Source organism: Streptomyces adelaidensis, assembly GCF_016598475.1.
GTDB lineage: Bacteria > Actinomycetota > Actinomycetes > Streptomycetales > Streptomycetaceae > Streptomyces > Streptomyces adelaidensis.
Genome location: NZ_JAEMUX010000010.1, coordinates 57,672 through 115,342 on the forward strand (window position 1 = coordinate 57,672; position 57,671 = coordinate 115,342).

General features: G+C 70.5%; 49 protein-coding genes and 3 pseudogenes (2 of these 52 cut by a window edge). 31 read left to right on the forward strand and 21 right to left on the reverse strand.

Annotation, left to right across the window (positions count from 1 at the left end; genetic code table 11):
- Positions 1-306: the beginning of a hypothetical protein gene (locus I8N67_RS07995; RefSeq protein WP_234045292.1), read on the reverse strand. Its footprint begins 645 nt before the window's first position; only the first 306 of its 951 coding nucleotides appear in the window; the start codon lies at positions 304-306; the stop codon falls past the left edge of the window.
- Entirely contained in the window at positions 293-940 is a 648-nt protein-coding gene (locus I8N67_RS08000; RefSeq protein ID WP_307835180.1) for an RNA polymerase sigma factor, read from the reverse strand. The genes I8N67_RS07995 and I8N67_RS08000 overlap by 14 nt, the downstream gene beginning before the upstream one ends.
- Positions 941-1,040: 100 nt before the next feature.
- On the opposite strand from I8N67_RS08000, the gene trpS reads away from it, so the two are divergent.
- Both trpS and I8N67_RS08010 read left to right on the forward strand, forming a co-directional pair.
- A complete protein-coding gene (trpS, locus tag I8N67_RS08005) occupies positions 1,041-2,054 on the forward strand; it encodes a tryptophan--tRNA ligase (RefSeq protein ID WP_200301896.1) in 1,014 nt (337 codons plus the stop codon).
- Between the two features lie 257 nt (positions 2,055-2,311).
- A complete protein-coding gene (locus I8N67_RS08010; RefSeq protein ID WP_200301897.1) occupies positions 2,312-2,893 on the forward strand; it encodes a 2'-5' RNA ligase family protein in 582 nt (193 codons plus the stop codon).
- 127 nt (positions 2,894-3,020) lie between these two features.
- On the opposite strand, the gene dprE2 is transcribed toward I8N67_RS08010, so the two are convergent.
- Together dprE2 and I8N67_RS08020 are read right to left on the reverse strand one after the other, a co-directional pair.
- Entirely contained in the window at positions 3,021-3,776 is a 756-nt protein-coding gene (gene dprE2, locus I8N67_RS08015; protein ID WP_200301898.1) for a decaprenylphospho-beta-D-erythro-pentofuranosid-2-ulose 2-reductase, read from the reverse strand.
- Between the two features lie 40 nt (positions 3,777-3,816).
- Positions 3,817-4,981 (reverse strand): annotated as a pseudogene (locus tag I8N67_RS08020) (FAD-binding oxidoreductase).
- 143 nt (positions 4,982-5,124) lie between these two features.
- On the opposite strand from I8N67_RS08020, the pseudogene I8N67_RS08025 reads away from it, so the two are divergent.
- Both I8N67_RS08025 and I8N67_RS08030 read left to right on the forward strand, forming a co-directional pair.
- Positions 5,125-5,600, forward strand: a pseudogene (locus I8N67_RS08025) (phosphatase PAP2 family protein); the annotation flags it as partial.
- A gap of 58 nt (positions 5,601-5,658) precedes the next feature.
- Complete coding sequence (locus tag I8N67_RS08030; RefSeq protein ID WP_200301899.1) at positions 5,659-6,537, forward strand: YihY/virulence factor BrkB family protein; 879 nt, start codon at positions 5,659-5,661, stop codon at positions 6,535-6,537.
- Between the two features lie 80 nt (positions 6,538-6,617).
- Here the strand turns inward: I8N67_RS08030 and I8N67_RS08035 are convergent, their stop codons facing one another.
- The gene (locus I8N67_RS08035; RefSeq protein ID WP_372443665.1) at positions 6,618-7,949 is read right to left on the reverse strand and encodes a D-alanyl-D-alanine carboxypeptidase family protein; all 1,332 of its coding nucleotides are present in this window, start codon (positions 7,947-7,949) and stop codon (positions 6,618-6,620) included.
- A gap of 127 nt (positions 7,950-8,076) precedes the next feature.
- Between I8N67_RS08035 and I8N67_RS08040 the strand changes: the two genes are divergently transcribed.
- The 3 genes from I8N67_RS08040 to I8N67_RS08050 all read left to right on the forward strand — a co-directional run bounded on the left by I8N67_RS08040 (position 8,077) and on the right by I8N67_RS08050 (position 11,496).
- Positions 8,077-8,319, forward strand: coding sequence for an SCO4848 family membrane protein (locus I8N67_RS08040; RefSeq protein ID WP_200301901.1), 243 nt, complete (start codon positions 8,077-8,079; stop codon positions 8,317-8,319).
- A 16-nt stretch (positions 8,320-8,335) separates the two neighbouring features.
- Positions 8,336-9,742 carry a metallophosphoesterase gene (locus I8N67_RS08045; protein ID WP_200301985.1) on the forward strand — a complete coding sequence of 469 codons (1,407 nt, stop codon included), beginning with the start codon at positions 8,336-8,338 and terminating at the stop codon, positions 9,740-9,742.
- 200 nt (positions 9,743-9,942) lie between these two features.
- Positions 9,943-11,496, forward strand: a complete 1,554-nt coding sequence (locus I8N67_RS08050; protein WP_200301902.1) for an ABC transporter substrate-binding protein — start codon at positions 9,943-9,945, stop codon at positions 11,494-11,496.
- Positions 11,497-11,600: 104 nt separating this feature from the next.
- Here the strand turns inward: I8N67_RS08050 and I8N67_RS08055 are convergent, their stop codons facing one another.
- The 5 genes and pseudogenes from I8N67_RS08055 to I8N67_RS08075 all read right to left on the reverse strand — a co-directional run.
- A complete protein-coding gene (locus tag I8N67_RS08055; RefSeq protein WP_200301986.1) occupies positions 11,601-12,371 on the reverse strand; it encodes a TetR/AcrR family transcriptional regulator in 771 nt (256 codons plus the stop codon).
- An 18-nt stretch (positions 12,372-12,389) separates the two neighbouring features.
- The gene (locus tag I8N67_RS08060; protein WP_200301987.1) at positions 12,390-12,896 is read right to left on the reverse strand and encodes a thiol-disulfide oxidoreductase DCC family protein; all 507 of its coding nucleotides are present in this window, start codon (positions 12,894-12,896) and stop codon (positions 12,390-12,392) included.
- Between the two features lie 32 nt (positions 12,897-12,928).
- Positions 12,929-13,354: a hypothetical protein gene (locus tag I8N67_RS08065; protein WP_200301903.1), complete on the reverse strand. Its 426-nt coding sequence runs from the start codon at positions 13,352-13,354 to the stop codon at positions 12,929-12,931.
- A 132-nt stretch (positions 13,355-13,486) separates the two neighbouring features.
- On the reverse strand, positions 13,487-13,897 hold the full coding sequence (locus I8N67_RS08070; RefSeq protein WP_200301904.1) for a VOC family protein: 411 nt from the start codon (positions 13,895-13,897) through the stop codon (positions 13,487-13,489).
- Positions 13,898-14,067: 170 nt separating this feature from the next.
- Positions 14,068-16,482, reverse strand: a pseudogene (locus tag I8N67_RS08075) (DNRLRE domain-containing protein); the annotation flags it as partial.
- Here I8N67_RS08075 and I8N67_RS08080 point away from each other — a divergent pair.
- Both I8N67_RS08080 and I8N67_RS08085 read left to right on the forward strand, forming a co-directional pair.
- Positions 16,427-22,804, forward strand: a complete 6,378-nt coding sequence (locus tag I8N67_RS08080; RefSeq protein ID WP_307835181.1) for an RHS repeat domain-containing protein — start codon at positions 16,427-16,429, stop codon at positions 22,802-22,804. The pseudogene I8N67_RS08075 and the gene I8N67_RS08080 overlap by 56 nt on opposite strands.
- 36 nt (positions 22,805-22,840) lie before the next feature.
- Complete coding sequence (locus I8N67_RS08085) at positions 22,841-23,581, forward strand: hypothetical protein (protein WP_200301905.1); 741 nt, start codon at positions 22,841-22,843, stop codon at positions 23,579-23,581.
- Between the two features lie 103 nt (positions 23,582-23,684).
- Here I8N67_RS08085 and I8N67_RS08090 read toward each other — a convergent pair whose 3' ends face one another.
- Positions 23,685-24,464, reverse strand: a complete 780-nt coding sequence (locus I8N67_RS08090) for a hypothetical protein (protein ID WP_200301906.1) — start codon at positions 24,462-24,464, stop codon at positions 23,685-23,687.
- A 294-nt stretch (positions 24,465-24,758) separates the two neighbouring features.
- Between I8N67_RS08090 and I8N67_RS08095 the strand changes: the two genes are divergently transcribed.
- The 3 genes from I8N67_RS08095 to I8N67_RS08105 all read left to right on the forward strand — a co-directional run bounded on the left by I8N67_RS08095 (position 24,759) and on the right by I8N67_RS08105 (position 26,177).
- A complete protein-coding gene (locus I8N67_RS08095; RefSeq protein ID WP_200301907.1) occupies positions 24,759-25,235 on the forward strand; it encodes a TM2 domain-containing protein in 477 nt (158 codons plus the stop codon).
- Complete coding sequence (locus tag I8N67_RS08100) at positions 25,228-25,626, forward strand: DUF2752 domain-containing protein (protein WP_200301908.1); 399 nt, start codon at positions 25,228-25,230, stop codon at positions 25,624-25,626. The genes I8N67_RS08095 and I8N67_RS08100 overlap by 8 nt, the downstream gene beginning before the upstream one ends.
- 287 nt (positions 25,627-25,913) lie before the next feature.
- Positions 25,914-26,177: a TM2 domain-containing protein gene (locus I8N67_RS08105; RefSeq protein WP_200301909.1), complete on the forward strand. Its 264-nt coding sequence runs from the start codon at positions 25,914-25,916 to the stop codon at positions 26,175-26,177.
- A gap of 229 nt (positions 26,178-26,406) precedes the next feature.
- Here the strand turns inward: I8N67_RS08105 and I8N67_RS08110 are convergent, their stop codons facing one another.
- From I8N67_RS08110 to I8N67_RS08130, 5 genes are all read right to left on the reverse strand, one after another.
- Positions 26,407-27,168 (reverse strand): succinate dehydrogenase iron-sulfur subunit, encoded by a 762-nt coding sequence (locus I8N67_RS08110; RefSeq protein ID WP_200301910.1) that lies wholly within the window; start codon positions 27,166-27,168, stop codon positions 26,407-26,409.
- Complete coding sequence (sdhA, locus tag I8N67_RS08115) at positions 27,168-28,922, reverse strand: succinate dehydrogenase flavoprotein subunit (protein ID WP_200301911.1); 1,755 nt, start codon at positions 28,920-28,922, stop codon at positions 27,168-27,170. Before sdhA ends, I8N67_RS08110 begins: the two co-directional genes overlap by 1 nt.
- A 23-nt stretch (positions 28,923-28,945) precedes the next feature.
- Positions 28,946-29,437, reverse strand: coding sequence for a succinate dehydrogenase hydrophobic membrane anchor subunit (locus tag I8N67_RS08120; RefSeq protein ID WP_200301912.1), 492 nt, complete (start codon positions 29,435-29,437; stop codon positions 28,946-28,948).
- Between the two features lie 5 nt (positions 29,438-29,442).
- A complete protein-coding gene (sdhC, locus tag I8N67_RS08125) occupies positions 29,443-29,823 on the reverse strand; it encodes a succinate dehydrogenase, cytochrome b556 subunit (protein ID WP_200301913.1) in 381 nt (126 codons plus the stop codon).
- A 256-nt stretch (positions 29,824-30,079) separates the two neighbouring features.
- Positions 30,080-30,706: a 2-oxo-4-hydroxy-4-carboxy-5-ureidoimidazoline decarboxylase gene (locus tag I8N67_RS08130; RefSeq protein ID WP_200301914.1), complete on the reverse strand. Its 627-nt coding sequence runs from the start codon at positions 30,704-30,706 to the stop codon at positions 30,080-30,082.
- Positions 30,707-30,984: 278 nt separating this feature from the next.
- Between I8N67_RS08130 and I8N67_RS08135 the strand changes: the two genes are divergently transcribed.
- The 4 genes from I8N67_RS08135 to I8N67_RS08150 all read left to right on the forward strand — a co-directional run bounded on the left by I8N67_RS08135 (position 30,985) and on the right by I8N67_RS08150 (position 34,881).
- Positions 30,985-32,574 carry a beta-N-acetylhexosaminidase gene (locus I8N67_RS08135; protein ID WP_200301915.1) on the forward strand — a complete coding sequence of 530 codons (1,590 nt, stop codon included), beginning with the start codon at positions 30,985-30,987 and terminating at the stop codon, positions 32,572-32,574.
- Between the two features lie 158 nt (positions 32,575-32,732).
- Positions 32,733-33,542 carry a DUF4328 domain-containing protein gene (locus I8N67_RS08140; RefSeq protein WP_200301916.1) on the forward strand — a complete coding sequence of 270 codons (810 nt, stop codon included), beginning with the start codon at positions 32,733-32,735 and terminating at the stop codon, positions 33,540-33,542.
- A 75-nt stretch (positions 33,543-33,617) separates the two neighbouring features.
- The gene (locus I8N67_RS08145) at positions 33,618-34,163 is read left to right on the forward strand and encodes a hypothetical protein (protein ID WP_200301917.1); all 546 of its coding nucleotides are present in this window, start codon (positions 33,618-33,620) and stop codon (positions 34,161-34,163) included.
- An 85-nt stretch (positions 34,164-34,248) separates the two neighbouring features.
- Entirely contained in the window at positions 34,249-34,881 is a 633-nt protein-coding gene (locus I8N67_RS08150) for a hypothetical protein (protein WP_200301918.1), read from the forward strand.
- A gap of 13 nt (positions 34,882-34,894) precedes the next feature.
- On the opposite strand, the gene I8N67_RS08155 is transcribed toward I8N67_RS08150, so the two are convergent.
- Entirely contained in the window at positions 34,895-37,411 is a 2,517-nt protein-coding gene (locus tag I8N67_RS08155; protein WP_307835182.1) for an FG-GAP-like repeat-containing protein, read from the reverse strand.
- 339 nt (positions 37,412-37,750) lie between these two features.
- Between I8N67_RS08155 and I8N67_RS08160 the strand changes: the two genes are divergently transcribed.
- From I8N67_RS08160 to I8N67_RS08175, 4 genes are all read left to right on the forward strand, one after another.
- Complete coding sequence (locus tag I8N67_RS08160; protein ID WP_200301919.1) at positions 37,751-38,341, forward strand: RNA polymerase sigma factor; 591 nt, start codon at positions 37,751-37,753, stop codon at positions 38,339-38,341.
- Positions 38,342-38,512: 171 nt separating this feature from the next.
- On the forward strand, positions 38,513-39,508 hold the full coding sequence (locus I8N67_RS08165; protein ID WP_200301920.1) for a hypothetical protein: 996 nt from the start codon (positions 38,513-38,515) through the stop codon (positions 39,506-39,508).
- Between the two features lie 385 nt (positions 39,509-39,893).
- Positions 39,894-40,580 (forward strand): RNA polymerase sigma factor, encoded by a 687-nt coding sequence (locus tag I8N67_RS08170; RefSeq protein WP_200301921.1) that lies wholly within the window; start codon positions 39,894-39,896, stop codon positions 40,578-40,580.
- Positions 40,580-41,872, forward strand: a complete 1,293-nt coding sequence (locus tag I8N67_RS08175; RefSeq protein ID WP_234045294.1) for a hypothetical protein — start codon at positions 40,580-40,582, stop codon at positions 41,870-41,872. Before I8N67_RS08170 ends, I8N67_RS08175 begins: the two co-directional genes overlap by 1 nt.
- Positions 41,873-42,217: 345 nt before the next feature.
- Here the strand turns inward: I8N67_RS08175 and I8N67_RS08180 are convergent, their stop codons facing one another.
- Positions 42,218-43,129 (reverse strand): L,D-transpeptidase family protein, encoded by a 912-nt coding sequence (locus I8N67_RS08180; protein ID WP_200301923.1) that lies wholly within the window; start codon positions 43,127-43,129, stop codon positions 42,218-42,220.
- 174 nt (positions 43,130-43,303) lie between these two features.
- On the opposite strand from I8N67_RS08180, the gene I8N67_RS08185 reads away from it, so the two are divergent.
- The gene (locus I8N67_RS08185; protein ID WP_200301924.1) at positions 43,304-44,884 is read left to right on the forward strand and encodes an acyl-CoA mutase large subunit family protein; all 1,581 of its coding nucleotides are present in this window, start codon (positions 43,304-43,306) and stop codon (positions 44,882-44,884) included.
- Here I8N67_RS08185 and I8N67_RS08190 read toward each other — a convergent pair.
- From I8N67_RS08190 to I8N67_RS08200, 3 genes are all read right to left on the reverse strand, one after another.
- Positions 44,860-45,852 (reverse strand): class I SAM-dependent methyltransferase, encoded by a 993-nt coding sequence (locus I8N67_RS08190; protein ID WP_200301925.1) that lies wholly within the window; start codon positions 45,850-45,852, stop codon positions 44,860-44,862. The two genes, I8N67_RS08185 and I8N67_RS08190, sit on opposite strands and share 25 nt — an antisense overlap.
- Positions 45,853-46,161: 309 nt before the next feature.
- The gene (locus I8N67_RS08195; protein ID WP_200301926.1) at positions 46,162-47,496 is read right to left on the reverse strand and encodes an alpha-2,8-polysialyltransferase family protein; all 1,335 of its coding nucleotides are present in this window, start codon (positions 47,494-47,496) and stop codon (positions 46,162-46,164) included.
- The gene (locus I8N67_RS08200) at positions 47,493-48,470 is read right to left on the reverse strand and encodes a glycosyltransferase family 2 protein (protein ID WP_200301927.1); all 978 of its coding nucleotides are present in this window, start codon (positions 48,468-48,470) and stop codon (positions 47,493-47,495) included. Before I8N67_RS08200 ends, I8N67_RS08195 begins: the two co-directional genes overlap by 4 nt.
- A 199-nt stretch (positions 48,471-48,669) precedes the next feature.
- Here I8N67_RS08200 and I8N67_RS08205 point away from each other — a divergent pair, with 199 nt between their 5' ends.
- The 10 genes from I8N67_RS08205 to I8N67_RS08250 all read left to right on the forward strand — a co-directional run.
- On the forward strand, positions 48,670-49,983 hold the full coding sequence (locus I8N67_RS08205; protein WP_200301928.1) for a DUF6716 putative glycosyltransferase: 1,314 nt from the start codon (positions 48,670-48,672) through the stop codon (positions 49,981-49,983).
- Between the two features lie 35 nt (positions 49,984-50,018).
- Positions 50,019-51,623 (forward strand): N-acylneuraminate cytidylyltransferase, encoded by a 1,605-nt coding sequence (locus I8N67_RS08210; protein WP_200301929.1) that lies wholly within the window; start codon positions 50,019-50,021, stop codon positions 51,621-51,623.
- 13 nt (positions 51,624-51,636) lie between these two features.
- Positions 51,637-52,575 (forward strand): N-acetylneuraminate synthase family protein, encoded by a 939-nt coding sequence (locus tag I8N67_RS08215; RefSeq protein ID WP_200301930.1) that lies wholly within the window; start codon positions 51,637-51,639, stop codon positions 52,573-52,575.
- A 46-nt stretch (positions 52,576-52,621) separates the two neighbouring features.
- Positions 52,622-53,704, forward strand: a complete 1,083-nt coding sequence (locus I8N67_RS08220) for a hypothetical protein (RefSeq protein WP_200301931.1) — start codon at positions 52,622-52,624, stop codon at positions 53,702-53,704.
- Positions 53,705-53,909: 205 nt separating this feature from the next.
- Entirely contained in the window at positions 53,910-54,338 is a 429-nt protein-coding gene (locus I8N67_RS08225) for a WXG100 family type VII secretion target (RefSeq protein ID WP_200301932.1), read from the forward strand.
- Between the two features lie 24 nt (positions 54,339-54,362).
- The gene (locus tag I8N67_RS08230) at positions 54,363-54,674 is read left to right on the forward strand and encodes a WXG100 family type VII secretion target (RefSeq protein WP_200301933.1); all 312 of its coding nucleotides are present in this window, start codon (positions 54,363-54,365) and stop codon (positions 54,672-54,674) included.
- Positions 54,675-54,741: 67 nt separating this feature from the next.
- Entirely contained in the window at positions 54,742-56,448 is a 1,707-nt protein-coding gene (locus I8N67_RS08235) for an RNase A-like domain-containing protein (protein ID WP_200301934.1), read from the forward strand.
- 7 nt (positions 56,449-56,455) lie between these two features.
- Positions 56,456-57,043: a hypothetical protein gene (locus tag I8N67_RS08240; RefSeq protein ID WP_200301935.1), complete on the forward strand. Its 588-nt coding sequence runs from the start codon at positions 56,456-56,458 to the stop codon at positions 57,041-57,043.
- Between the two features lie 27 nt (positions 57,044-57,070).
- Entirely contained in the window at positions 57,071-57,370 is a 300-nt protein-coding gene (locus I8N67_RS08245; RefSeq protein ID WP_200301936.1) for an RNase A-like domain-containing protein, read from the forward strand.
- Positions 57,371-57,381: 11 nt separating this feature from the next.
- Positions 57,382-57,671, forward strand: the 5' end (the start) of a protein-coding gene (locus I8N67_RS08250) for a contact-dependent growth inhibition system immunity protein (protein ID WP_200301937.1). It continues 415 nt past the right edge of the window; 290 of the gene's 705 nt are visible here — the first part of the coding sequence; it begins with the start codon at positions 57,382-57,384; its stop codon lies beyond the right edge, outside the window.

Here is a 57,671-nt window from a genome sequence, read left to right on the forward strand (position 1 = left end):
GCGCCAGTGGAGCCGGGCCCGCCGGCGCACCGCGCGCAGCCACGCCCCGAACCCCGGCGGCTCGGCCACCGGGGTCGGCACCCGCTCGGCGAGTATCTGCCGCAGGACTCGCTCGACCATGGTCTCGGCCCCGTCGTCCCCGTCGGCCCCCGGCCGGTCCAGCGACCGCCCGAGCGCCCGCAACTCCTCGGGCAACCGGACCTCGCGACTGCCACCCTCCGTAACCTTGCCATTCCCGCTCCGGTCCCGGCCCGGGCCCCTATCCAGGCACCCGTGCCCGTCCTCGTCCCGCTCACTCACCCTCATCACCCCCTCCCCTCGTCCGCTCCAGCTCTCTCTGACGTGCCCTCTCAAGGGGATCGCCCGGCTCGAACTCCGGCAGGAGCCGGCCCAGCTTGCGCAGTGCCCGGCTCAGGCGGGATTTCACCGTGCCCCGGGGCCAGCCGAGGGCGGCGGCCGTCTCGGGTTCGTCCATCTCCAGCAGGTAGCGGTAGGTCACGACCAGCCGGTGCTCCTCGCTCAGCTGCTCCAGGGCGCCCAGGAGCGCGACGCGGCGCTCTATCGCCAGCGCGGCGACCGCCGGGTCGGCCGAGGCCGGTATCAGGGGCTCGGCCTCGACGAAGGCCGCCTCGCGGTCGGCCAGGGACCGCTGGCGTCCGGCTGTCCGCACTGTGTTCCTCGTCTCATTGGCCACGATCGACAAGAGCCACGGCCGGAACACGGCGCCGTCCCGGAAGCGGCCCAGTGAGCAGTACGCCTTGAAGAAGGCCTGCTGCACCACGTCCTCCGCGTCCGAACCGGCACCGAGCGCACGGGCCGCCCGGAGTGCGATGCCCGTGTGGGCGCGCACCAGCTCCGCGTACGCCTCCGGCTCTCCGGCGCGTACGCGTGCGATCACCGCGGCCTCATCGACGATGCGGCCCCCCTCCCGCGTCCTCACGAAATTGGTACACCGCCCGCACCCGATCGGTTCCCACCCGTGTCACATCTGTTTCCGGACGGTTCCGGAACGGGCCCCGACACCTGAGAGAATGGTGAGCATGGCCTCTGATCGACCCCGCGTGCTCTCCGGAATCCAGCCCACCGCAGGCTCGTTCCACCTCGGCAACTACCTCGGCGCCGTGCGCCAGTGGGTGGCTCTGCAGGAGTCCCACGACGCGTTCTACATGATCGTCGACCTGCACGCGATCACGGTCGCCCAGGACCCGGCCGACCTGCGCGCCAACACCCGGCTCGCCGCCGCCCAGCTGCTGGCCGCCGGTCTCGACCCGGAGCGGTGCACACTCTTCGTCCAGAGCCATGTCCCCGAGCACGCCCAGCTCGCCTGGATCATGAACTGCCTCACCGGCTTCGGCGAGGCGTCCCGCATGACCCAGTTCAAGGACAAGTCCGCCAGGCAGGGCGCCGACCGCGCGAGCGTCGGCCTCTTCACGTACCCGATCCTCCAGGTCGCGGACATCCTGCTGTACCAGGCGCACGAGGTCCCGGTGGGTGAGGACCAGCGCCAGCACATCGAGCTGACGCGCGACCTCGCCGAGCGCTTCAACGGCCGCTTCGGGGAGACGTTCACGGTCCCGAAGCCGTACATCCTGAAGGAGACGGGGAAGATCTACGACCTTCAGGACCCGTCGATCAAGATGAGCAAGTCGGCATCGACCCCGAAGGGGTTGATCAACCTGCTCGACGACCCGAAGGCCACCGCCAAGAAGGTCAAGAGCGCGGTCACCGACACCGACACGGTGATCCGCTTCGACTCCGCGGAGAAGCCGGGCGTCAGCAACCTGCTGGGCATCTACTCGACTCTCACCGGGACGGGTATCGCGGAACTGGAAGAGAAGTACGTCGGCAAGGGCTACGGTGCGCTCAAGACGGACCTCGCCGAGGTCATGGTCGAGTTCGTGACGCCCTTCCGGGAGCGCACCCAGCAGTATCTGGACGACCCGGAGACGCTGGACTCGATCCTGGCCAAGGGGGCCGAGAAGGCGCGTGCCGTCGCCGCGGAGACACTCGCCCAGGCGTACGACAAGGTGGGTTTCCTGCCCGCCAAACACTGAGCCGCACCACCCCGCACCCGAGCGCCGATCGCACCACCGATCGCACCACCGACAGCGCCGCACATCACTCCTGCTGCGCCTGCCCGGAACACCGCCGTGGCCGTACAGTCGATAGCCGGTGCCGTGCCCCCGCACGGCCCGCGCGACCCGTACGACACGTGCGGTCCGCACCAACACGACGGTCGTACGCCGCAGGAGACGTACGACCGACAACGCCACACGACGAGACAACGCATGACACGACGACAGGAGACGACGTGGGGACCGTAACGATCGGTGTGTCGATCGCGGTCCTGGAGCCCCACGGCAGCCGGCTCCAGGAGCTGCGCGCGGGCTTCGGTGACGCCGCGGCCCACGGCATCCCCACCCATGTCACGCTGCTGCCGCCGACTGAGGTCGAGGACGTCGAGCTGCCGGCGATCGAGGCGCACCTCGCCGAGGTCGCCGCCGCCGGACGGCCCTTCCCGATGCGGCTGTCCGGCACAGGAACCTTCCGCCCGCTGTCGCCCGTCGTGTTCGTGCGGGTGGTCGACGGCGCCGAGGCCTGTACCTGGCTGCAGAAGCAGGTCCGGGACGCCTCTGGTCCGGTCGCGCGCGAGCTGAACTTCCCGTACCACCCGCATGTCACCGTGGCGCACGGCATCTCCGAGGAGGCGATGGACCGGGCGTTCGAGGAGCTCGCCGAGTACGAGGCGGAGTGGCCCTGCACCGGGTTCGCGCTCTACGAGCAGGGCGCCGACGGGGTCTGGCGCAAGCTCCGCGAGTTCGCCTTCGGCGGACCCGCCGTCCCGCCCCAGGCGGGGGCGCCGGTGGGGGATACGACGCTTCCGGCGCACTGACCCCATGGCGTGTCGCTGAGGGAGGGGTGAAGGGGCGCGGTTCACGGGCGCGGTCGGATGTGGTTGCTCGCGCCGTTCCCCACGCCCCCTACGGGGCGCTGACTTCCCTGCTCCCTGCTCCCCGCGGCTACAGCGGCAGGCGGCGGAACACCGTCCTCGGCAGGTGCCTCAGCGCTGCCATCACCCACCGCATCGCCCCCGGCACCCACACCGTCTCCGACCGGCGTCGCAGGCCCAGTTCGATGGCCACCGCCACCGCCTCGGGGGTCGTCGCGAGCGGGCCCGCCGTCAGGCCGGTGGTCATGCTCGTGCGGACGAAGCCGGGGCGTACGAGCATGACGTGGACGCCGGTGTTGTGGAGGGCGTCGCCGAGGCCCTGGGTGAAGGTGTCCAGGCCGGCCTTGCTGGAGCCGTAGATGAAGTTGGAGCGGCGGGCGCGCTCGGCGGCGACGGAGGACAGGACGACGAGCGAGCCGTGGCCCTGCGCCTGGAGGGCCCGTCCGCAGACCAGGGCGGCCGAGACGGCGCCCGTGTAGTTGGTCTGGGCGACGCGCGCGGCGGACACCGGGTCGCGTTCGTCGTTCGCCTGGTCGCCCAGTACGCCGAAGGCGAGGAGGACCATGTCGATGTCGCCCTCGGCGAAGACCTTGCCGAGGATCGCCTCGTGGGACTCGGAGCCGAGGGCGTCGAAGGTGATGGTGTGGGTCTCGGCGCCGAGGCCGCGCAGGTGGACGGCCGCGTTCTCCAGGTCGGGCGACGGGCGTCCCGCCAGCCACACCGTGCGGGTGCGGCGGGCGATCATTCGGCGGGCGGTGGCGAGCGCGATGTCCGACGTGCCGCCGAGGATCAGCAGGGACTGGGGGGTGCCGAAGGCGTCCTTCATGACAGCTCCTGGGTGTGGGGACAGGGGTTTCTGTGGGGGCCTACAGGGCGAGACGGCGGGCCAGGTCCGAGACGAAGACACCGCGCGGATCCAACTCGCGGCGCAGTGCACGGAATTCGGGGAGCCGGTGGTACATCGCGGCCAGTAGCTCGGGGCGCAGACGGGCGTCCTTCGCGAGGTAGACGCAGCCGTCGGCCGCCGCGACCTCCTCGTCGAGGGTGTCCAGGAAGGCGCCGAGGCCGGGCAGGCCCGCCGGGATGTCCAGGGCCAGGGTCCAGCCGGGCATCGGGAAGGACAGCCAGCCCGGGCCGCCCGCGCCGAACCGCTTCAGGACGGCGAGGAAGGAGGGGCAGCGGCGCGCCGTGGTGAATCGCCCTCCACGCGCGCGCGTGCGCCACGTTCCACGGGCCGCCGCCGCTACCACCGCTTCCAGGCGTGCGTGGTCGCCGCGGGTCAGTACCGCGCGGCCCGTCGCCGTGCCCCTGACGAGCAGGTCGATCCAGGCGACGGAGTAGCGGTGGTAGCGGCCGGTGGTGGTGAGGCGGGCGAGGAGGTCGTCGAGGTCGCGGGCGCGTTCCGGTGGTGACGGACATCCAGGACGTCTCGACGGGGAGGAGCCGTACGGTCGCGGTGAGGATGAAGCCGGTCAGGCCCATGCCACCGGCCGTGGCGTCGAAGAGCGGGGTGCCGGGGCCGACCGTGCGGATCTCGCCGTCCGCCGTCAGCAGTTCGAGGGACAGCACATGGCGGGCGAACGACCCGGAGACGTGGTGGTTCTTGCCGTGGATGTCGGCCGCGATGGCACCGCCCACGGTCACCTGGCGGGTCCCCGGGCTCACCGGTACGAACCAGCCCAGGGGGAGCAGGACCTTCATCAGCCGGTGCAGGGAGACGCCCGCGTCGCACAGGACGGTGCCGCCGGTCGCGTCGATGGCGTGCACCCGGTCGAGGCCCGTCATGTCGAGCACGGCCCCGCCCGCGTTCTGCGCCGCGTCCCCGTACGCCCGCCCCAGCCCCCTGGCGATCCCGCCGCGCGCCCCGCACGCCCGTACGGCCGCCGCGGCGCCCGCGTACGTACGCGGGCGGATCAGCCGGGCGGCGGGGGCGGTGCGGCCCCAGCCGGTGACGAGGGTGATGCGGCCCGGGGAAGGAAGCGGGGGCGAGAGCGAGGGGGTCGGGGAGGTTGCGGCGGCGTCGGCTGGCATGCCCGCGACCGTATCGCCGTGTATACGGATGAATCGGGTGTACCGGCACGGCTGCGCTGTCCCCTCACCGAAATGGGTGATCAATGGGATGTCGTTCAAGATTGCCGGAATTCCCGCACGGTCGCCTAGAAGAGTGGCATCGCATGGATGAAGTTGACGTCGTCGGCGGTGTGCGCGGTATGGACCGGAGACCGCTCTCCGCTCTCCGCGCCCATGCTGCGGCCCCGCGTGTCGCCGCCGCGCGCGGCCTGCCCTGGGCGGGCGAACAGGCTTGCTCTGGCTGGCGGCCGGCCTCACGGGCGCCGCCGTCGACCGGCGACGACGCGGCGTCTGGCTGCACGGCACGGCCCTGACCGCCGGGGCGCACCTGGCCGGCATGGGCGTCAAAAGGGTCGTACGACGGCCGCGTCCCGCCCACGTCGAGCCCCTCGTCCGCACCGCCGGACGGCACTCCTTCCCCAGCTCGCACGCCAGTTCGGCGGCAGTGGCGGTTGCCGTCGTGGCGTACGGCGCGCCGCGGACCCCGCTCGTGCTGCCCGCCACCGCCCCGCTCGCCGCCGCTATGGGCCTCTCCCGGCTGGTGGCCGGCGTGCACTACCCGTTCGACGTGGCGGCGGGAGTACGTCCCCAACGGGTACTCGGCATCGGTCACCTACAACTGGGGCAGAGTTCGGATCATGGACTGGCTGAAGAAACTTCCCGGGGTCGGTCCCCTGGTCGAGCGCCTGATGACCACGCACGCGTGGCGGTCGTACGAACGGCTGGAGCGGGTGAAGTGGACGCGGCTGGCCGCGGCGATGACCTTCATCAGCTTCCTGGCGCTGTTCCCGCTGCTGACCGTGGCCGCGGCCGTCGCCGCGGCGACCCTGAGCAAGGGCGGGCAGCAGGAACTGGAGGACCGGCTCGCCGAGCAGGTGCCCGGTATCTCCGACCAACTCGACATCGCGGGCCTCGTCGACAACGCCGGCACGGTCGGGATCATCGCCGGCGCTCTGCTGCTCCTCACCGGCATCGGCTGGGTCGGCGAGATGCGCGGCTGCCTGCGCGCGGTCTGGGAGAAGCCGGACCCCGACGAGAACCCCGTCCTCGCCAAGGCCAAGGACGCGGGTGTCCTCGTCGGCCTCGGCGGCGCCGTCCTCGTCTCGCTGGCCGCCTCCACCGTCGCCTCCGCGGCCGTGGGCCGGATCGCCGACGAACTAGGCATCGACCGCGACGGCTGGGGAGGCATCCTCCTGCGCGTCGCCGCCTTCGCCGTCGCCGTCCTCGCCGACTTCCTGCTCCTCCTCTACGTCCTGACCCTGCTCCCCGGCGTCCAGCCGCCCCGCCGCCGCCTCGTCGTCGCCGCCCTCATAGGAGCCGTCGGCTTCGAACTCCTCAAGCTCCTCCTCAGCGGCTACATCCAGGGCGTCGCCTCCAAGAGCATGTACGGCGCTTTCGGCGTCCCCATCGCCCTACTCCTCTGGATCAACTTCACAGCCAAGCTCCTCCTCTACTGCGCGGCCTGGACAGCGGAGAACAGCAAGGAAGAACCCACGACCGAGGAGAGCGCCCCTTGAGGGATGCGGGGAACTGCGCAATCAACCACGAACTGCCTGCGGCCCGCATCCGGCATCAACCAGGCAGACGCTCCCGGCCCTTACTCGTCCCCTGACTTCCGCCGCCCCATCAGCTCAGGCAGAGGCCACTTCCGGTTGACCAGAAACACCCCGCCGGCCAGCAGCACCAGCACACCCCCGGTGATCCCCAGCGCGACCCCGATCCCGCTCGCCCCGCCGGAGGCCCCCGCGGCAACAGTCTTCCCGCCCGCCCCGCCGGAGGCAGACGCGGACGGGGACGCCGTAGCCCCGGCCTGCGCACTGGGCTCCGTATCTCCACCGGAGGTCTCCGCCCCCTTGGGCGCCACCAGTTCCCCCACCGGCTGGACCTTGCCCGCCGCCTTGAACCCCCAGTCGAACAGGCTCGCGGTCTCCTTGTAGACCTGGTTGTGCTCGTCCTTCTCGGGGTGCATGACGGTGACGAGGAGGACCCGGCCGTCCCGCTCGGCGACCCCGGTGAACGTCGCGCCCGCGTTCGTGGTGTTGCCGTTCTTCACACCCGCGATGCCCTGGTAGGAGTCGAGTCCGCTGTCCCCGGTGAGCAGCCGGTTGGTGTTCTGGATCTCGAAGGACGAGCGGCTCTTCTTGCCGTTCTTGCCCTTCTTGGTCTCGCCCGGGAACTTCGCGCGCACGGTGGAGCAGTACTCGCGGAAGTCCTTCTTCTGCAGCCCCGACCTGGCGATCAGCGTGAGGTCGTACGCGGAGGAGACCTGCCCCTTGGAGTCGTAGCCGTCGGGGCTGACCGCGTGCGTGTCGAGGGCCTGGAGCTCCTCGGCGTGCTCGTTCATGTCCGCGACGGTCTGCCTGACGCCGCCGTTCATGGCCGACAGGACGTGCACCGCGTCATTGCCGGAGCGAAGGAAGACACCGAGCCAGAGATCGTGGACGGTGTACGTCTCCTCCTCCTTTATGCCGACCATGCTGGAGCCCGCGCCGACGCCCGCGAGATCGGCGGGGACGACCTTGTGCTCCTCGTCCCGGTTGAACTTCGGCAGCAGCGTGTCCGCGAACAGCATCTTCAGCGTGCTCGCCGGGGCCAGCCGCCAGTGCGCGTTGTGCGCGGCCAGCACCTCGCCCGACTCGGCGTCCGCGACGACCCACGAGCGGGCGCTGATGCCCTTGGGCAGCACGGGCGCGTCGCTGCCCAGGGCGGCCTGAGTGCCCGGCTTGCCCAGCAGTTCACCCCCGACGGTCGACATGGTCGCCGGGGGAGTCGCGGACGGCGTGGCGCTCGGACTCGGTGACGGTTTCGCCGCGAAGGCCGGGGTGGCCGTCAGCGTCGTCACCGTCGTCAGTGAGGTCAGCGAGAGGGACAGCAGGGCGGCTGAGGTGACCAGCAGGGGGCGCCTGACGGTCTTTTTGGAGGCGGGCACGATCGAGAAAGTACATGGCTCCGACCGGTAAATCCCACCGCAGCCCCCCGTGGCGCCCTCGCCGCTGCTCACGCCCCCGCTCGCACCCCGGCGCGAGAGCCGTGCGGTCGGCGGCGATACTGAACTCATGAAGCTCAGCCGCCCCCTCTCCTGGTTCCTGCTCGCCTTCGGGGTGTGGAGCTGGGTCATCTGGATCACTTTCATCAAGAATTTGTGGAAGGACGGCAGCGGGCTCGCGTTCGACGACGCGGGTGATCCGACCGCCTACTTCTGGGTGCATCTGACGCTCGCCGTCGTCTCCTTTGCCCTTGGGACGGCCATCGGAGTCATCGGGTTGCGCGCGGTGCGTGCCCTTCGCCGGACCGCGTGACCAGGAGTACGACATGATGATCCTTGTTTTCGTGCTCGCCGCCCTGCTGGTGCTGAGCGCCTTCGGGGCCCTGCACTGGTACGCGTGGCGTCGGCTGGTGCGTGACACGACTCGCGGGCCGGGGCTCGCCAGACGCGTGGGCGCGGGGGTGTTCATCGCCGGGCCGGTGCTGGTCTTCGTCGGCTTCGCGGCCGAGCGCGGCGGCGCCCCCTTCTGGCTCCAGCAGACGCTGACCTGGCCGGGCTTCATGTGGCTCGCCCTCTCGCTGTACCTGCTGCTGGCCCTGCTGGCGGGGGAGCTTGTACGACCGCTCCTGCGCCGGTTGGTGGCGCGGCGCGCTCCGGCGCCCGCCGAACAGCCGGAGCCGCTGGTGCGCGAGCTCGCGCCGGAACCGGTACCAGCGGGCGCGAAGCCCACGGAGCGGCCCGCCGATTCGACCGCTGCCGAGCCGACCGCTGCCGCGTCGACCACTGCCGCGTCGACCACTGCCGCGTCGACCACTGCCGCGTCGACCACTGCCGAGCCGACCAATGCCGAGCCGGCCGCGACCGAGCCGGCAGACTCCCCGGCCACCCCTCCACCCGCCACCTCGGCCGACCCCTCCCGCCGCCTCTTCGTCTCCCGAGTCGTCGGCGGCGCCGTCGCCGCCGCGGCCGTCGGCACCGTCGGCTACGGCACCTACGGCGTCGTACGCGGCCCCAAGGTCAAGCGGGTCACCGTGCCGCTGGCGAAGCTCCCGCGCGCGGCGCACGGTTTCCGGATAGCGGTGGTCAGCGACATCCACCTCGGGCCGCTGCTGGGCCGGGGCTTCGCGCAGAAGGTCGTCGACACGATCAACTCGACCCAGCCCGACCTGATCGCGGTGGTCGGCGACCTGGTCGACGGCAGTGTGGCGGACCTGGGCCCGGCCGCGGCGCCCCTCGCGGGCCTGAAGGCGCGGCACGGCAGCTACTTCGTCACCGGCAACCACGAGTACTTCTCCGGTGCCGAGCAGTGGGTGGAGGAGGTACGGCGACTCGGCCTCACCCCGCTGGAGAACGCGCGCCGCGAACTGCCGTACCTCGACCTCGCCGGTGTGAACGACATCGCGGGTACGGACGAGGGCCAGGGCCCCGACTTCGCCGCGGCGCTCGGCGACCGGGACACCTCGCGGGCCGTCGTCCTCCTCGCCCACCAGCCCGTCCAGATCCACGACGCCGTCGACCACGGCGTCGACCTCCAGCTCTCCGGCCACACCCACGGGGGCCAGCTGTGGCCCATGAACTACGTCGCCGAAGCCGCCAACCCCACCCTCGCGGGCCTCGAACGCTACGGCGACACCCAGCTCTACGTCAGCCGCGGCGCGGGCGCGTGGGGGCCGCCGGTGCGGGTGGGGGCGCCGTCGGACATCACGGTGGTGGAACTGGCGTCGAAGCAGGCATGACGGGCCGTCAGGAGCCTTGAGGGAAGCGGCGCGTGACACGCTGACCGAGTTCATTCGCAACTCAACAACTACTCAACAAAATCTGTCTTCCGCGCGCACAGGCCACTGTGGTTAGGTGATCCGCGCCACCGCGGAATCACTGTGCGTCGCGGAACCACTGTGCGTTGTGGGCCGGGTGGGGAACCTTGGGAGGGGCGCCGATGCGGTCGGTTCGCTTGCGGGTTCTCGCGTCACTGCTGGTGCTGGCGATGGCGGCGATCGGCGGCTGGCAGTTGATGCCCGCTCAGCGGGACGAGAACAGGACGATCACCGTCGGGACGGCCGACACCGTCACGTCACTCGACCCGGCCGGCGCGTACGACGCCGGATCCTGGGCCCTGTTCAGCAACGTTTTCCAGTCACTGCTGACCTTCGAACCGGGCGGCGCGACCCCCGTCCCGGACGCGGCGCAAAGCTGCGCGTTCGCCGGCAACGCGCTCACCGTCTACCGCTGCACGCTGCGCCAGGACCTGACGTTCCCCAGCGGGCGCGCGGTGACCGCGGCGGACGTGAAGTACTCCTTCGACCGCGTCCAGCGCGTCAACTCGGACGTCGGGCCCGCCGCGCTGCTCGACACCCTCCAGTCGGTCGCCGCGGACGGACTGACCGTCACCTTCCGCCTCTCCTCGCCGGACGCCACCTTCCCGCTCAAGGTGGCCACCGGCGCCGGGGCGATCGTCGACCGAACGAAGTACCCGACGAACCGGCTGCGCACCGACGGCGGCGCCGACGGCACCGGGCCGTACGTCCTCACCTCGTATACGGACGAGCAGGCCCGCCTCACGCCCAACGACACCTACCAGGGCGTCGCCCAGGCCGCCGGCCGCCCCGTCCTCATGCGCTACTACAAGGACTCGGAGGCCCTGGCGAAGGCATGGCAGGCGCGGCAGGTCGACGTCGCCACGCGCGCGCTGCCGCCCTCGGTGCTCGCCGGGCTGTCGCCCAGCGACCCGGATCAGCGGGTCACGGAGGCCGACAGCACCGAGACCCGCAACCTCGTCCTCAACGTGCGGGCCGGCTCGCCCTTCCAGGACCGCCGGGTACGGCAGGCGCTGGCCGCGCTGATCAACCGGGAGCAGTTGGTCGCCGAGGCTTACGAGGGCACCACCGACCCGCTGTACTCGCTGATCCCGGCCGGCCTCACGGGCCACACCACCTCGTTCTTCGACGCGTACCCCGAGCCCGACCCGCAGCGGGCCCGCGAACTCCTCGACGAGGCCGGCGTGAGCATGCCCGTGCGGTTCACCCTCGGGTACGCGGAGGGCCAAAACTCCTCGACCGCCGAGGCCGCCGAGCTGAAGCAGCAGCTGGAGGCGAGCGGACTGTTCTACGTCACGACCACGGCGTACGAGTGGACCGCCTTCCAACAGCGCTATGCCGACGGCAAGTTGGACGCGTACGGCGTCGGCTGGGTCGCCGACTACCCCGACCCCGACACCTTCAGCGGGCCCCTTGTCGGCACCGGCGGTTCCCTGGACAACGGCTACAGCAGCGCGCAGACCGACCGGCTCGTCAAGGACAGCCGCCGCTACGAGGACCGCGGCCGGGCCGCGGCGGACTTCAAGGAGCTGCAGGACGTCGTGGCCCGGGACGTGCCGTTGATTCCCCTGTGGCAGCGCAAGGAGTACGTCCTCAGCAGTGAGGAAGTCGGCGGCGCGCAGTACCTGTCCGACGGGACCGGTGTCTTCCGGCTGTGGCGGCTGGACTGGATCTGACGGCGGCCGGACAGCGGTCCAACGCCGGACAGCGGTCCAACGCCGGACAGCGGTCCAACGCCGGACGGCGGTCGGACGGAGGGAGCGATCTCACTCGACAGTGATCAGCCCGCCGGGCCCTTGCCCCCCGGATCCGGCAGCACCTTCGTCATCCCCGGCAGGAAGTCCGTGAACAGCTCGTGCACCTCGCGGACGAGCGGCCGCAGCGCACGGAAGCGTGCCATCGAGACCCCCCGGGTCGTCAGCCGGGCCCCCCGTTCGGCGAGCCGGTAGCTGCGCTCGCGCCCCTCGGTACGGTCGAAGACCCAGTACAGGACGAGCCCCATCTGGGACAGCCACATCAACTCGGGGAGCACGTCTCGGAGTTCGTCCGGGACCTTGGCCTTGGACCCGGCGAGGACCTCGCGGTGGATGGCGATGGACTCCTCGCGGGGGCCTTCGGACTCGGGGGAGAAGGGGCTGAGCGGGCTGTCCGGGTCGGCCGCGTTCTTGAAGAACTGCGCCGCGAACTCGTGGTACGGCTCCGCCACGTCCAGCCACACCTTCAGCACCCCGGCGATCCGCGCCTCCAGGTCCTTCTCCCGCTCCAGCAGGGGCCGGACCGCCACCCGGTGCTCGGCGCCGATCCGGTCGTAGAACCCCTGGATCAGGTGTTCCTTGCCGGCGAAGTAGTAGTACGCGTTCCCGACGGAGACCCCGGCCTCCTTGGCGATGGCCCGCATCGTCGTCTTGTCGTACCCGCGCTCCTGGAAGAGCCGCAGCGCGGTCTCCAGGATCAGCGCGCGAGTCTGCTCGGACTTGGCGGAGCCTTTGGGACCGGGCTGTTCCGCGCCGTCCTTGGGGCTGTCGGGCTCTGCGCTGGGTTCGTCGTTCACTGCGGGCACGGGCTGAGCCTAACGAGTCGCGCAGGCGCCCGTGTCACAGCCGCCGGGAGGGGCGTACAGCCACCCGTACCGCCGGGCGTACGTCCACCCTTCGGTCGTGCTCCCGCCGTACCCACCGCCCTCGCCGGGCCGCGGGTGCGCACCGCGCCACTTCGCGGCGGCGAGCACGGCACCGCGTGCGAGCCGGGCCCCCGCCGGGGTGCTGAGCCGGTGCGCGAGCGGCCGCTGCTCGCGCAGCGCCCACAGACAGACGATCCAGGCGGCGGACCCGAGATACACCTGCCCCCCGTCCGCCACGACCGTGATCTCCTCGAGCGTCGCACCGTGGTCGAGCCCGGGAAACCGCCGCCGAGCCTCCTGCGACCCCGCCGCCACGAACTCCAGCGGCACCAACTGCCGCTGCCTCCCCAAGCACTCCCGCACAAGGGTGCACAGTCCGCATCGGGCGTCGTACAGAACGGTGAGCCGGCGAACCGGGACGCGCTCGGCGCCCCGGTCCTCGGCGGTGTCCGCCATGGCGGACACGGGTGTCACGGGGGTCACGGGTGTCACGCCCCGGCCCGCGGAGCGGCGGGCGCCCCGGGCACGACCCAGCCCTGCGGCGCGACCGGCGGCAGCTGCTCCCGCTCCATCACCCCGCGCCGCCGGAACTTGTTCAGCACGAACACGTTGCCGAGGTGCAGCGCGCCCAGTACCAGCAGTACGACCCCGAGCTTGGCCGAGACCGCCTCGAACACCTCCCGTGGGCTGGTGATGGCGCCGTCCGTGTTCAGGTACAGCGCCACGAACCCCAGGTTCACGAGATAGAACCCGACCACCAGCAGGTGGTTCACCGCGTCCGCGAGCTTCTCGTTCCCCCGCAGGACATCCCCGAGGAAGATCCGCCCGTTGCTGCTCAACGTCCGCGCCACCCAGACCGTCAGCCCCACGCTGACCACCAGATAGATGACGTACGCGACGACCGTGAGGTCCATGCCCCCACCCCTCCCAAGCTTTCCTGAACACGTTCAAAACGTCTCGGTGAGACTGTAGCGCTGTTTTTGAACACGTTCAAGCGGCGGCTGGGAGGGCTGCGGGAAGGGCTGCTGGAGGGACTGCTGGAGGAGCTAGGACACCCGCCCCAACTCCGGCCGCTTGCTGTAGTCCGTGAACCCGATGACGTTCCCCCACGGATCCGCGAACTCCACGGTCCACCCGGTGACGACGGGGAACGCCGCGTCGAGGGGCTGCACCCCCGCCTCCTCCAGTGCCCGCGCCGCCGCCCGCGCGTCCCGCACCTCCAGCCACACCCGCGCCGAGGCCCACGCGGGCGTCCGGCGGTGCAGCGCCTCCTCCACCCGCAGCAACAGTCCCGGGGTCTCCTTGCCCACCTTCAACCCCGCGATCCCGGCCTCGTCCAGCCGGAAGGCCACGGCGAAGCCGGCCCGCTCGAAGAAGGAGACGGCTTCGCCCAGGTCGCCGACGGAGAGGAGGACGTTGTCGAAACCGAGCAGTTCGTACGACTCATTGTCTGACATGTCGTCAGATTAGAGCGCCGACTTCCGTATCTGTGGGAGCGTCGGCGTTCGCGCGACACGGGGGCTACGGGGAGACGGGGATGCGGGGATACGGCGAGGGGCCGACCGCGGACGTTCCCGCGGTCGGCCCCTCGCCTCTTGTGTCCCTCGCTCTGCCGAGGGGGATCGCATCAGCCGATGGCGATCCGGGTCTTCCAGTAGCTCGCCGTGCCGATGATCTCCGTGCCCGAGCCCGAGAGGGCGGTGCGGCTGCCGGCGTAGAAGCGGACCGTGCCGTCGGTGCGGACGGTCCAGATGTCCGGGATGGCGTCGCCGTTGGCGTCGGGGGTGCCGGTCAACAGGTAGATGCTGCCGCTGCCCCAGCCGGCGGAGCCGTAGACGCCGTCCTCGCCGTCGGCGGAGGCGGCGGCGGAGCCCAGGGAGGTGAGGACGGTGCCGCCGGTGGTTGCCTTGATGCCCTTGCGGGAGAGGAGCCGGGCGGACACGTCGGTGCGGTAGATCAGGTCCGTCACGCCGTCGCCGGAGAAGTCCGTGACGGAGACGATGTCCCGTTCGGTCCAAGCGGAACCGGAGAGGCGGATCGCCTGGTCGATGCCGGCCCCGTGGTAGCCGGTGAAGGCCCAGAGTTCGTCGCCCATGGTGGCGAAGAAGTCGGTGCGGCCGTCCCCGGTGGCGTCGCCCGCCGAGACGATCTGGGTGAGGGAGGCGGGGCTGGGCGCGTTGGAGGGGAGGAGGATCTCCACCCGGCGGTCGATGTTGACCGCGCCGTAGCCGTCGCCGGGGTACACCCAGAGCTTGTCGCCGAGCCGGACCACCAGGTCCTGGAGGCCGTCACCGCCGTAGATGTCGCCGTTGTGGGTGATCAGCGCGCCCTTGAAGTGGCCGGAGGGCGCGGAGACGAACGGTGGCAGGTCGTCGCCGTTCGGGTCCTTGTCCGGGTTGGCCCGGTAGGCGCCCGGCATCGAGTAGTCGAGGTCGCCTGAGCCCTTGACCAGGTCGTTGGTCGCCTGGGACGGGTACAGCACCAAGTTGCCGGCGTCGGAGACGACCATCAGGTCGGGGAGCTTGTCCCCGGTGAAGTCGCCGGGGGAGTCGGCCTGGTCGCGCGGCGTGACGTAGAAGAAGTACTTCGTCGGCTGGGAGGGGTTGCCCGCGGCGTCCACGGCACGGACGTACAGCACGTTCGGGCCGGCCGTCGGAGGCTTCGCGTTCGCGAGCGTCGCGCTGACGGTCGTGGCCGTACCGGAAGTGCGGCTCAGCGTGAACGGGTAGTTCGCCGAGTTGAAGCCGTACTCGTAGCGGACGACGTCCGTGTTGAGCGCGCGCACGGTGAAGGAGCCCGCCGTGCCGAACTTCTTGGTGGACCAGTTGGCGTCCTCGGCGTCGTTGCCGAAGCCGTTCTCGGCGCCGTCGGCGTTCGGGAAGTCGATGGAGCTGACCTTCGGCGGCTTGGGCGCGGTGGTGTCGAGGACGAAGCGGCACGGGGTCTTGGCCGGCGCGTACCCGGAGGTGGCGTTCGCGTCGTCCACGGCCCGCACCCGCCAGGAGTAGAGCGTGCCGTTGGTGAGCTTGCTCGTGGCGAAGCCGGTCGTGGTGCGCAGCGCGACGTCCTTGTCTCCGCCGACCGAGACCTTGCCGGTGGAGCCCAGCAGGTCACCCGTGGTGTCCCACTTGCCGGTCGCCCACAGGTCGAAGTCGAGGAAGTCGAGGTTCTTGTCCTTGTCGGAGCCCCGCGCGGTGAACGTCAGGTTCCCCGAACCCATGCGGACGTACGGCTCGGTGGTGGTGCACTTGGCGTCCGGGCCGAGGTCGAGCGACTTGGCGTCGATGGCCGGCTTGCGGTTGTAGACGAGCTCCAGGACCGGGGCGTTGTCGCCGTTGGCCTGGAACTTCTTCCACGAGTACTGCGAGTTCTCGTCCCGCGCCCGCAGACCGAACGTGATGCTGTCCTTGCCCTCGTCGGCCCGCTTCTGCGCGGCCTTCTTCACGTCGAAGTTCTCGTACGCGTCCCGGCACCCGGACTTGTAGCCGTGCGCGAAGCTCTTGGTCGCGAACTTGTTGCCGTCGGTCAGCTTGGGCGCGTTCTTCCAGTTGGTGTGCCCGTTGACCGCGCCCGTCAGGTGCACGCTCAACGAACGCGCGCTGCACGACCAGGAGTACGTCTCCAGCATGCGCAGCTTCGCACTCGTGATTTTCGTGCCCTTGAGATCCTTGTCGAAGGTGATGTTGAAGTACGAGCGCGAGGTGCCCCAGGTGTCCGACTCGAAGCCGACCCGGGCCTCGTGCGTACCGCCCTTGTTGAAGCCCTTGCCGTTGTAGAACGTGGCGTTGGGGTGGCGGCTGTACGCCGTGGTCCAGTTCTGGGTGTGCTTCTTCACCGACGGGTCGACGAACACCGGGTACGTGGTCGCCGAGTCGTCGAGGAACTCCAGGTTCGGGGTGAGCACCCAGTTCGCCCCGGACAGATCGGCCTCGACCAGCTCGCCGCGCGAGTCGGGCGAGGGCCCGTTCAGTCCCGGCAGGCCGAGCGTGGCCGCCGAGCCGCTCGGCGTGGGCGCGGCCGCCGTCTCCCAGGGCGTCGACGGTGCCCTCGTCAAGGTCCAGGCCCCCGCGACCGGCTCCGTCCCCGTCTCGGTCAAGCTCGACTACGCCAAGTTCAAGAACCTCTACGGCGCCGACTGGGCCTCCCGGCTGCGCTTCGTCCAGTTCCCCGAGTGCTACCTCACCACCCCGGACGTCGAGGCGTGCCAGGAATACGAGGAACTGGAGACCGCCAACGACACCAGGACGCAGTCGATCACGGCGACCGTCGACACGGCGGCGGACGGGACGGTCACCCCGGCCGCGGCGGCCGAGGTGGCTCAGCCCGCGGGACCGTCGGTCGCGCAGGCCGCGTACCGGACGTCGACCGCCACGCCGGTCGCGGCGACCGGTGACAGCGCGGTGGTGGGTGCGGTCGACTCCGGCGGTGGCGGCGGTGGCACATTCAAGGCCACCCCCCTCGTCCCTGACGGCAAGTGGTCGGCCGGCGGCTCCTCCGGAGCATTCGCCTGGGACTACCCGCTGACCGTTCCGGCCGCGCCCGCCGGACCGGCCCCGAGTGTCGCCTTCACCTACAACTCCCAGACGGTGGACGGCCGTACGGCGGTCTCGTCCCCGCAGTCCTCCTGGATCGGGGAGGGCTGGGCCTACGACCCGGGACACATCGAGCGCCGCTACCGCACCTGCCAGGACGACCGCAAGACGCTGAACTCCGGTACCCCCAACAACACCGCGAAGAAGGACAAGACGTCCGACCTGTGCTGGGTGTCGTACAACGCGCTGATGTCCCTCGGCGGAAAGACGATGGAACTGGTGCGGGACGCGGCCGCGGGCAGCGACCCGGAGACGGCCACCGAGATCTACCGCCCCCAGAACGACGACGGCACCCGCGTCGAGCGGCGCACCGGCGGCACCAACGGGGACAACAACGGTGAGTACTGGATCGTCACGACGCCGGACGGCACCAGGTACTACTTCGGCCTCAACCAGGTCGGTGGCGGCCACGCCGACACCAACTCCGTCTCCACCGTGCCCGTCTTCGGCAACCACCCCAAAGAGCCCTGCCACGCCACCGCCTTCGCCGACTCCCGCTGCGGCGCCGGCAAAAAGCAGGCCTGGCGCTGGGGCCTGGACAAGATCGTCGATCTGCACGGCAACACACTGGTCGTCAACTGGAAGCAGGAGACGAACCACTACTCCGTCAAGAAGAAGTTCAAGTCCCCCGAACAGTACGACCGTTACGCCTACCCGACGACCATCGAGTACGGCATGCGATCGGACCTCACCACCCCGTCCGCGACCGTCGAGTTCGGCGTCAAGCAGCGCTGCCTGAAGTCCGAGACGGCCTGCGACGCGGCGAACTTCGCCAAGACCGACGACCCCGGCGCGTACCGCCCCTGGTGGGACACCCCCGGGAACCTCAACTGCAAGTCCTCGTCCAAGCTGTGCCCCGCGTTCCCGTCCTTCTGGACCCAGATGCGCCTGGACTCGGTGACGACGAAGGCCGCCCGTGCCGGTCAGTCGGGCCTCGGCAAGGTGGACACCTACGAACTCCACCAGTCCTTTCCCGAGGACTGGTACGACACGGCCCCCGGCCTCTGGCTGAACTCCATCACCCGTCGCGGCTTCGCCCCCGGCGACTCCACCGGCACCCTCCAGCACAAGGACGGCGTCAGCTTCGCCGAGTACTCGGTCGGCTCCACCTCGCCCCTGCGCACCCGCCTCCAGGACCGCCAGCTCCCGAACCTGGTCTCCAGCGGATCGAACGACCAGCGCCCCGGCTTCACCCGCCCGCGTATCGGCACGGTCGCCACCGAATACGGCGGCGACATCGAGGTCGAGTACAAGGGCGGCTGCACGACCGAGCCGGCCGAGGACAAGGGCAAGAACAACGGCACCTGCTTCCCGGTCCGCTGGTCCCCCGACGGCGACGAGAAGACGCCTGCCAAGGCGTGGTTCAACAAGTACCTGGTGCACTCCGTCACCGAGACCGACAAGGTCACCTCGCACGGCAAGCCGATCCACACGATCTACGGCTACAAGACTCCTGCCTGGGCCAAGGCGGACGACGAGTTCACCCGCCCCGCCCTGCGCACCTACAGCGAGTGGCGCGGCTACCATCAGGTGACCGTCACCAAGGGCAGCAAGTCCAGCTCCCAGCAGGGCGACCCGCAGGCCCAGTCGTACTCCGAGACCCGCTACTTCCAGGGGACCGGCGGAGAGTACAAGGATTCCACCGGCGCCCACACGCTCCTCGCGGACGACGCGCCGCAGTACGCCGGCATGACCGCGGAGACCATCACCTACCTCAACTCCGACAAGCGGGTGCAAAAGCGCGTCGTCTCCTTCCCCTGGTCGAAACAGATCGCCTCCCGTGCCCGCGAGGCCGAGACCGGCACCGACCTGGAACCGATGCTCGCGCACCGCGTGGGAGTCAAGCGCACGGACGAGATCCAGACGGTCGACACCAGCTGGCGCGCCGTTCGCACGCTGACGAGCCCGGACGACACCTACGGCATGCCCGTCCAGATCGAGACGGCCGTGGTCAAGCCGAACGGGAGCGGGGAGACCCTCTCCGACCAGACCTGCACCAAGACCTCGTACCTCCACAACACCTCGGCCTGGCTGATCGGTCTGCCGAAGGAACAGCGGTTGACGGCGACGTCCTGCGCGAGACACGACGCCGCGGATCCGGCGACGGAACTGAAGAGCGCGGTGCGGCACACCTACGACAAGCTGGCCTACGGCGAGACTCCCACCAAGGGGCAGGTCACCTCGCTGGCCGAGGCCGACGGCGCCGGCACGTCGTACTCGGTGGTGACCGACACGACGTACGACCCCCTGGGCCGGGTCCGCACGGTCACCCGTCCCGGCCAGGGCACGTCCGAGACCCAGTACGTTCCCGGCGACAACGGCGGACCGGTCACCGCGACCAAGTCGATCAACGCCCTGGGCCACGCCACCACCACGACCTTCGACCCCGGCCGCAGCCTCGCCCTCACGGTCACCGATCCCAACGGGCGGGTGGCCCGCACGGAGTACGACGCCCTCGGCCGACTGGTGAAGGGCTGGTCCGCCTCCCGCTCGTCCGGCGGGAAGAGCCCCGACGTCCAGATCGACTACCAGAACGCAGTCGCCACCTCCAAGGAGACCCGGCCGACCGCGGTCACCGTGAGGACGCTGAAGGACGACGGTTCCTACGCCACCCAGGTCACCGTCTACGACGGTCTGACGCGACCGGCCCAGACCCAGGCCGAGGCCCACGGACCCGGCCGGATCGTCACCGACACGACGTACAACGACCACGGCCTCGCCGACGAGCAGACCAGCGGATACCTGGCCAAGGGCCAGCCCGCCGCCGCGCTGTTCACGCCCAGATCGAAGACACTCATCCCGAGCTGGGTGAAGTACCGCTACGACGGGATGGAACGCCCGGTCCGCCAGTCCACGTACATGGACGGCGACTACCGGCACGCGACATACACCACCTATACCGACACCAGCACGTATGTGAACCCGGCCGGTCCGACCGCACCGCGGACCAAGACCTACACCGACGCCCTGGGCCGGGTCACCTCGGTGTACCACTACAGCCAGGACGACTCCGCCAGCACGACGGGACGCTCCACCACCTACGAGTACGACGCACGCGGCAACCGCAGCAAGGTCACCGACCCGGCGGGCAACGAGTGGACGTACAAGTACGACGCCCGCAGCCGTGTCACCAACTCGACCGACCCGGACACGGGTGAGACCAGGACCTGGTACGACACCGCGGACCGCCCGAACAAGGTGACCAACTCCCGGCAGCTGACGATCCACACGGAGTACGACGTCCTGGGCCGGATCAGCAAGGTCCGGGAGGGCTCCGAAACCGCGGTGCCGGTCAAGGAGTTCACCTACGACACCCTGCCGGGCGCGCTCGGCCAACCGGTCGCCTCGACCAGGCGCACCGCGGGCGGCGACTACGTCAGCCGGATCACGGGCTACGACACCGACTACCGGCCCACCGGCAGGGAGACCGTGATCCCCGCCAACGCCATGACCACCGGCCTCGCCGGGACGTACGCGTACGCGTACACCTACACACCCGTCGCGGGGAAGCCATTGACGACGACGCTGCCCGCGGCGGGCGGTCTCGCCAAGGAGAAGGTCGTCACCCGCTACAACGGCGACGGGCTGTCGGAGTCCACCTCAGGACAGTCCTGGTACACCTCGGACGTCACCTACTCGCCGTTCGGCGAAGTGCAGCGCACGGTCTCCGGCGCACAGCCCTACCGGGTCTGGACGACGAACTTCTACGACCCGCACACCGGCCGCCTCCAGCGAACGGTCGCGGACCGCGAGACCAGCGGCCCGCACCGCATCACGGACGGGTACTACTCCTACGACGCCTCGGGCACCATCACCTCCAGCGCCCGCAAGCTGTCGGAGGCCTCGGGTACGACTTGGGACACCCAGTGCTTCACCTACGACGCGATGGGCGAGCTGGTCAACGCCTGGACGTCGAAGGTCGCCCCGGCCGGCGACGGAACCGGCTGCAGGTCGTCCAACGGCGCGAACTGGGGCTACCGCACCGACTACGATCCCTCGTCGGGTCCGCTGGCCGACGCCCCGGACGCGGCGGCCGACACCACGAGCCCGGACGCGTCTTTGACGTCGACCCTGGCGGCGGCCGCCCCGGACTCCGCCACCGTCTCCACCGGCACCACGGCCTACCGCCAGGCCTTCACCTACAACTGGATCGGCAACCGCGCCACGCTCACCGATCACGACCCGGCGGACGCGTCCAAGAACGTCACCTTCACGTACGGCTACGAGCAGGCGCAGCCGCACACCCAGAAATGGATCAGCTCGGTCCCGTCCGGCATGGGCAGCAGCTACACCTATGACGCGACCGGCAACACCGAGGTCCGTGACCTGTCCAACACCACCCAGGATCTGACCTGGACGTCCGACAACAAGCTGGACACCATCACGGACGACGGCAAGAAGACGACGTACGTCTACGACGCCGAGGGCAACCGTGTCCTGGAGAACTCGTCGTCGGGCTCGACCCTGTATCTCGGCGAGACCGAGCTGACGACGAACGAGTCGGGCACCATCACCAAGGCCTCCCGCGCCTATGCCCAGGTCGGCGCCCCGACCGTGGTCCGCACCACGGCCAACGGCGCGACGACCGGTCATAAGCTGCACGTCCTGCTGCCCGACCAGTTGGGCACGGCGACCGCTTCGGTCGAGCTGACGAGCGGCCAGCCGGTCACCCGCCGCGCCTTCAAGCCGTACGGCGAGATCCGTGGGTCCAAGCCGGCGTCGTGGCCCGACAGACGCGGCTACCTCGGCTCCGGCGTCGACGACGCGGCCACCGGCCTCACGCACCTGGGCGCCCGCGAGTACGACCAGACCTCGGGCCGTTTCCTGTCGGCCGACCCGGTGGTCGACCTCGCCGACCCGCTGCAGATGAACGGCTACACGTACGGCGGCAACAGCCCGGTCAGCAAGAGCGACCCGTCCGGACTCTTCCCCATCCTGATCCCCGGGGGACCCGGCGGCCCCAAGGGCACGCCGAAGCCGCACACGGACGTGACCGTCGGGAATACGCGGACCATCTACGACGGGCAGGGAAAGCCTCATGTGATCGGCGGCGCCACCAACAACGCCTCCGAGAAGCTCGCCTTCAAGTACATGAACGAGGACCTTGTGAACGCCGGGAAGTACTACGACAAGAAGACCCGGACGGGATCCATGTACCTGTGGCAGGACGACAACGCCGGGAAGAACGAGCCCCGCACCTATGTCGACAAGTTCGGCAACGTGCGCATCACCGGGGCGACGGCCGACTTCATCAAGGTGACCTGGGAGAAGGGGAAGATCGTCAGTGTGCAGACCTGGGACGTGAACGAGAGCACCCGGGGGGTGGGGCAGCTCGACGGCGTCGAGCAGACGGTCAGGAACAAGATGGACCCGATGGGCAAGAAGACGCAGACGGACAACGTCGTCTTCGTGGCCAAGGACTTCGACCAGGCCAGCGCCATGCGAGACCGTTTCGCGAACCACGGCAACGTCCGCATCATCCACCCCGACTCCAGTTTCGACACCATGCGGCAGGCCCCGCTGGTGCGCAGGTTCAACGGTGGAACCATCCGGATCACCCCGGGCGAGCAGATCGGCCGTGGCGGAACCGGCGCCGGTACCTCCACGCCCACCACCCCCCGCAGCGGCGGGGGAGGGAAATTCCTCAACGGGGCAGGCATTTTCGGTGAGGTATTCGCCATTTACCAGTTCGCCAAGGACTGGAATACGATCGTCAATGGCGGCTGCGTGCCGATCGCGGCCGGTGACTGCGAGCCTCCGCACGAGATGTAGCCGTGCCGTGTCGGAGCATGATGAAAGGGATTTCTCTTGGCCCGGGAAGTACTGACCGTCTGTCTGCCGCTCCTGGAACCGGGGACGGTCCGTCGGGCGATCGCCGAGGCCATCGCTCCCTTCGATCGCAACGCGGAAGGGTCAAAAGCGTCGGAAGAGGAGGACATCGAGCCCGGTGAGTGGGACGCGTGGACTTTGGGCGCGGCCGACCGGGAGTTCTGGGTCAGGCCCGGATCCGAAGGCGATCCCCGGCTGATCCGGGAATACGAGCCGACGCGCGAGGGACAGACCCATGTCATCCCGCGGGACCGCTGTTCCGGCGGTCCGGTGGGGATGCTGGACATCGAGGCGCAGAGGTCCCGGGCGGTCGCGGAAGCGAGCGTGCTGTGGCGCGCGTGGGAGGAACTCTCCTCGGGCTTTCCTCCCGCCCGTAGTCTGGAGGATCTGACAGCTGAGGATCCGGAAGCCTCGGACCGTCGTCCAGGACCGGCGTGGCACCGCTACGCGGCTCAGCCCCTGATGCGTGCCGTGCTGGGCGACCCCGTCCTGCAATCCCGCTTCGGACAGCGGGCGGTGGGGGACTTCGGCGTCGGACGTGAACTGTTCCTACGCCGAAAGTCATGTGAAAGCCTCGCCCGTGACGCGCTCCTGACTCTCGACGGCAAGTGGGTTTCCCCGGGTTCCCTGCCGTACGAGGAATACATCGTGTTTTTCAATGCGCATATCGACGGGTTGTCCCCGAACGCCGTGGTAGTGAACATCACCTACCACTCGTGACCGAAGCGTGGCTCGCACGGCCCGTGGTCATGTCCCGGCGAGCCGCGCACAGACGGGCCGCCCGTTCCTTCGGGAACGGGCGGCCCGGTCACGGAACGTCGTGTCAGACGCCGCAGTCCCCGATTCGCTGTCCGCTCACCGCGATGTCGTCCATCCGCATCTCGAACGCCGCCGGCGCCGGATTCGCCTGGTACAGCTGCCAGCCCAGCTTCAGCTCGTCGAAGGTGGGAAAGACGAAGTCGTCGGCCGTGCCGCCGTGATTCTTGGTGGAGACGGTCAGGTCGGACTGTTCCACACCATCCAGGTAGACGGTGACGCGGTTGTCGGTGGCGTCGAGGTGGAACTCGACGCACTGCCACTCGGCCGCGACCGCCGGGGCGGAGGTCTTCCAGGATGTCCAGTCACCGGTCGGGCCGAGGTCGGACCCGACGCCCCAGAAGTTGCCCTTGTCCGTCGGGGCGTACTGCCCGCCGAGCGGGCGGACGAGGGTGGGGGAGTCGGTGCCGGAGGCCTCCGCGAGGGTCCAGTGGGCCCAGTCGGGGGCCGTCGGGAACTCGGTCACACGCAGGCGGAGGCGGGCCCAGAAGCTGTTGCCGGCGGGGGCGAGGCCGGGGAGGACGACGAAGGCGCGTCCGTTGCCCTCGGTGCGGACGCGGAGTTCGCGGCCGTGACCGGTGGTACTGGGCGCGACGGTCAGGGTGCCGCCCGAAGTGTCGGTGGTCCAGCCTCGGCCCTGGGTGACGGGGCCGAGGGGGAGGCGGTTGAAGTTCTCCCGCACGAAGGCGTTGTGCGGGGCGGGTGTTGCCGAGGCGGTGGGGGGTATCGCGATCAGGATCGCGGCAGCGGCCGACAGTGCGGCGGCGGCCTTCCTCAGGGCGTTCATGAGGGCAGTCTGTAGCCAACTGCCGCGACAGCCCCAGGAGTCACACAGCATTCAGGCCAGCCGAGAACTGTGCCAACCTGTTCGCGGCTCTCGGCCGCCGGGAACCAAACCCCGCGAAGCGGCTGTCTCCCTTACGAAGGCGACCGCATACAGGGGCTGTGACTCCGCCCACACGCGGGAGTCGGGCGGGGACCCGGTCGAGGTAACAACTTCTCTCCGGGCCCTTCCCTCCTGCAATATGACGGACAGCCCATATTCAGCCGCTCAAGCAAACAACACGCAGGAGTCAGTACCGTGACCGAGCAGCCTCAGCAGCCCGCTCAGCCCCCGCAGCCGCCGCAGCCCGGATACGGGTACCCGAACGCGGCCCCCGGCCAGCCGGGCGCCAACCCCTACGGCGCCCCGCAGGGCGGCGGTTACCAGCAGCCGGGTCCGGGCGCGCCGGGCTACGGCTACCCGCAGCAGGGCGGCTACCCGCAGGGCGGCGGCTACCAGGCGCCTCCCGGCTCGTACACGGGCGACCCGAACGCCCCGTACGGCTACGACCCCTACGGCCGCCCGTACTCCGACAAGTCGAAGATCGTCGCGGGCATCCTCTCGCTGTTCCTGGGCTCCTTCGGCGTCGGCCGCTTCTACATCGGTCACGTCGGCCTCGGCCTCGCGCAGCTCTTCACCTGCGGCGGCTTCGGCATCTGGGCGCTGGTCGACGGCATCATCCTGCTGACCAGCAGCAACACCACGGACTCCAACGGACGTGTCCTGCGTGGCTGAGCGCGGCCTCATCGCTCTCCGGCGCCCGGCGGCGGCCCCCCTCGCGGTGGCCGCCGCCGGCCTGGCGGGCGCCGCGTACCTGTACGGCACCAACCCGCACGAGCCCGGCCATCTGCTGCCCCAGTGCCCGTTCCGCTATGTCACGGGGCTGCTCTGCCCCGCCTGCGGCGGCACCCGCATGGCGTACGACCTGATGCACGGCCAGTTCGCCGCCGCCTGGCACGACAACCGGGTGCTCCTGCTCGCCGCGCCCTTCGCCCTCGCGCTGCTCGGCCGCTGGTTCGTCGAGGGGCTGCGCGGCCGCCGCTGGCGGCCCGAACTGAAGCCCCGCACCCAGGCCTTGATCCTGGGCATCGCGGTGACCTGGACGGTCGTCCGCAACCTCCACTGAGCGCGTAAATCCCTTACGCCCGCTTTATCTCGCCCAGTTGTCGCAAGTTGGCTTGAACTGGATCACGGAATCGGAACGATCGCTTGCTTCCCCTCCCATCTGTCCGTTGAGTCTCACTACGCTGCAACGGCGACAGGGGGGATGACGGGGGAATACGTCGTGCTCGATCGTTGGCCGGTATTCGCCGTGCCCGATTGCTGCCGGTTTTTACCGCGCCTTCTCTCCTGCGATTCCCCCCGAGGCAATCCGCTTCGGTAATTCAGTCAGTACATCCAGGAGTTACTTCCATGACCGTCCCCACCCCTGACGCTCCGTTCGGCCACGACCCGCAGGGTCGCCCGTACTCCGACAAGTCGAAGATCGTCGCCGGCATTCTCCAGCTCTTCCTCGGCACGCTCGGCATCGGTCGTTTCTACGTCGGTTCCGTCGGCGTGGGCGTCGCCCAGCTCCTCACCTGCGGTGGTCTGGGCCTCTGGTCCCTGATCGACGGCATCCTGTTCCTCACGAGCAACGACCGCACCGACTCGCAGGGCCGTGTCCTGCGCGGCTGATCGTGCTGCGGATCGCCGTGAGGTGATCGACCGAAGGGCCTCGTTCCACCGCGGAGCTTCCTCCAAAGCTCCGCGCGGGGACGAGGCCCTCGTGCGTGCGGAGGCGCGTGCGGAGCCGTGCGGAGCGCCCGCCGCGAACGCGTACGGCTCGCAGCGCGAACGCGTACGGCCCGCAGGCGGACCTGCGGGCCGTACACGGACTTGCTGACCTGCTGATCCGACGGACGGATCAGAAGCGGCGCGTGATGAGCGCCCGCTTCACCTCCTGGATCGCCTTCGTGACCTCGATACCGCGCGGACAGGCGTCCGTGCAGTTGAAGGTGGTGCGGCAACGCCACACGCCGTCCTTGTCGTTCAGGATCTCCAGGCGCTGCTCACCGGCCTCGTCACGCGAGTCGAAGATGAAGCGGTGGGCGTTGACGATCGCGGCCGGACCGAAGTACTGGCCGTCGTTCCAGAACACCGGGCACGAGGACGTGCACGCGGCACAGAGGATGCACTTCGTGGTGTCGTCGAAGCGCTCGCGGTCCTCGGCGCTCTGGAAGCGCTCACGCGTCGGCTCGTTGGTGTCCTTCGTGATCAGGAAGGGCATCACGTCCCGGTACGCCTGGAAGAACGGCTCCATGTCCACGACCAGGTCCTTCAGGACCGTGAGGCCCTTTATGGGCTCGACCGTGATCGGCTTCTCGGGGTTGATGTCCTTGATCAGCGTCTTGCAGGCCAGACGGTTCTTGCCGTTGATCCGCATGGCGTCCGAACCGCAGATGCCGTGCGCGCAGGAGCGGCGGAAGGTGAGGGTGCCGTCCTCGTCCCACTTGATCTTGTGCAGACCGTCGAGGACGCGCTCCTTGGGGTCGATCTCCAGGACGAAGTCCTGCCAGCTCGCCTCGGCCGCGACCTCGGGGTTGAAGCGGCGCACGCGGAACGTGACCGTGATGTACGGGGAGGCGGCGGAATCCGCCTCGACCTTGTCCAGAACAGGGGTAGCCATCAGTACTTACGCTCCATCGGCTGGTAGCGGGTCTGGACGACCGGCTTGTAGTCGAGACGGATCGACTCGGCGCCGTCGTCGCCCACCTCGCGGTACGCCATGGTGTGGCGCATGAAGTTGACGTCGTCGCGGTTCGGGTAGTCCTCGCGGTAGTGACCGCCGCGGGACTCCTTGCGGGCGAGGGCGGAGACGGCCATGACCTCGGCCAGGTCGAGCAGGTTGCCCAGCTCGACGGCCTCCAGCAGGTCCGTGTTGAACCGCCTGCCCTTGTCCTGGATCGAGACGTTCTTGTAGCGCTCGCGGAGGTCCGCGATCTTCTCCACCGCCGTCTTGATCGTCTGCTCGGTGCGGAACACCATGACGTTCGCGTCCATGGTCTCCTGCAGCTCACGGCGGAGTTCCGCCACGCGCTCGTTGCCCGTGGCGGTACGCAGCCGCTCGATCTGCTCGACGACCAGGGACTCCGGGTTCTCCGGCAGCTCGACGAAGTCGGCCTTCTGGGAGTAGTTCGCGGCGGCGATACCGGCCCGCTTGCCGAACACGTTGATGTCCAGCAGCGAGTTCGTGCCGAGGCGGTTGGCGCCGTGCACCGACACGCAGGCCACCTCACCGGCGGCGTACAGGCCCGGGACGACCGTGGTGTTGTCCGTCAGGACCTCACCCTCGACGTTGGTCGGGATGCCGCCCATGGCGTAGTGCGCCGTCGGCTGGATCGGGATCGGGTCCGTGTAGGGCTCGATACCGAGGTACGTACGCGCGAACTCGGTGATGTCCGGGAGCTTGGCGTCGAGCTGCTCCGGCGGGAGGTGCGTCAGGTCGAGGTAGACATGGTCGCCCTCGGGGCCGCAGCCACGGCCTTCGCGGATCTCCGTGTAGATGGAGCGGGAGACGACGTCACGGGACGCGAGGTCCTTCATGACCGGCGCGTACTTCTCCATGAAGCGCTCGCCGTCCTTGTTGCGGAGGATGCCGCCCTCACCGCGGGCGCCCTCCGTCAGCAGGATGCCCATGCGCCAGATGCCGGTCGGGTGGAACTGGAAGAACTCCATGTCCTCCAGCGGCAGACCCCGGCGGTAGACGGCCGCCTGGCCGTCACCGGTCAGCGTGTGCGCGTTCGACGTCACCTTGAAGAACTTGCCGGTGCCGCCGGACGCGTAGATCACGGCCTTCGCCTGGAAGACGTGGATCTCGCCGGTCGCCAGCTCGTACGCCACGACACCGGCGGACTTCTTGACGCCGTCGACCTCGACGAGCAGCTGGTCGAGGACGTAGAACTCGTTGAAGAACTCCACGCCGTGCTTCACGCAGTTCTGGTACAGCGTCTGGAGGATCATGTGGCCGGTGCGGTCGGCCGCGTAGCAGGAGCGGCGGACCGGGGCCTCGCCGTGGTTCCGGCTGTGACCGCCGAAGCGGCGCTGGTCGATCGTGCCGTTGGGCGTCCGGTTGAACGGCAGGCCCATCTTCTCCAGGTCGAGGACGGAGTCGATGGCCTCCTTCGCCAGGATCTCGGCGGCGTCCTGGTCGACCAGGTAGTCACCGCCCTTGACCGTGTCGAAGGTGTGCCACTCCCAGTTGTCCTCCTCCACGTTGGCGAGCGCGGCGGCCATGCCGCCCTGCGCGGCGCCCGTGTGGGAGCGGGTGGGGTACAGCTTGGTCAGCACGGCGGTACGGCTGCGCTGCGTCGACTCGATGGCCGCGCGCATGCCGGCGCCGCCGGCGCCGACGATGACGGTGTCGTACTTGTGGATCTTCATGATCGGTTGCCTCAGCCCCGTGCCTATCGGATGTTCGGGTCGAAGGTGAAGATCACCAGCGTGCCCAGCAGGATGGTGAACACCGTGGCGGTGTAGAGCAGGCCCTTCAGCCACAGGCGGGTGCTCGGGCGCTCGGCGTAGTCGTTGATGACCGTGCGCAGGCCGTTGGCGCCGTGCAGCATCGCGAGCCAGAGCATCAGCAGATCCCAGGTCTGCCAGAACGGGGACGCCCAGCGGCCCGCGACGAACGCGAAGCCGATCTTGGAGACGCCGCCGTCGAGGACGAGCTGGATGAGCAGGTGGCCGATGACCAGGACGACCAGCACGATCCCGGACAGTCGCATGAACAGCCACGCGATCATCTCGAAGTTGCCGCGGGTCGACTTCGGGGTCTTCTTGGTGCGCTTGCGGGGCGGCTCGATGAAGGGAGCCGGGTTGTCGGGGCTGTAGCCCGACAGCGCGCCGGCGCCCTCGACGGGGCCGATGCCGGATGCGGTGGTTTCAGTGGCGGACATCTGCCTCAGCTCCCGAAGACTTCACGGACGGCGTGGCCGAGGACGGGATACAGGGCCCCGGCCATCAGCACGAGCCAGAGGCCGACGACCGACCAGAGCATCGTCTTCTGGTGACGGGGGCCGTTCGACCAGAAGTCGACGGCGATGACCCGAAGGCCGTTCAGCGCGTGGAAGAGGATGGCGGCGACGAGGCCGTACTCCAGCAGCGCGACGATCGGCGTCTTGTACGTGGCCACGACCTTGTCGTACGCGTCGGGGGAGACACGGACGAGAGCGGTGTCCAGCACATGTACGAACAGGAAGAAGAAGATGAGGACGCCGGTGACTCGATGAGCCACCCAGGACCACATTCCTTCCCGGCCGCGGTACAGCGTTCCAGCCGGCACGGAAGAACCCTCCGGGAGCGGGGATTGGGGCCGGCCGGCTTCTGTGTCGGTCTGACCCGGCCGGGTACGGTCCACCGGCCCCGGCCATCGTAGCCATCAGTGTCAGCGGCGCTTAAGCGGGGATGGGGGGTGTGATCAAACTGGCATGCAAAGGTGCACGTAAGGGTGAGTACCGGGCGGCATCCGAGGTGGGTTTTGCCGTGGATTGCCGGGTGCGGGTTCGTCGTGGCTGTTCGCGCGGTTCCCCGCGCCCCTTCTAATGCGCGGCGGCGGCTGAAAAGTTCCCCACCAGGCGCGTCAGCCTGCCCCTCGCCAGGCGCCGCAGTTCCTCCGCCACCACCACCCGCTCCTCCTCCGGATCGTTCGTCAACCGTGACCGGATGCCCTCCAGGGTGCGGTCGAGGAGTTCGGCCGGGGGTGCGGCGGGCAGGGCGATGACGAATACGTGGCCGAAGCGGGCCTCGTAGGCGGCGTGGGCGGCGTTCAGGGCGGTGTGGGCGACTCCGTAGATGTCGTCCGGGAGGGCGGGGAGGGACTCGCCGGCCAGGGCCTCGGCGGAATCGACGCTGGTCAGGTCGTACGCGGCTTCGTCGGAGGCGGCGAGGAGGGCGTCGAGGTCGGGGTAGGGGCGGTGCTCGGCGAGGCGGTGCGCCCAGCGGAGGCTGCGCAGGCAGGTGAGGAGGGCCTGCCGGGTGGCCTCGGCGGGGGCGTGGTTGAACTGCTCCAGGGCCGACGGGCCGGGGGTGTGGGCCTGCTCCGGTATGGCGACCTGGCCGGGGAGGTGGGGGAGACGGTGCGGAGGCAGCGTGGGTCCTCGGCGGTGCGTAGGGGTCGGCAGGGCAGGCTGAGCGAGATGTGCCACCACGTTATCGAGGCGGGTCATGAGCTGTCCGTTCGATGCCCGAAATTCACCCGAACGGGAGAGTTTCGGAACCTGTGGTGGACGGATGAGGCGGTTGGTCGTCGTAGGTTCGAGAAGGCGACTCGGGAGAGGAGCCGGGCGCGAAGCCGAGTGGCGGACCGGAGTGGGATCGGGGGAGAGTGCGGACGAGAGGTGCGTGAGATGTCGTGGATTCTGATCGGGACCGGGGCCGGGGGCGAATCGTGAACCGTGGTCGGCGCCGGGCTCCCCGTAGGAGGACGGCGATCACGTCGAAGGGGTTGCTCCTGGGCACCGGAGTCGTCCTGGCCGGTGGAGCGGTCGCGGTGGCCGTGACCGTGTGGCCGGGCGGTGAGACCCGGACGCCGAGCGGGCCGGAGCCGTCGCGGCAGACGTCGTCCGTGAACGCCGCCGAGAGTTCGCCGTCCCCGTCGCCCTCCCGCACGTATCCGCTGTCCCAGAAGCCCCGGACCATCCCCGCCGTACGGCAGCACGAGGCCGCCCGGGGTCCCGGCTGGAAGCCCTCCGGCGGGGCCCGGCTCGTCGTACGGGACGGGGCGCTCGCCGACGAGGGGCGGCTGACGGCCGGGGAGCTGGGGCTGGCGTACGCGGGGGAGGCGGAGCCGCGGGACGGGGACGTGGAGCTGGCGCTCACCGGGGCGGACGAGCCGAGGTCGCAGGCGTACACGCTGACGGTGAAGGACCGGCGGGTGCGGATCGCGGCGCCCGCCGAGGCGGGTGTCTTCCACGGGACCCGGACGCTGAAGCAGGAGGTGAAGGGCGGCGGTACGGCGCCGGAGGGCGTCGTCCGGGACGAGCCGGCCAAGCCGCAGCGCGGGTTCATGCTCGACATCGCGCGCAAGCACTTCACGGCGGGCTGGATCGAGGACCGCGTACGTGAGCTGGGCGATCTCAAGTACAACCAGCTCGGGCTGCACTTCTCCGACGACCAGGGGTTCCGGATCGAGTCCACGACCCACCCCGAGGTGGTGTCGGAGCAGCACCTCACCAAGGCCCAGGTGCGGAAGATCCTGGCCCTCGCGAAGAGCCGGCACATCGAGGTCGTACCGGAGATCGACTCGCCGGGGCATCTGGGGGCCGTGATCGCCGGCAATCCCGGGCTCCAGTTGGTCAACGCGCAGGGCGTCGCCGCGAGCGGGGCCGTGGACATCTCCAAGCCGGCCGCCGCCGAGGTCGTCGACGAGCTGCTCGACGAGTACGCCGGCCTCTTCGACGGCGCGTACTGGCATCTCGGCGCCGACGAGTACCGGGCGCTGATGGCCTCGAACCCCGAGGCGTCCTATCCGCAGCTGGCCGCCGCCGCGCGGGCGAAGTACGGCGCCGGCGCGACCGTCGCCGACCTGGCGACCGGCTGGCTGAACGACCGCGCCAAGGTGATGCGCGGACACGGCCGGACCGTACGGGCCTGGAACGACGGGTTCTTCCGGGGCGGGTCGGTCCAGGCGGACAAGGCGATCCAGGTCGGCTACTGGACGGGCAAGGAGATCGGGGCGCGGCCCCCGGTCGAATATCTGAGCGCCGGGCGACAGGTCGTCAACTACAACGACGAGTACCTGTACTACGTCCTCGGCGAGCCCAACCAGTTCTTCTACCCGACCGGGCAGCGCATCTACGAGTCGTGGACCCCACGGGTGCTGCGCGGCACGACCGCCGTCTCGGCGCAGTACGACGACCAGATCCTCGGCGGTGTCTTCGCCGTCTGGTGCGACCTCGCGAACCGGCAGACCGAGGCGCAGGTGGCGGCGGGGGTGCGGATGCCGCTGCGGGCGCTGTCGCAGAAGCTGTGGGATCCGGGGAAGCCGGGGGCGACCTGGGCGGAGTTCCGGGAGCTGGCGGGGCGCGTGAGCTGAGCCTCCCGGACCGCGTGAGCTGAGCCTCCCGGATGGGGAATCGGGTGGACGTACGGGGCGGGGGAACCGTATCTTCCGCGTGTTCTTGTTGCTGGGCGTGAGGTCCTGGGGAGGGGCCCGCGCTCGGCCGGACTCAGGTGGGACATACGGGGGTTCTGATGACGTGCACGCGCTGTCGGCAGTTCGAAGCGGCGCCCGGGGGAGAGCTGTGCCGGGCCTGCGAGGCCGAGGAACTGCATCCGGATGTGGGGCCGGCACTGCCGATGGCCCCGTCGGCTCCGCCGTTCGGCGCGGGCGCTCCGGTGACCTGGCTGCGGTCGCCGGTGGGGCTCGGGCGGGCGGTGGCGATCCTGCTCGGGGTGGTCGTCGTGACCGACCTGGTCGCGGTGTGGGCGGATCTGGTGATGCTCGATGTGCTGGGCAGGATGGTGGACGGTCAGTACGGGACGGGCATCGAAGCGGACGCCGACCGGGCCGACCGGCTCTCCGTCCTGACCGGTGGCGCGCAGATCGTCACGTACGTCGCCACCGTCGTCGTCTTCCTGATCTGGTTCCACCGGGTGCGGATCAACGCCGAGGTGTTCGAACCGTTCGGGCACCGCAAGAAGCGGGGCTGGGCGATCGGCGGCTGGCTCGTGCCGATCGTGAACCTCTGGTTCCCGCGCCGGATCGCCCTCGACAGCTGGGACGCCAGCAGCCCGTGGGAGAAGCCCCGGTCGCACGCGCTCGTCAACGCATGGTGGACGCTGTGGATCATCGGCAGTGTCGCGAGCCAGGGCGCTTCGAGCGCCTACCGCCGGGCCGAGACGGCGCAGGAGCTGCAGTCGGCCACCCGGCAGATCCTGTTCGCGGACGCCTTCGAGATCCCCACCGGCGTCCTCGCCATCCTCTTCGTCCTGACACTCACGCGGATGCAGGACACCAAGGCGCGGACAGGCCCGCGCGCGCCGGAACCCGTCGCGATGTGAGACTGTCTCCGCGCAACCGTGCGGATTGTCCGATTCCGGGAGCGAACCGCCGTACGGATGTGGTGTATTCCCCGCATGGGGTACTGGGGGTACTACGTCGTGGGCCGAAGCGAGCGGCCACTCGCGGAGCTGGACGCGCTGGCCGGGGCCGAGGGGATGACGCTGCGCGCGACGGCGGCCGACGGGTGGCAGGTGTGGGAGTACCCGAGCGGCGCGGTCGGTGACGAGGGCGGCGGGGCCGGGAGCGCCGCCGACGTCGGGAACATGAACACGCTCGCCCGGGAGACGGGGGCGCCCGCGCTGTTCGGGTACGTCATGGGCAGCGACTGTGTGGTGGTCGAGGCCGCCGGGCCGGAGAGTGGCGCGTGGACCACCTGTCTCGCGCGGCGCGCCATGGCCGGGTATCTCGGGGACGACGAGCACGGGCTCACCGTCGAGGACTTCTTCCTCGAACCGCGCGACGCCGCCGAGCGCGCGGTCGCCTGGGCGGCGGAGGCGGGACGGGTCGTCGTGGAACAGCCGTTGGTCGATGTGCTGACCTCGGAACCTGGACCGGTGGACCCCTTGGCTGAAAACATTCTCTTCCGGTTGCTCGACCGGCTCGGGGTCGTACCTCTGTGACGCTCCCGGTCCGTCGCACGCAGTAAGGGGAAGTACGGGCTCCGCATAACGGGGACTTGGTCGAGCGGGATTTTGGGGAGGCGTGATGAGCCTGGTGGAGCTGATCGCCCAGGCCGACGAACGCGGTCTGGCGACAAGCGGGTTGGCTTGTTTGGACCGTGTCGTACCGCTTCTCGGGGGCGATGACGAGGTGCTGCGTCCGCTGTGGGCGGGACTGGTGGATGACGGCGAGGGGTGGGGGGAGAAGGCCGCGAAGGTGCGGGCGGAGTTGGAGGCCGCGGCCTCCGTGACCGCGGCCTCCGTGACCGCGGCCTCCGTGGCTGCGGCGCCCGTGGCTGCGGCGACCATCTCCGCGGCGACCGTCTCGCTCGCCCGGCGCATGCTGGACGCGGTGCCCGTGGAGCGGACCGGGGACGGGCTGCGGGAGTGGGCAGACGTGTGTTCCGTCTCCGCCCTGCGGATCCACCAGCTGCTGGACCCGCTGGACCGCGGGGGCGACGACTCGGTGGCGGCCTGCCGCCAGGGGCGTACCGAGGGGGTCTCCCACCTTGTCGCCGCCGAGCTGCGGCGTCAGGTCGTGGTGCTGGAGCTGCTCGCGCAGCACGGGGCGGGCGGGGTCCGGCAGGCGCTCGATGTGTCGACGGAGGGGCGGCGGGTGTTGCGGGCGGTTGTGTCACGGCGGGCTCGCGGCGCCCGCGGGGCGGGCGGGCGCCCCTGAAAACCCCGTAGAGCTACGGGGTCAGGAGCTGGCCCAGATGGGCCCCCGTCGCCGAACCCAGCTGGGTGAGGCCGTAGTACGACGACCTCGTCGGAGCCGGGGTGCCGTTGGGGGACGGGACGTGGAGGATCGTGCCGTTGGCGGTGTCCTCGCCCTCCGCGCCGGTGAGGAGGTCGGCGTGGCCGTCGCCGTCGGTGTCGGCGAGGGACGTGGCGGAGCCGAACTTGTCGTCGGTCTCGGTGGAGCCGCCGATGTCGGGGGAGTCCTGGGAGAGGGCCAGGGAGCCGGTGCCGGTCAGGCCGGCGGAGGTGCCCTTCACGAGCCAGACCGAGCCGGCGTTGGCGCGGTTCTTGCCGGCCCGGGTGATGTCCTCGTTGGGGGCGCCGGTGAGAACGTCGGCGTATCCGTCGGCGTTCACGTCGCCCACGGACACCGAGGAGCCGAAGCCGTCGGACGTCTCCGAGGCGCCCTCGACGTTCGCCGTGGCCTGGTGGATCGTCGTCATGCCGGTGGTGGTGAACCCGGTGGACGTGCCGGGGACCATGGTGATCTGGCCGCCCGCGTTGCCGCCGGACTCGGAGGCGTAGGGCTGGCCGATCACGATGTCGTCGTAGCCGTTGCCGTTGACGTCGCCCGCGGCGATGGCCCGGCCGCCCTTGACGGTCAGGGTCGAGACCTTCGTCAGGCCCAGCGACCTGGAGCCCTTGAACCAGGTGACCTTGCCGACGCCGGACGCGTCACGGTAGTTGAGGGCCACGTCGGCGTAACCGTCCCGGTTGAAGTCGCCGGTCGCGGCGTCCGCGTACGCCAACGAGCCCGTCGCCGTGGTCAGGTCGCCGGCGACCTCGTGGCCGTCGCCGAAACGGGCCGCCCAGTTGCCGCCCGTACCGGTGGCGGCGGTGAACACGTCCGCCTTGCCGTCGGCGTTGAAGTCGCCGGTCGCGACGGTCGCGCCGAACCGTGCGCCGACGGGCTCGTAGTCGTCGCCGAGGGCCATGGTGTCGGCGTCGGTGGTGAAGGTGGGCCCGTAGAGGATCGTTACGGCACCTCGGTCGGCGTGCCCGGTGGTGTCGTCCTCGCCGGGCGCGCCGATCGCGAGGTCCGCGTATCCGTCGCCGTTGATGTCGCCCCACGCGGTGGCCGCGCCCCACTGGTCGCCGGACTCGGCGGCGCCCGGAACGCCCGTGCTCGCCTGGTTGAGGCGGAGCTTGGACGCGGAGACGGGGCCGTCGACCCCGCCCGGTACGAGGGTGAGCCAGCCGCTGCCGGTGCGGTGGGTCGGCGCCACCAGGTCGGTGACGCCGTCGCCCGTGTGGTCGGCGGTCGGGATCGCGGAGCTGCGGCCGGGGGAGGCGGCGTAGCGGCGGACCTCGGCGAGCTTCGCGTAGAGGCCGGTGCCGGGGGAGGCGGTGGTCGCCGCGTCCTTGCCGCCGGATATCACGTCCAGCTCGGCCGGCTCGCCCTGCGCGTACACGCCGGTGTCCTCGGCCGCCGTCAGCGTGACCTTGCCGGTCGGGTCGCCCGCGTACTGGCCCAGCTTCCACGCCGCGAGCCGCGCCACGGACTCCACGGCTGCCCGGCTCGGCATCCCGCCGCCGTCGAAGTCGCCGAGGACCGCGATGCCCATCGACTCCCCGTCGAAGCCGGGGGTGTGCGCGCCGCGCACCGACACGTCGGTGCCGCCCGCGCGGCCCTCGTAGATACGGCCGCACTTGTCGACGAGGAAGTTGGGGCCGAGGTCGCCGAGGCCGGCCGTCTCGACGTCGTACGCCATGAGCGCGCGGATCAGGGCGGGGGACTCGGCGCAGCTGTAGGAGTCGGTGCCGCCCGTGTGGTGCACGAACACCGCGCTGATCTTGTCGAGGTACTCCGCCGTACCCGTCACCGTCGACTCGTCGGCGCCCCAGCGGGCCCGGCTGACGATCGGGGGGCGGGTGACGGTGGAGGGGAGGGCGGTGGGCACGTCGGCGACGAACGCCGCCTCGCTCATGCCGCCGGCCACGCCGGGGTCGACGAGGTTGACCTCAAGTCCCTTCGGCAGCCCGGCGGTCGAGGAGCCGTCGGCCGGCACGACGCGGGCCTCGACGCCGTCGCTGAGGCCCGTCCAGAGGGGCTCGGAGGTGCCGCGCGCGATGCCGGAGCGGGCGGGGGCGGCCGGGGTGAGCGTCCGCCAGGCGGTCCACTCGCCGGTGGCGGTGGCACGGGTGCGCACCTGGGCCGTGCCGCCGAGCTCGGCGGTGGCGCCGGTCCAGGAGACACCGAGGAGGGAGAAGGGGCGCGTGGTGGTGCGCGCGAGACTCAGCCGGCCCTCGCCGTCGCCCTCGCCGGTGAACGCCAGGTCGTGCACCCCGGCGGGGCGCTCGGCCCGCGCGTCGAAGGTGCCCGGGCCGGCGCCGGGACCTGCCGTCGCGTACGAGGCCACGCCCGCGCCGGCGGCCACGGCGGCCCCCAGCGTCAGCCAGGCCCTCCGCTTCAGCCGCATCAGCCGCTTCGGCTGCTCAGGCTGCTTCGGGCTCAGCGGCTCGCGCACATGGCTCCCGCGTCGATTCCGGCGACTCAAATGCCCCACCCCTAGATGAACAGTGCAAAGACACCACCCGGCGCAGGGGGTGGCCCTCTATTCAGCACACAGGCCCTCGTGGACCTCGACATCGGGCGGTACTGGTGTGGCGTATGTCACGAAGGAGGCCGGTGTTCACCCATCCGGGTGATCTGCGGGGTTCGCTCGACGGCAGTGACACTTCCGTGGGCTCCGACGCAGATGCGATTGGGGGCTTGGTGGCGGCCGGGACGGTCCCCGGACAGCGATCCCGGCACTGACTTGGCACTGTCCCGGACAGTTCGGGGCCAGGGAGGGGAACCTCGGCGCGTGCAGGCGTACGACGGGGAGCTGGGCGCGGCCGTCGCGCGGGCCCAGGACGGGGACGAGGCCGCGTTCGCGGTGGCGTACCGGCTCGTGCAGCCCGGGCTGCTGGGGTATCTGCGCGGCATCGTCGGGGACGACGCGGAGGACGTCGCCTCGGACGCCTGGCTGGAGATCGCGCGGGACCTCGGGCGGTTCAAGGGCGACGGGGCCGGCTTCCGGGGCTGGAGCGCGACCATCGCCCGGCACCGGGCCCTGGACCATCTGCGGCGCCAGAAGGTCAGGCCCCGGGCGACCGCGCTGGAGAACGACCTGCTGGAACTGCCGGGCACGCACAGCACCCAGGACCAGGCGCTGGAGTCCCTCTCCACCGAGCAGGCCCTCGCCCTCGTCGCCCGGCTGCCCCGCGACCAGGCCGAGGCCGTCCTGCTGCGCGTGATCGTCGGCCTCGACGGCCCCGCCGCCGCCCGCGTCCTAGGCAAACGCCCGGGCGCCGTACGCACCGCCACCCACCGGGGGCTGAAGAGACTCGCCCAGCTCCTCCGCGGCGAGGGTGTGACGGATGACGGCTCCCGGACGCTGGGGGAGTCGGGATGACGGACAGCGGTGACGGCCACCGTGGCCACGCCATCAACGGACGTACGAGTGAGACGTACGAGTGAGACGTACGAGTGAGACGTACGAGTGAGACGTACGAGTGAGACGTACAAGAGGACGTACGGAGAGAGGGAAGGCGCGAGATGCCGTCGGGCAGGGCCGGAGTCGGACATGGGTGAAGGGCGCGACAGCGGAGGCCGGGGCGATCGCCGCCGGGCCATGAACGACGCCACCGCCGGCGGCCCCACCGTCGCCTCCGCCTCCGTCGACACCCTCCTCGCCGCCGCCGTGCGCGGTGGTGCCGAGGCCGACAGCGCGGGTGAGATACGGGCGGTGGCCGCCTTCCGGTCGGCCCGGGAGAACGGGGCGCGTACCGCGCGGACCCGGCGCCGGGACGACTGGCGGCCGAACGCCCGCCGCCGGGTGCAGCTCTCGGTACGCACGACCCTGGCCGCCCTGCTGGCCGGCCTGACCCTCGGCGGAGTCGCCTTCGCGGCGGTCGGCCCGGCCGCCCGCGACGGCAACGGCGCCGGGGCGCACGACAGCGGCCACGGCGGCCGTGACGGGCGTACCCGCACGACCGACGGCGCCCCCGCCCGGCCCGGCTCCTCGGGCATCCCGGACGCCTCGGACGTTTCCGGTGTCAACCCCTCGGCGGGTGACGACGGCCGGCCCACCGGGGCCCAGGACACCGAGGCGCACTGTCGCGCATACGAGAAGTACGTGAAGTACGAGAAGTACGAGAAGTACGAGAAGTACGGGAGGTACGGGAAGAAGGCCGATGGCGGCGGCAAGGCCATGGACGCCGCCGCCTGGCGGCGGCTCACCGAGGCGGCGGGCGGCACGGCGGACGAGGACGTCCAGGCGTACTGCGCCCAGCGGCTCGACGGGACCGGCGGGACCGGCGGGACTGGCGGGACCGGCGTCGGGGATCAGAACAAGGCCGCTTCGGACGGGCCGAAGGGATCAGGCGGAGCAGACGGATCAGGCGGACCCGGTGACCCGGACACGTCGGGCAAACCGACCGCGTCGAACGAGCCAAGGTCGTCGAACCAGCCAAGTCCTCCGACGAGCGCGGCGCCCCAGGCGACCCCATCGAGTCCGTCGAACGCGTCCGGCGGCCGGAGTCGCTCCGCAGGCACCGACGGCCCCGCGGGAAAGAATTAGGGCCGGCGTGCTCGCGAGACCCCCGTACTCGCGACACCCGGCCGACTCCGCCGATGGCAACGGCCGGGGCCGCCACCCCCCACAGGAGTGACCCCGACCGTCGCACGGCACGGGCCGCGCGGCGGCCCGTACTCCCTACAGCGTCGCGCCCGCGTTTTCTGTCACACCTCTCCGCGGCACTCTCCGCATCACGAGTCAGTTGCATGCTCTACGGACATGGACGGTCAGCGGTTTCAGGCCGTAACGTGCCTTTCGCGCCGATCGCGGTTGGCGGAAGACCACCGCAACCACCAGCGGTCCCGAGACCGCAACCATCAACGAGGAACCACGGCGGCGAGGTCCCGGTCCGCGAGAGCGGCGCCGGTTTAGGCGCGAAGAGGTGTGGGTGCTGGGGGACGACGCGGAGCTGACAGCCGCGGTGCTTGCGGCACAGGACGGGGACGAGACCGCGTTCCGGACTGTGTACCGCGCGGTGCACCCACGGCTGCTCGGATACGTCCGGACGCTGGTCGGGGACCCGGACGCGGAGGACGTCACCTCCGAGTCCTGGCTGCAGATAGCCCGTGACCTGGAGCGGTTCAGCGGTGACGCGGACCGGTTCCGCGGCTGGGCCGCCCGGATCGCCCGCAACCGCGCGCTCGACCACATGCGCATGCGGGGGCGCCGTCCCGCCATAGGCGGCGACGAGACCGAGCTGACCGGCAAGGCCGCCGAGTCCGACACGGCCGGCGAGGCCATGGAGGCCCTCTCGACCGACCGCACCCTGTCGCTCATCGCCCAGCTGCCGCAGGACCAGGCGGAGGCGGTGGTCCTGCGCGTCGTGGTCGGCCTCGACGCGAAGACCGCCGCGGAGACGCTGGGCAAGCGCGCGGGAGCCGTACGAACGGCCGCGCACCGGGGGCTGAAGCGGCTCGCCGAACTCATCGGGGAGAATCCGGAGACGGCTTCGGAGACCGATCCGGAATCCGGCGACCCGCTGGGCGCCGTACCCCCACCGAGAGCACCGCGTGGACGCGCGGCTACGTCCGCGGGTGTGACGCATACACGTTCGCGGACGCAGAAGGATGTGTGATGGCCGACGAGCAGTACAGGTGGCTGAACCGCGACGCCGCGGAGCGGCTGCTGAGTGGTGAGCCGCTCGAAGCCGTCGACGCCGAAACCCGCGCCCGTGCCCACCGGCTCGCCGAGGCCCTCGGCGCCCTCGCCGCCGACGTCTCCCCGGTGTCCGGGCGGAGCGCCGAACTTCCGGGCGAGGAAGCCGCGTTGGCCGCTTTTCGCACGGCCCGCACGGCCCGCACCGCCCGTACGGCCCACTCGGGCAACCACGGCGAGGCCGCTGAGCCCGGCCGGAGCAGCGGTAGGCAACGCTCGGCGCCCGTCGTCGACGCCGGGCTCGTCCGTCTCGGGCGGCCCGTGCACCCCGTGGTGGACGGCCGCCGGGCCCGCTGGGGCCGGCCCACACGGTTCGGGCTGGTGGCCGTGCTGGCCGCCGGGATGCTCGGCGGGGTCGTGGTGACGGCCGGCACCGGTGCGCTGAGCGCGTTCCGCGACGACGAACCGGAACCCACCGTCTCCGCCGCCCAGACGCCGGACCGGCCGTTGCTGTCGCCGTCGCCGTCGCCGAGCGACAAGGGGCGGGACGGCAGCCGTGGTTCGCTCGGCGATACCAGACCTGAGGGCTCCCCCGACGGCTCGCCGCAGGGTGACGCCCCGGCCGGCGACGGCGGCACCGACGAGGACGGGCAGCCCGGCGACACCGGGCAGCAGGACGAGGGCGCCACCCAGGAGTGGTGGAACAGCGTGTACTCCGCCTGCCGTGACATCCGCGACGGCAAGGACCTGGACGCCGACCGCCGACGCGGCCTGGAAGACGCGGCGGGCGGCAAGGGCAACGGCCGTCTGAAGCAGTACTGCGAGGGCGTCCTGGCCGGCGGCGCCGACAACCCCGGCACGGCGAAGCGCCCGGGGACCGGCACCGGCACGGGCACGGGGACCGGTACGTCGGACTCCGGCGGCTCCACGGGTCCCTCCGGCGGCGGCGAGGGCAAGAACACCCGCTCCGGCGGTGACTCGGACGAGGACGACGACTCCGACCGAGGCAAGGGCCGCAGCGGCGCCGGCAAGAGCAACGGGAACGGGAACGGGAACGGCAAGAGCAACGGCACGAGCAACGGCAACGGCAAGTGGAACGGGAACGGCAAGAACAAGGTCAGTATCGGCGGCTCCGGCGGCAGCAGTGGCACCGGCACCGGCAAGGGTGGCAATGACCACTGGGGCCGGACCACGACGGTGACCCCGGTCGGCCTCGACGCCCCGGCAGACTCTCCCGCCTCCCTGCCGGCCCTCTCCGGCGTCGGCGTCTGACCCGCGCCCACCCACAGAAGCCCGCTCGGCCCCGCGCTGACCTGCGCTTTCGTATTCGCTCCGAATTCTTTCGCGGAACGGGTAACACTTTTGGCGGCCCCGGCGCAGTAATGAGTGAGCCGACTGGTCATCGGCCGTCGCACAGAGCCGGGGTTCCCCCCGTACCTACGGCTCGTGCACCTCGGCGCGGGCGGGACACGTTCCCCCGGTCCCGCCCGCGCCCCATATCCCCCGTGGTCCCCCGTGACCCCGTACTTCCCGTGACGCGTCCGACGCCCTCCCGCTATGCGTCATGTGACGCACGTCACTCCGCTTGACTGCCTGGACCTCTGGGCCGGCCCCTCGTCACCAGTACACGACGACCTTGTCGCCGTTCCTGACCTGATCGAACAGGCTCGCGATCGCCGCCTCGTCCCGGACGTTGACGCAGCCGTGCGAGGCACCGTAGTAGCCGCGGGCCGCGAAGTCGGACGAGTAGTGGACGGCCTGGCCGCCGCTGAAGAACATCGCGTACGGCATGGGGGTGTCGTACAGCGTCGACACGTGGTCGCGGGACTTGAAGTCGACCTGGAAGACGCCCTCGCGTGTCGGCGTGTACTGCGAACCGAACCGCACCTCGACCGTCGTCAGCGTCCTGCCGTCCACCATCCAGCGCAGGGTGCGGCTCGTCTTGCTGATGCAGAGCACCCGGCCGGTGAGGCAGCGCGGGTCGGGGGACGCGGCCGGCTGGCCGCCGTACGCGTACAGATCCCACTTGCCCGGTTCCCGCGTCATCTTCAGCAGCCGCGCCCAGGTGACACTGTCCGTCTTCCCGGTCCGCGGCAGGCCCCGCTTGCCCTGGAATCCCTCGACCGCCCGGACCGTCGGCTCGTCGTATGTCCCCGTCGGCCCGGCGAAGAGCCAGGCGACCTGCCGGAGCCGCGCCTGCAACTCGCGTACGTCCAGCCCCTCGTCCCCCTGGGACCAGAGGACCTCGGCAGGGGGAGCGGGAGCGGCGGGTGGGGTGGGAGTGGGGGTGGGCGTCGGGGCGGCGCTGGGCGGCGCGGTCGTCGGGGACTCCGCGCCCCCGTCCCCACTCCCACCCTCGCCCACGCCCTTGTCGTCCTGCTTCGGCTCGCCGCTCGGCATGGCCGTCACGTCGATCCGCACGGGCTGGCGCCGGCCGCCGTGCACGTCGGCTCCCTCGACCGTGCAGGCGCCGGCCACGACGAGTGCCGCGAGCGCCGCCACCGATCTCCGCATGTCCTTGGTACGCATTCCGACCCCCGTCGTCTCAGCGCCGCGTCCGCCGCGCCGGTGTCCGGCAGCTCTCCCGGAGAGCTTCCCAGAGAGGTTTCCCGGGCGTGACCCGTCGCGAACAAAGGGGCATGGTTGTGAGCAAGGTCCCAATAAGCGACCGGCGGGCAACCGCGTAAGAGGGAGGCACACACCATGACGCGCGAGTCGGAGTCCGGACTGCCCATCGAACCGGTGTACGGGCCGGAGGCGCTGCGGGGCTGGGACCCGGCGGAGCGGCTCGGCGAGCCGGGCGCGTACCCGTACACCCGCGGTGTCCACCCGTCGATGTACACCGGCCGCCCGTGGACCATGCGCCAGTACGCCGGGTTCGGTACGGCGGTGGAGTCCAACGCGCGCTACCAGCAGCTCATCGCCCACGGCACGACGGGCCTGTCGGTCGCCTTCGACCTGCCCACCCAGATGGGGCACGACTCCGACGCCCCGATCGCCCACGGAGAGGTCGGCAAGGTGGGGGTGGCGATCGACTCCGTCGACGACATGCGGGTGCTGTTCGACGGCATCCCGCTGGACAAGGTCTCCACGTCGATGACGATCAACGCGCCGGCGGCCCTCTTGCTGCTGATGTACCAACTGGTGGCGGAGGAGCAGGGCGTCGGCGCGGACGAGCTGACCGGCACGATCCAGAACGACGTGCTGAAGGAGTACATCGCGCGCGGCACGTACATCTTCCCGCCCAAGCCGTCCCTCCGGCTGATCGCCGACATCTTCCGCTACTGCAAGGCCGAGATCCCCAGGTGGAACACCATCTCGATCTCCGGCTACCACATGGCCGAAGCGGGCGCCTCCCCCGCGCAGGAGATCGCGTTCACCCTCGCCGACGGCATCGAGTACGTCCGTACGGCGGTCGCGGCGGGCATGGACGTCGACGACTTCGCCCCCCGCCTGTCCTTCTTCTTCGTGGCCCGTACGACGCTCCTGGAGGAGGTCGCCAAGTTCCGTGCGGCGCGCAGGATCTGGGCCCGGGTGATGAGGGACGAGTTCGGTGCCCGGAACCCCAAGTCGCTGATGCTGCGCTTCCACACCCAGACGGCGGGTGTCCAGCTGACGGCCCAGCAGCCGGAGGTGAACCTCGTCCGGGTCGCCGTCCAGGCGCTGGCGGCGGTGCTGGGCGGCACGCAGTCGCTGCACACCAACTCCTTCGACGAGGCGATCGCCCTCCCGACCGACAAGAGCGCCCGCCTCGCCCTGCGCACCCAGCAGGTCCTCGCCCACGAGACGGACGTGACGGCGACGGTCGACCCCTTCGCCGGGTCGTACGCCGTGGAGAAGCTGACCGACGACGTCGAGGCGGCGGCCGTGGAGCTGATGCGGAAGGTCGAGGACCTGGGTGGCGCCGTCTCCGCCATCGAACACGGCTTCCAGAAGGGCGAGATCGAACAGTCCGCCTACCGCATCGCCCAGGAGACGGACGCGGGCGAGCGGGTCGTCGTCGGCGTCAACCGCTTCCAGCTGGACGAGGAGGAGCCGTACGAGCCGTTGCGGGTGGACCCGGCCATCGAGGCCCAACAGGCGGCACGGCTGGCCAAGCTGCGCGCGGAGCGGGACCAGGGGGCGGTGGACGCCGCGCTGACCGCCCTGGGGAAGGCGGCACAGGGCGAGGACAACGTCCTGTACCCGATGAAGGAGGCGTTGCGAGCCCGGGCGACCGTGGGCGAGGTCTGCGACGTCCTTAGGGGGGTCTGGGGGACCTACGTGCCGGCGGACGCGTTCTGAGCCGGCTGAGCCGGTCGATTTCCGCTCGCCTTCGCCCTGACGATCGCCCTCGTCACCACCGGGGGCAGCAGATCCACCGCCAGGCGGCGGGCCTTGCCGCGTGGGGGACGGGAAGCCGGGCGGGACTGGGACTTCGGGGCCACGAGGGCCGGGGGCGGCGTCGGGGCAGGCTCGGGTTCCGGGGGTGTCCAGTGGCGGGACTTCGGGAAGGCCGGGGCCTTCATGGCCTTGGACTTGAGGCGGATGATGCGGTGGCCCGCCGCCTGCTGGTCGCTGAGGTGGCAGTCGGTGCGTTCCGAGATCATCTCCAGGAGGGCGTCCTGGATGGGCTCGGGGTCGTCCCAGGTGCCGTAGAGCTTCTGGGTGGTGATGCAGATGGGGTTGAGGCCGCGGTTGAGGACGGCCTCCCAGGCGGCGATGGAGACACCGGGGGTGTGCTCGGAGCGGAAGTCGTCGAGGACGACGATGCCGCCCGGCAGGAGTATGTCCCGGGCGGCGGTGATGTCCCCGTGGACGTGCTCGTACAGGTGCGAGGCGTCGATGTGCACGAAACGGCAGGAGCGCGGTTTCACCTCGCCGGGGACGATCGAGCTGGGGCCCTGCAGAACGCGGGGAAGCGCGTCGTGGAAGGCGAGGTAGTTCGCCTCGAAGGCCTGCCGGGTGAGCGTGCTGCGATACGACTTGGTGGCCTCCGCCTGGTTGGCGTCGTCGGGGGCGTCGCTCTCGAAGAGGTCGCAGACCGTGTACGCCTCGCCCTCCTGGAGATGCCCGCCGAGGAAGATGGCGCTCTTGCCCATGTAGACACCGACCTCCAGAAGGTCGCCCCTCGCGCCCGCGACCTCCTGCCGGTTCAGGCACCAGTCGAAGAGCAGTTGGTCCAGTACCGGGAACCAGCCGGGTACGTCGACCAGTTCACGGGGAAGCCGGATCGTGCCTTGTTCAGGGGGTGTCTGGACGGAGGAGTCCACCCCAGCAGCCAGCTGGGCACTACCTCCAAGCCCGGCCCTTCAGGGCCGGGTCAAGTTGACTCCCCGTTCAACCGCCGTGTCCCTCAAGTTCCTTGGCGCCCCCGGAGCGCTTTGCGCAACCGCGGCTGCAACGGACGTTCGACTCCGTGGTGCAGCAGCCAGGCGAGTATCAGCATCACCGCCACGGTGAGCGCGAGAGTCGGGGCCGCATCGATGTGCGGCTCCGCCGCGGGGCGCGACCAGCCACGACGCTCCCGCAGCCGGGACTCGGGCCTGTCAGCGGTGTTTGTCGAAGAAGTCACCCCGGGCTCACCCCAAAGTGGCCCGCTTGAGGGACCTGGCCCGCCGCGCGACTCTTCGTACCGTCGCGTTGCGCGGGATGAAGGCGAGCTGCACGGGGATACCGCCGGGCAGACCCAGCGAGGTGAGGCGCCGGCGCTTGAAGTACCGCAGCGTGTGCGCGCTCAGATGCTTCGCCAGATACGACGCCGTCTCCGCCCGCAGCGACGGGTAGATCTTCGGCTGCATCGCGAACCCCACCGCCCGGGCCAGGCCGTTGAGGTCCGGCACCTCCGTGCCCGGCCGCCCCGCGGTGACCGCCGCCCGGTCGCCCAGATCCGGCAGCAGCGCGTCCACGACCGTGACGGGCACCCGGTTGCTGTTCTCGTACGGCGCGAGCCGGTCCAGCAGGGTGCCGGTGCCGACGCGGGCGACCTGCAGCCCGTACAGCGCGGAGGCGGTGAGCAGGGCCGTGGAGAAACAGCCGACGACGAGGGCCGGACGCATCCGCTGGTAGAGCACCTCGGCGAGGACCGGCGTGTCCAGCACCGTCAGATCGGCGCCGAGCCGCTCCGCCTCCTTCTCCAGACCGCGCGACCAGCGGGCCGGGGCGCTCGGGTGGGGCTTGAACACGACCTTGGTGTGCCCGAGCGCGACCACGCCCTTCAGCATCCGTACGTGGAGGTCTTCCTCCTCCTCGGCGGTGAGGATGCCCAGCGCCGAGAGGTACTGGCCGAGCAGCAGCGCCGGCTCCTCGATCCCGGGCAGCGTGTCACCGGTGTCGACCAGCTCCGCGAGCACCTTGACGAAGGCGTCCGTCGGCACGATCTCCGCGCCGACCCCGAACTCGGTGAGCAGCAGCGGCTCCAGGCCCCGCACCAGGTCCAGGTGGAGGAGGCGGTCGATCCGGGTGCCGACCAGCGGGTCGATCTTGTTGCGGGTGGGGCCGTAACTCATCAGGCCGTCCGCGTACACGGTGACGGGCGCGCCGGTGAAGATCTGGGTGAAGCCGAGCGCCGGATGGACCTGGATGGACTCCACGGCCAGCTCGACATCGTCGTCGCCCAGGTCCCACAGCAGCCGCAGATGCCGCTCCCACAGGGGTACGTCGTCCAGGCGCGGGGACCAGCCGCCCGGGTGGAAGGGCGCGATGGTCTCGTTCCAGGAGATCACCTCGTCGAAGCGGGAGCGCAGCCGCTCGAAGCCCGGCATCTCGTCCACGCCGGGGGCCGTCTCGGGCGTCGCCGCGTTGTTGGAGACCAGCAGGATGCGCCGGGACGCGGGACGGAAGCACTCGCTGTCCAGCGCGGCGGCCAGCGTGGCCGTGCCGTACAGCGTGGACGCCATGAAGATCTGCGTGGTCACGCGGCGACCCCCGTGGCGGCGGGACGACGACGCAGCCGGCGCAGCCGCGTGGCGCGCTGGACGTCCATCGAGTCGAGGGCCTCGTCGAGCACGTCCTGCGGCATCCGCCGCAGCGCGACCGAGCTCATCGACTTGAGTTTCCGTGCCACCGCCGGCTCGAACCTTTCGATGGATCCCAAATGATGGGAGATAATCGCGCAATAGGTGCGCACGGCCTTGGGGAGCAGTTTGTCCGCATCCCCGTCCCTCGCCGTTTCGGCGATGACCTGGTCGAATGCGCGAATGAAATCGAGTTGCCGCACGTCGCCGATCTGGGTCAGGGACGAGGCGACCCCGCGCCGGTAGAAGACGCCCAGCAGCCCCACCGTGGCGAAGGAGTCCGCCTCCCGGTGCAGCTTCCAGATCCACGGCCGGTCCTCGGCCGTGCGCAGCCCGTGGGTGAAGTGCAGCACGCCCTTGTCGACGAGCCGGCGGTGGTAGATGCCCGCCCAGGCGTACGCGTAGTCGACGGAGGTGGACCGGTCGGCGGGCAGGATCGCGTCCCTCGGGTTCGTCACCACGCCCCGCCGCCCGTTGGGCACCCGGTGGACCGAACGGGACCGCGCGGTGCACTGGACATGGTCCGTGCGCACGAAGTCGCAGCCCAAGTCCTCTATGGCGCCGACCAGTTGAGAGTAGTAGCCGGGGGCGAGCCAGTCGTCCCCGTCGAGGAACGTGAGGTACTCGCCACGGGCCTTGTCGATGCCGGTGTTGCGCGCGGTCGCCAGTCCTCCGTTCTGCTCGTGTCGGACATGCACCGCACCCGGCAGCTCGCGCTCCGCGCGCGCGAGGATGTCCGGTGTCCCGTCGCGCGAGCAGTCGTCGACGAGAATGAATTCGAAGTCCTCACGAGCGTTGGCTCTGAGGCTCTTCAGGGTGTCGGGTGCGTATTGCTGCACGTTGTAGAACGGCACGATGACGGAGAGCTTGACCACCCCCGTGACATTAGGGGGGCCCTCCGGCATTCGTCTTGACCGCCTGCTTGATGTCAGGTGAACGACGCGTGGCGGTACCGTGAACCAGGCACTTTTCTATGCGTTCCGCGCCCCGATTCGCCATTCGGCGATGTGCTGTTAACCCTTTGTTGCATTCGGGTTGGGCCGTTGAACGGAATCGCTTCCTAGCGTCTTCGATGTGCCAGCAAGTGCTACGAACGGCCCGCGAGTCGCCGTACTCGCGGATTCCGACACCAGGTGGAAATGGGGCGCGCTCACCGCGCACCGTCTCGCTCCCGAGGGTTCGGACATCCGCCTGGACGGCTTCCTCCTGCGCGGCCGAGCCACCCCCACAGCCCGCCAACTCGACGAGGTCGGCGTCCGCCCCGCCTCCCTGCGCGAGGTGACCGGCCTCGAATTCCTGCGCGCCGTGAAGGAGGACACGTACGACGTCATCGTGCTCTCCCTCGTCGGCGGGGGCGTCCAGGCGATGCTGCACGGCCTGCGCCGGGCCTGGGCCGGGCGCCGGAAGCGGCCCGTCGTCGTCACCGGCTATGTCGGTGTCGTCTACGAGAAGCTCGCCGACGGTCTGCTGCTGCGGCACGGCGCGGACCTCGTCCTCGCCAACTCCCGTCAGGACGCGGACCGTTTCCGCGCCGTGTACGAGGGGGTGGGCGCCGACGCCACGTCGGTCACCGAGGTCGCGCTGCCCTTCCTGGGCGGAAAGCCGTACGCCGGCGCCGAGGACCCCTACACGGTCGTCTTCGCCGTACAGCCGTCCGTCCCGGACAACCGCAAGGACCGCACGTACCTGCTGAACCGGCTCGTCCAGCACGCGAAGCTGCACCCGGACCGTCAGGTGCTGCTGAAGCTGCGCTCCAAGCCGGGCGAGCACACCACGCACATCGAGGAACTGCCGTACCAGAAGCTGGTGGAGCGGCTCCCCGGCGGCGCGCCCGCCAACTTCCGGCTGGTGTACGGGAACATGGGCGAGGTCCTCGACACCACCGACCTGCTGGTCACCATCAGCTCCACGGCCGCCCTGGAGTCGCTGCACCGCCGTATCCCCACCGTCGTCCTCACCGACCTCGGCATCCGCGAGACGCTCGGCAACCACCACTTCGTGGGCTCCGGCTGCCTCGCCTCCTGGGACCAGCTGGACGCCGGGCACGAGCCGGCGCCGGACCCCGAGTGGGTGGCCCGGCAGGGCGTCGTCCCGGACGGTTACGCCACCGCCTTCGAAGCCGCCCGCGAGCGCATCGCCAAGCTGCTCGCCGCCGACGAACTCCCGCCCCTCACCCCGTACTACACACCCGTCACCGCGCCCGGCTACCTGCCCGGCATCCTCGCCCGCCACCACCTCGGCCCCGACGGCACCGCGCTGCCCGGCGCGCCCGCCGCCGACAGGCAGGCCGGGCCCGTACGGCAGATCGTGCGCCGGGCGGCACGCGGTGCCTACCGCCACGGGGTGCAGCGCGTGGCGCCCGTCATCCGCCGGATGGGGGAGCTGTGAGCCGCCGACCGTCCACTGCGCAAGGAGTACAGCCCATGACCGACTCGGAAGCGGACCGAGCGACTTCGCCGCGCCGCGTCCTCGCCGTGATCCCCGCCCGCGGCGGCTCCAAGGGCGTCCCCGCCAAGAACCTCGCCCCCGTCGGCGGAGTCCCGCTGGTGGCCCGCGCGGTCCGCGAGTGCCTGGCCGCCGGGCTGGTGACCGACGTGGTCGTCTCCACCGACGACCACGCCATCGCGGCCGCCGGCCGTGAGGCGGGAGCCGAGGTCGTCCTGCGCCCCGCCGCCATCGCCGGCGACACGGCGACCTCCGAGGCCGCCGTCCTGCACGCCATGGACGCCCACGAGGCGCTGCACGGCGCACCGGTCGACGTCGTCCTTCTCGTCCAGTGCACCAGCCCGTTCATCCTCCGCGAGGACATCGACGGCGTCGCCCGCGCCGTCGCCGAACACGGCGCCGACACCGCCCTCACCGTCGCCCCCTTCCACGGCTTCATCTGGCGGGACACGGCCGACGAGTTCACCGGGGACGACGAGGCGAACCGCGTAGCCGCGCCGGTGGCCCATGGCACGGCGGCGCACGGCGAAGCCGCCGGGACCCGCACGGCCGCCGAGTCCGCCGGCGCGTGGGAGGCGCCCCGCGGCGAGGTGCCGCCCGGCGGCCCCGCACCCACGACGAGCGGCACCGGCGCACTCGGCGGAGCCGCCCTGTCCGCAGGGGCCACGGCCGCAGGGGCCACGGCCGCAGGGGCCACGGCCGCAGGGGCCACGGCCGCACGGGCCACGGCCGGAGGGGCCGACGTCTCGCGCCCGGCGGGCGCGCCCGGCTCGGGCCCGGCCCTCGCGCTGGTCGGCGACGACGACCACCACCCCGCCCCCGGCTCCACCGCCGGAGGCTACGGCGTCAACCACGACAAGTCGTTCCGCCCCCGTCGCCAGGACCGCCCGCAGGACCTGCTGGAGACCGGCGCCGCCTACGCCATGGACGCGGCCGGCCTGCGCAAGCACCAGCACCGTTTCTTCGGCCGGACGGAACTCGTCCGCACCGACCCCGCGCGGGTCCTGGAGATCGACGACCCGCACGAGCTCGCCCGCGCCCAGGCCCTCGCACCGTTCTTCGACGCGAACCGGCCCGGCGCCCTCCCGACCGCAGAAGACATCGACGCGGTCGTCCTCGACTTCGACGGCACCCAGACCGACGACAGGGTGCTGATCGACGCCGACGGACGGGAGTTCGTCTCCGTGCACCGCGGGGACGGCCTCGGTATCGCCGCCCTCCGCAGGAGCGGCCTGACGATGCTGATCCTGTCCTCGGAGAAGAACCCGGTCGTCGCCGCCCGGGCCCGGAAGCTGCAGATCCCGGTGCTCCACGGCATCGACCGGAAGGACCTCGCACTGAAGCAGTGGTGCGAGGAGCAGGGCATCGCGCCGGAGCGCGTGCTCTACGTCGGCAACGACGTCAACGACCTCGCGTGCTTCGCCCTCGTGGGCTGGCCCGTGGCGGTCGGCAGCGCCCACGACGTCGTGCGCGGCGCCGCACGCGCGGTCACCACCGTCCCCGGTGGTGAAGGCGCGATCAGAGAGATCGCCGGCTGGATCCTCGGTCCCTCTCTCGACTCTCTCGACCCCCTCGACAGTTAAGGAACGTCCCACCATGAGCACCAACTCCCGTCTGCGCACCTTCGGTTCGAAGACCGCCGGCCCGGGCCACCCCGTCTACGTCGTCGGCGAGATCGGCATCAACCACAACGGTGAGCTGGAGAACGCCTTCAAGCTGATCGACGCCGCCGCCGAGGCCGGCTGCGACGCCGTCAAGTTCCAGAAGCGCACCCCCGAGATCTGCACCCCCCGCGACCAGTGGGACATCGAGCGGGACACCCCCTGGGGCCGCATGACCTACATCGACTACCGCCACCGCGTGGAGTTCGGTGAGGACGAGTACCGCCAGATCGACGAGTACGCCAAGAGCAAGGACATCGACTGGTTCGCCTCCCCGTGGGACACCGAGGCCGTCGCCTTCCTGGAGAAGTTCGACATCCCCGCCCACAAGGTGGCCTCCGCCTCCCTCACCGACGACGAGCTGCTGCGCGCCCTGCGCGGCACCAACCGCACGGTCATCCTCTCCACCGGCATGTCGACCCCGAAGCAGATCCGCCACGCGGTCGAGGTCCTCGGCTCCGACAACATCCTGCTCTGCCACGCCACGTCGACGTACCCGGCGAAGGCCGAGGAGCTGAACCTCCGCGTCATCAACACCCTCCAGGCCGAGTACCCCAACGTCCCGATCGGCTACTCCGGCCACGAGACGGGCCTGCAGACCACGCTGGCCGCGGTCGCCCTCGGCGCCGCCTTCGTCGAGCGCCACATCACCCTCGACCGCGCGATGTGGGGCTCCGACCAGGCCGCCTCCGTCGAGCCCCAGGGCCTCGTCCGCCTCGTCCGCGACATCCGCACCATCGAGGCCTCCCTCGGCGACGGCGTCAAGAAGGTCTACGAGTCCGAGATCGGCCCCATGAAGAAGCTGCGCCGCGTCACCGGCGTCGTCGCCGAGGCGGAGATCGCGGCGGCGGCGGGCGAGCCGGTCGCGGTCTGACCACCCACCACCCCCACCCACTCAGGGAAGCGACGGTCGTACGTCGATGAGCCCCCGCGCCGGAACCGCCGGCCTCCACACTCTCGCCTTCGTCGAGAGTCCGGTACAGCTCCTGAACGTGCTGGAGTGGGCGCACGCCCACGCCGTCGGCACGGAGGAGGCCCCCGGCGCGGGGCTCACCCTCGTGGTCCTGTCGCCCAACGACCCCATGACCCGGGGCCAGCTGCGCCGTATGGCGGAGCTGGCCCGGGACGAGGGTCACAAGGTGCGCTGGGAGGAGGCACGCGGCGGCACGTCCGCCCCGTTCCGCACCATCGGCGGGCTCGCCCCGCTGCTGCGCGCCGCGAGCCGCATCGTCCTGGGCGACCCCTTCTCCCGCTACGTCCAGCTCCTGCTGACCATCACCCGGGCACCCGAGGTGGTCGTCGTCGACGACGGCACCGCGACCATGGAGTTCGTCTCCCAGCTCGCCCGCGGCGAACGCCTCGTCCGCTGGCACCGCAAGGGCGGCCGCCCCGGCCCCCGCGACCTGATCTTCGCCCCGGTCTCGGCCAAGGCCCGCAAACGGCTGACCCCGACCGCCGGCAGACGCGTCGAGGTCTTCTCCTCGATGCCGATAGACGAGACCCCCGACGGCGTCACCGTCACCGCCAACTCCTTCGCCTGGACCCGCTCCCGCTTCGGCCCGCCCCGCATCACCAAGGGCGCGGACCTGGTGGGCACCTCCCTGGTCGAGACCGGCGTGGTGGACGGCGACCGCTACCTGGAGGCGGTCCGTTCCCTGGCCAGGACCCACGGCGCGACCCGCTACTTCGCCCACCGCCGCGAGGGCGCCGAGAAACTCCACGCCCTGGCGGCGGAGACGGGCCTGGAGATCGTCCGCCCGGACCTCCCGCTCGAACTCATCGCCCGCCGCGGCCCCATCGGCCGTACGATCCTCAGCTTCCCCTCCACGGTCGTCCACACCCTGCCGCTGGCCCTGGCGGGAACGGACGTACGGGTCGCGGTCTGCGACATCGACCCCTCCTGGCTCACCCAGAACGCCTCCCCTCGCGCCCAGGGTTTCCTTTCCGGCGTCACGGGGACGGCACGGGACGTGCACCGGCTGTCGTCGGTGGCGCCGATCTGAGCCGCGCGCCACCGAGGGGGACGGCGGCCTGGAACGGGTTCAAGTTCTCACCACGCCCTTCCCCGCGCCCGCTATGAGGGCCGCGAGGGGAAGCCCACGACCACCCGCACAGGCCCGAGTCGTAGGATATGTGTGCTATCAGCGGGAGTTGACGGGGCCGAGTTGCTGATGCGACGCCGATGGGCGGTGACGGGGGAGACGTGTCATGGGAGTGCCGGGCATACCGAGTGATCCAGGCGGCAAGCCGGACCTCCTCGTCTCCAGCGACAAACTGACCAAGCTCGCCGATGACCTCGACGACATGCGGGACCACCTGGACAAGCAGATCAAGCGCATGGACGGCATCGTCGACCGCGTCGAGGCGGGGTGGCGGGGGCCGGCGGCCACGGCGTACCGCGAGTTCCACCGGGCGGCGGCCGAGGACGCCGTACGCATCCGTGAAGTGATGAAGCACCTGGAGCAGGCCGTACGGCTGAGCCGGGACGGCTTCGACGAGCGGGAACTCGACGTGCTCGCCCAGATGCGGCGGATCCAAGTGGACGTCGACACCGAGGTCGGCAAGCTGTCCACGCCGAACACGGACGCGGCGGCCGGCCCACCGACGCAACCGCGCAGCAGCCTCGACTCGTTCTGAGCCCTGACGCACACAAGGGGAACCATGTCGACCGCGAACTCCGACGACCACATAGCCGTCACCTTCGCCACCCTCCACGAACTCGCCGGCGATCTGGAGGACATCCTCAAGAAGCTGAACGACAAGCTGGATGACCTCTACGACCGCGCCGTACCGGTCGTGACGTCCTGGGAGGGCGAGACCCGCGAGGTCTTCGTCGACAAGCTGGACGAGTGGGACCGCTCGGCCCAGGACCTGCAAGCGGCCCAGAAATGGCTGCACGAGATCGTCACCACGGGGCACATCAACTACACGGCCGCACACCGGGCCGTTCTGCGGGGCTGGGGCGCGGCGTGATGGCGACGGCTTCACCAGGGTGTGGCGTGTCCGTGCACCGGGCCGTGCTCGGCAGGGGGGTCGCCTGATGGCAGGACCGCCGCCGCCGTCCCCCGCGGGGAACGGCGGCTTCGACATCCAGCCCGTGCACGTCTACCACGCCTCGGACCTGGTCCGGGACGGGCAGTACCAGCACGACGAGCGGGCCGTCGCCCTGGTCGGCGTACTGAACAGGTACAACCAGTCCGCCGGTACCGGCTGGGCCGCCGACGAGTTCGCCGACGAGTATCAGAAGGTGGCCGCGAAGTTCCTGGAGGCCTGGGGCCGGGGCGTGGTCAGCATCGGCGGCGCCTCCGTCGGACTCACGGTCACCGCCAACCACTACGTCCTGGCCGACTGGGAGGCCGACGGCCGTAAGGGCGCGCAGCCGACGCTCCGCCCGGAGCCGGTCGTCATCAGCAGCGCACCGCCCTACGGCCCCGTCAACCCCATCAAATGGTCGGGCACCGGCGAGGACGTCGACTCGTGGTGGATCTCCGGCGCGCTCGGCGAGGCCCCCGACTTCCTCGCGGACGTCATCCGGCCGGCCATCGAGGACGGCCTGCGCCTGGGCAAGGTCCACGAGATCACCCCGGGCATCAAGGAGGACGAGACCCGGGACATGGCCAAGGCATGGCGGAAGATCGGCTCCGACGCCGTGAAGTCCTCGGACGAGTTCAACGACGCCATCGCCACGATCACCAACCCGAAGGACAAGGGCGAGTGGCAGGCCGCCATGCGGGCCTTCGGGCAGACCATCTGGGGCACCACGGCGTGGGGCCGCCAGCGCGGGGCGGACGGTGCGCGGGCCCAGTCCGGCGGCCGCGAATGGCGGACCACCAAGGACCTCCCGCCGTCCGGTCGGCGGCCCGTCATCGACGTGCTGAAGAAGACCGCGGACGCCGTCGCCGCCATCCTTGATCGTCTGTCCGACGTGGGGGAGAAGACCACCGAGTTCACCGAACAGGCCGGCATCAACGCCACCAAGGCCACGGTCAGGGATCTGACGACAGGGCTCGATTGGAGGGAACTGACCAAGCTGGCGGTCGGCGGAATCGTCGTTCAGGTCGTGCTCACCTTCCGGTCCCACATGGACAAGGAAGGCGTGGACGCGGTGGTCGAGAACTACCACCGTGCGTTCGACGAGGCGGCCGGCGAACTCCGCGCCCTCCTCCCGGAGCTGGAGCTGGCCATTCTCAGCGCCCCGACCTACCACGCGGAGGCCGCCCGGGCCCAGGGCTTCGGCGCGCGCTCGCTCAACGAGTTCAAGAAGGAGCACAGCTGGCAGCGCGGCGGGGAGAGCCCTTTCCCGTACCTGTACTCGCTGGATCTGGCGACGAACGAGGGGCTGGGGGGCGGGCACACCCTCGACAAGCATGTGGGCAAGACGGACGCCCAGCTTGTGCAGCGCATCGAGGACGAGCAGCGTGCGAACGGAAAGTACAACATCCTCACCTCCTCGTCCTTCACCGATCTGGATTCGGCCCAGAAATACACTCAGTACAACGTCCGCGAGAACACCCCGGAGATCCAGGACTGGCTCAAGAACCCACCGCCACCGAAGGACTTGGTCATCGGCGTCCCCTCAGTCCCCCACGAGGGCCCGCTCACCGGTTCCGCGGTGACCGGACGAACCGTGCAGGTGGTGGACGGCAAAGTGGTGCCCGCCGCGGACTCTCTCGGCGTGACCACCCGTCTCAAGTACGACCCGAACCTGAACCCGCCGTTCGTCGTCTACACCTCGGCACCCGAATAAGGAGCGAATGATGGAAGAGGGCCGGCTCGACGCGGCGACATGGTCGGACGCGCTCAAGCTGTACGAGTGGCTCTGTACGTTCGTCGCTGTCGCTCCGCGTGAGCACGACGAATGGTGGTTCGACGTGGGGTCGATCATGCGTCTTGAGACCCGGGACCCACGAGGCTGGGAGTCCATCGACCCCTACGAGGGAGAGGACGAGCGCCGGGAGGATCCGCTGTTCCCATGGCTGGAGACACCCTCCACCCCCGCGGACGCGGAACGCTACGGGGAGCGGGTGGAGGAACTCCCCCGGTCCTCGGTGCGATCGCTGGTCGTTCTGCTCGGAGCCGGAACAAGTAGCGTGGACCTCTCCCGTTCATTGGGCTGGGAGGACCGCAGGCCGGAGATGGAACGCCGGGCCGATGTGATCCTTTCGCGCTTCCCTGACGGCACCCGCTTCTTCACCAACCTCGGCTGGAAGGGCGACCGTCCCGATTTCTACAAACAGTCCTCCCGGGGGCACGACTCCTTCAGCCACTACGGCTGGGACGCCGGACTCATCGCCGTGAACGACGACGAAGTAGCCGTGTTCTGGAACTTCCTGTCCGTCTGATCCGCCCCGCCGAACCGGGAAGACCCAGTGCTCACCAGATCCGCCACATATCCGGACCGGGAAACCGCCCATTGGGCCACCCAGGAGGTCGTCACCCGCAACGAGCAGGCCATCCACCGCTGGCTCGCCCAGGGCACCCGCCCCCGCCTCACCATCGAGGCCGCCTGGCCCTCGCGTACCGAGCCGGTGGGCCGCGTGCTGCTCCAGGCCATGGCCCTCGCGGGACGCGGACCCGTGGACGTGCGGGCCGCCCGGGTCGTGCTCCGGCGTGAGCCGGCGAGTCCGATCGGGTTCGTCGTGCACACCACCTTCCCGATCTACGTGTAGAGGCGCAGGTCATGTCCATGAAGCCCCTGGAGTTCGACCGCCGATACGGCGAACTCGACCAGGTGATCAGCGCATACGTCGGCCGGCCGGCCGACGACACCCCCGAACGGCCCGGCCAGGCCCTCACGGCGTATCTGCGCCACACCTGGCACAGCCGCCCGTGGGCTCTGCCGGTCGCTGAGCAGCAGCTGCGCACCTACGCGCGCAATCCCCCCGGCCGGCTCCGGCTCGGCCTCGGCGAGTACTACCCGGTGCCGGACATCGGCCTGCCCGAGGCCGAGATCCAGCAGTGGCTGATGCT

Excerpts from the sequence above, each read along its gene's own strand:
- I8N67_RS08060 (WP_200301987.1), bottom strand. The coding sequence starts at position 12,896 with ATGGCGGACACCGCCGAGGACCGGGGCGCCGAGCGCGTCCCGGTTCGC.
- I8N67_RS08145 (WP_200301917.1), top strand. The coding sequence starts at position 33,618 with ATGGGGTACTGGGGGTACTACGTCGTGGGCCGAAGCGAGCGGCCACTC.
- sdhA (WP_200301911.1), bottom strand. The coding sequence starts at position 28,922 with ATGAAGATCCACAAGTACGACACCGTCATCGTCGGCGCCGGCGGCGCC.
- I8N67_RS08090 (WP_200301906.1), bottom strand. The coding sequence starts at position 24,464 with ATGAACGCCCTGAGGAAGGCCGCCGCCGCACTGTCGGCCGCTGCCGCG.
- I8N67_RS08140 (WP_200301916.1), top strand. The coding sequence starts at position 32,733 with ATGACGTGCACGCGCTGTCGGCAGTTCGAAGCGGCGCCCGGGGGAGAG.
- I8N67_RS08130 (WP_200301914.1), bottom strand. The coding sequence starts at position 30,706 with ATGACCCGCCTCGATAACGTGGTGGCACATCTCGCTCAGCCTGCCCTG.
- I8N67_RS08050 (WP_200301902.1), top strand. The coding sequence starts at position 9,943 with ATGCGGTCGGTTCGCTTGCGGGTTCTCGCGTCACTGCTGGTGCTGGCG.
- I8N67_RS08110 (WP_200301910.1), bottom strand. The coding sequence starts at position 27,168 with ATGGCTACCCCTGTTCTGGACAAGGTCGAGGCGGATTCCGCCGCCTCC.
- I8N67_RS08045 (WP_200301985.1), top strand. The coding sequence starts at position 8,336 with ATGATCCTTGTTTTCGTGCTCGCCGCCCTGCTGGTGCTGAGCGCCTTC.
- I8N67_RS08180 (WP_200301923.1), bottom strand. The coding sequence starts at position 43,129 with ATGCGTACCAAGGACATGCGGAGATCGGTGGCGGCGCTCGCGGCACTC.
- trpS (WP_200301896.1), top strand. The coding sequence starts at position 1,041 with ATGGCCTCTGATCGACCCCGCGTGCTCTCCGGAATCCAGCCCACCGCA.
- I8N67_RS08070 (WP_200301904.1), bottom strand. The coding sequence starts at position 13,897 with ATGTCAGACAATGAGTCGTACGAACTGCTCGGTTTCGACAACGTCCTC.
- I8N67_RS08220 (WP_200301931.1), top strand. The coding sequence starts at position 52,622 with ATGAGCCCCCGCGCCGGAACCGCCGGCCTCCACACTCTCGCCTTCGTC.
- I8N67_RS08065 (WP_200301903.1), bottom strand. The coding sequence starts at position 13,354 with ATGGACCTCACGGTCGTCGCGTACGTCATCTATCTGGTGGTCAGCGTG.
- I8N67_RS08165 (WP_200301920.1), top strand. The coding sequence starts at position 38,513 with ATGGGTGAAGGGCGCGACAGCGGAGGCCGGGGCGATCGCCGCCGGGCC.
- I8N67_RS08240 (WP_200301935.1), top strand. The coding sequence starts at position 56,456 with ATGATGGAAGAGGGCCGGCTCGACGCGGCGACATGGTCGGACGCGCTC.
- dprE2 (WP_200301898.1), bottom strand. The coding sequence starts at position 3,776 with ATGAAGGACGCCTTCGGCACCCCCCAGTCCCTGCTGATCCTCGGCGGC.
- I8N67_RS08210 (WP_200301929.1), top strand. The coding sequence starts at position 50,019 with ATGACCGACTCGGAAGCGGACCGAGCGACTTCGCCGCGCCGCGTCCTC.
- I8N67_RS08120 (WP_200301912.1), bottom strand. The coding sequence starts at position 29,437 with ATGTCCGCCACTGAAACCACCGCATCCGGCATCGGCCCCGTCGAGGGC.
- I8N67_RS08030 (WP_200301899.1), top strand. The coding sequence starts at position 5,659 with ATGGACTGGCTGAAGAAACTTCCCGGGGTCGGTCCCCTGGTCGAGCGC.
- I8N67_RS08235 (WP_200301934.1), top strand. The coding sequence starts at position 54,742 with ATGGCAGGACCGCCGCCGCCGTCCCCCGCGGGGAACGGCGGCTTCGAC.
- I8N67_RS08225 (WP_200301932.1), top strand. The coding sequence starts at position 53,910 with ATGGGAGTGCCGGGCATACCGAGTGATCCAGGCGGCAAGCCGGACCTC.
- I8N67_RS08150 (WP_200301918.1), top strand. The coding sequence starts at position 34,249 with ATGAGCCTGGTGGAGCTGATCGCCCAGGCCGACGAACGCGGTCTGGCG.
- I8N67_RS08185 (WP_200301924.1), top strand. The coding sequence starts at position 43,304 with ATGACGCGCGAGTCGGAGTCCGGACTGCCCATCGAACCGGTGTACGGG.
- I8N67_RS08175 (WP_234045294.1), top strand. The coding sequence starts at position 40,580 with ATGGCCGACGAGCAGTACAGGTGGCTGAACCGCGACGCCGCGGAGCGG.
- I8N67_RS08230 (WP_200301933.1), top strand. The coding sequence starts at position 54,363 with ATGTCGACCGCGAACTCCGACGACCACATAGCCGTCACCTTCGCCACC.
- I8N67_RS08040 (WP_200301901.1), top strand. The coding sequence starts at position 8,077 with ATGAAGCTCAGCCGCCCCCTCTCCTGGTTCCTGCTCGCCTTCGGGGTG.
- I8N67_RS08215 (WP_200301930.1), top strand. The coding sequence starts at position 51,637 with ATGAGCACCAACTCCCGTCTGCGCACCTTCGGTTCGAAGACCGCCGGC.
- I8N67_RS08105 (WP_200301909.1), top strand. The coding sequence starts at position 25,914 with ATGACCGTCCCCACCCCTGACGCTCCGTTCGGCCACGACCCGCAGGGT.